The sequence below is a fragment of the Arsukibacterium sp. UBA3155 genome (assembly GCA_002364615.1).
GTDB lineage: Bacteria > Pseudomonadota > Gammaproteobacteria > Enterobacterales > Alteromonadaceae > Alishewanella.
In genome coordinates this window covers 173,015-230,685 of the sequence record DEYP01000025.1, presented here as the reverse complement: position 1 = coordinate 230,685, position 57,671 = coordinate 173,015, and the positions used below count along the sequence as shown (strand labels likewise).

The window sequence follows — 57,671 nt, the reverse complement described above, 5'->3', positions numbered from 1 at the left end:
GCGGTAAAACCACGTTACTTAATTTACTGGCCGGTATTATTTCGCCACGGCAAGGCGAAATTAAGCTAAACGGCGAGCCATTTAGCAGCGTGTCGGCAGCAAAGCGCGATACCTTGCGGGCTCGTCATATTGGCGTCGTGTTTCAGCAACTTAATCTGATTTCTTATTTGTCGGTGCTGGACAATGTGTTGTTAAGCGCCCATTTTGCCGGCAGCAATAAGCAAACCAGCGAACAGCGGGCCAGGGTGCTGCTGCAACGTCTGGGCCTCGAGCCTGAGCTATTTGAGCAACAAGCAGCGGCATTAAGTGTTGGCCAGCAGCAGCGTGTTGCGATTGCCAGAGCGCTGCTGACCGAGCCGGCACTACTGATTGCGGATGAACCTACTTCTGCCCTTGATGCCGACAACCGGGATAGTTTTATGCAGATATTACTGGAGCAGGCTAATGCTTGCGGCACCACAGTGATATTTGTCAGCCATGACCCCGGGTTACGCCGTTATTTTGATAAGCAACTGGATATGCAACATCTGGCACAGGGAGTAAAGTCATGTTAATAAAACTTGCCCGGCAAAGCCTGTGGAATCGTCGTAGCACGGCGATCATGACCTTGTTTTCGTTAACAATAAGCCTGGTATTGCTGTTTGGCATAGATCACTTGCGAAAAGAAGCCAGACAAAGTTTTACCAGTACTATTTCTGGTACCGATTTAATTGTCGGTGCCCGTTCTGGCCAGCTTAATTTATTGCTTTATTCCGTATTCAGAATTGGCAATGCCACTGCCAATGTTAATTGGGCGACCTACCAGCGTATTAGCAAGCATCCACAAATTAGCTGGACTATTCCACTGGCGCTGGGTGATTCGCATCGCGGCTACCGGGTGCTTGGCACCAATAACGACTATTTTGTGCACTATCGCTATGCGAACCAGCAAAGCTTACGTTTTAGCGAAGGCCAAGCCTTTGAAGGGGTGTATGAGACCGTATTAGGGGCTGAGGTTGCCAGCAAGCTGGGTTACCAGTTAGGCGACGAGATAACCCTGGCTCACGGTGTCGGCGCGGTTAGCTTTAGCGAGCATAAGGATAAACCCTTTACGGTAACCGGTATTCTTGCCGCCACCGGCACCCCGCTGGATCAGACCGTTCATGTCAGTCTGGAAGGCATAGAGGCTATTCATATCGACTGGCAGCAGGGCGCACCAATGCCGGGGCGTAAATTAAGTGCAGAGCAGGCGTTGCAACAGGATTTAACACCCAAAGCCATTACGGCGTTTATGGTGGGGCTGGAATCCCGAATGGCCACTTTTGTGGTGCAGCGCCAGATAAACGAATTTAAAGGAGAAGCGTTATCGGCAATATTGCCGGGTGTGGCATTGGCTGAATTATGGCAAATGCTGTCAATGGTTGAAAACCTGTTGTTGCTGATTACATTATTGGTACTGGTAGCCGGGCTGGTGGGCATGATGACCACCTTGCTGGCATCGATGAAAGAGCGGCAGCGGGAAATGGCGGTGTTACGTGCCGTTGGCGCCCACCCGTGGTACTTATTTGTACTTATTCAGCTGGAAGTGCTGCTACTGACGGTTTTAGCCTTACTGGCAGCGGCAATTACGCTGGTGGTTACGTTATGGGGCTTGCAAGACACCCTGGCCAGCCATTATGGTCTGTTTATTACCATTAATCCGTTTAGCCTGCAAAGCCTGTATTGGGCTGCTACGGTATTGATGGTCAGTGCATTGCTGGCTTGTATTCCGGCGTTTACTGCATACCGCAGGGCGCTAAATGACGGCCTGGCAATCAGGCTGTAACACTTAGCTGAACGCTGGCAGCTGCTTCAATGTGCAGCTGCCAGTTTTTGCTGCATCCAACGCAGCGTGGCCGTCATATCATAGGCTCTGGGTAAGGCCAGTGGTGGTGCACTGGCATCAGGTGTCACTTCGAAATTGAAAGCGTAATTTTGGCGTAAACCCATTCTTAAATCAGTCAGAATAAGCTTATCATCTTGCGGCGTTAAGCTATAAAAGCCGTGGCTAAATGATGCGATACGGGAAATATCCGGGTGATCTGCATAGTGCTCGCGTAAATCGGTATCCTGAGCAAAAAACTGATAGTCAATGGCTGTATCCTGGCTCAGCACATTATAGAAACCTTCGTAATAGCCGTTTTCATTCATAATAAGCACCCGCCACAACAGGGTATTAAAAGGCGTTGGCGTGACCAGTATTCCCGTTGGGGCTGGCGCAGGAAGTTTCGCATTAACCTGTGCTGTTATGTACTGCTGTGCGCCCAAACTCCAGATTAAATAAAGTGAAGACAGACCCAAACCACAAGCCGCAGCGCGACTGCACCAGTTTGGCCTTAGGAATGCAACTACCAGCGTAATCACAAGCGGTAAGGTATACAACGGGTCAATAATGAAAATACTACCAATGCCAAAGGGCGTATTGGTAAAGGGTAAACCCAGTCGGGTGCCATAAATGGTCATTACATCCAGTAAAGGATGGGTAATCAGTACCAGGCTGATGGCCAGCCACCAGCGCGGAAATAGTAAACGCTGGCGATGGATAGCTGAAATCAGCCACGCAAAAAGCGGGCTTAGTAATGCCAGATAAAGCAGAGCGTGCGAATTGCCACGGTGGCTAACCATTTTAGTGATCGCATCGCCAGCACCGAACAATACATCCAAATCCGGTAAGGTACCTGCTACCGCGCCCCATAACAGCGCGTGTTTTAGCGGTACTTTGTTACCCATAACCAGGGTGGCAACGCCCGCACCTAAACAAATCTGACTCAACGAATCCATAGTGGCTATCTGTTAATCAATGATAATTCAGATACGCAATCTATCAGGCTATGGCCCAATGTAAATCAGAAGCTGATTTAATCTGCCGGTTTACAACATGTTGTTCCGTTTTGCTGAGTAACTGCCGACTTAAGGTTTGCATTAATAGCCGGTACTCAGGTTGTAAATTAGCGATAACTTCACGACCGTCCAGATAGTAAGGCGCTCGCTTACCGTTAAAGTCGATGGCTTCGCCGATCTGGGTAAAATTAATGCCAATGCGTTGCAGTATTCTGGCCAGGCTGGGCTCAATACTAACAAAGCCGTGGTAGTATCCTTTTTCCAGGCACATTGCTGTTGCCATAAGGTACAAGCCAATAGCGATATAACGATGAAATGGTTGTTTCGCACTACTAAGCGCGGGTAAATCCTTGGCCGAAGCATCTTTCAAACGACGCCTGAATTGTGCGGCAACGGCCAGTCTGGATATCTCACACACATTTTCCCGTGGAAAACACTGGGGAATTAAATGCGGGGTGGTAAAGCGGCCGGCGTAGAATTTTTCAATGGGCAGCGGGCCAGGATCTTGTTCACAGTGAATTAATCGCACAGTACCGGCGATCTCACCGCTTTGCACTTCAGCCAGAGCGCAATGCAGTGCGCGCTGGTCATCGTCATCGTGCTCCAGACCTGAAGCCCGTGGCGGCTCGAAGCTGAGTTCTTCACAGTATACTTTATGACGTAAGCGAAATACGTTATTCTTTTGCTGGTGGCTCAGCGCCTGAGAGGCTTGGAAAAAAGCACTAAAATCCGAAAGGTTCAGTTCAGTTGCTGATTTCTCTTTTGATATTGTTGGCACAAAAGCATTTTGCTCCGGCGTTCGCAATGTCGGATTAAACAGTGTCATCGTTATACCCTGAAGATGATAGTACTACCTAAGCTATCGATAAAATTACGGTCTGTGTTTATTGGTGCTTAGCCTGCTAAGACCTAACCGTCCATGATAAAGTAGGGCACTTCACTGTGCTCAGGCACAATTACTATGCAGATCATCTTTTAGTGGGTCAAACCCAAAGTCGCCGGATCTGTTCCAATAAAAGATAATCTTTAAATAATAACTTGATTTTACAGTTGTTAATTTTTTAAACTTTTTTGTCACCAGTTCGCTGATCAATTAAGCGTAAGTTCATAAAGTGGCAGTTGAAGCGGAAATAGGAAGGAAATGCGTGGCAATTACAATTTCTACAAGCGTAAGCATCGCCGATAACGAGCTCGAATGGCAATACATTCGTGCTTCCGGGGCAGGTGGTCAACATGTTAATAAAGTATCGACTGCCGTACAGATTATCTTCGATATCAATGCCTCGTCATTGCCAGATTTCTATAAACACCGCTTACTTAATCGCAGCGACCATCGCATTACTAAAAGTGGCAAAGTGATTATTAAATGTCAGCAAAGCCGTAGCCAGGAAATGAACCGGGAACTGGCATTGGCGCAGTTTATTGAGCTGGTGCAGTCGGTTGCTAAAGTGCAGAAAAGACGGGTGGCAACCAAACCCACTTATGGCAGCCAGCAACGACGGTTAGAAGGCAAGAAACAACGTAGTAAAACCAAGGCGTTGCGACAGGGTAAGCCTGATCATTAGAGTGTTTTTGTTTCAGAAAATTGTTATAGAAAATTATCACAGAAATTGGTACAGCAAACACAAGGCCACCTTAACAGTGGCCTTGTCAGCTAAATGTTCAAATAGTTAGTCGCCATAATGTACTTGCGGCACATCAGTGAAGGGTTTAATACCAAACTCTGGGTAAACCTCAGAGGGGAAATAAATCTGACCATCTTTAGCGACCAGCGATACCGTCTTAATAGCGCGTAAGTCTTCAAGTGGGTTGCCGGGTACTAAGAAAAAGTCGGCCAGCTTCCCGGTTTCAATGCTGCCTAACTGCTCGCCATATGCGAGGTAGTTCGCCATATCGTATGAAGCCCGGCGCAACACTTCTGCATTTGACATTCCGATTTTTGAAAATAACTCTAACTCGCGATGCAGCTCAAAGGCACCGCCTAAATCAGTGCCAGGGACAATGAAAATACCCCGCTGATGCATCAGGCTTAAGGTCGCCAGTATTTTCTCAAACGCGGCTTTATAGGCTTTATCTTCCGCCTCATCTGCTACATTAAGCAGCGCTTGTTTGGCTGAGCGCTGCACACCAATAGGCATGTGATCAATGTAATCTACCATGCCAACCCGGGTCTGGCCGTTGCGCCCGGTAAGCCCGAATTCATGAATTACCATGGTTGGGTCTATCGCAATATTTTTGTCGACCATAATATCCAGTGAGGTTTTAACGGCTTCGCTATTAAGATCTAACTCTGCAAAACGTTTCATGCCGGTAATGCGAAACAGGGTACGGGTGTCTTCTTCTCTGTCCAGCACCCAGCTCAACATCAGCTGATTAATATGCGTCACTTCGTCATAGCCGTTTAGCATCATTTCATCAACTTTAGAAAATGCCGGAATGTGGCCTGCTACCCGCATGCCGTGCTTTTTGGCCTCCGCTGCCATCGCTGGCACCCATTCACCTTTAACAGAGCTGTAAATTTTAATCTGATGATAGCCACCGCGCTCAGCATACATTTTGATCAAATCTACTGCTTCTTGTTCGCTTGCTGCCAACTCGCCGGTAGCGTTAGAAAACGGACTTTTGCCTTCGATAAAGGCACTTTTGCTGATGCGTGGGCCAATTAACACATTGCGCTCTATTTTATCTTCCAGGGCCTCAAGTACCTCCATTTCATTACCCATATCGCGTACCGAGGTAACGCCAGCCATTACATTTAGCAAGGCATCGTCGTCACTCATATGGCCATGCATTTCATACAACCCGGGAATAAGGGTGCCGCCATTGCCGTCAATTACTACTTCATCAGGCGATGGTTGTTGCACGACGGCCTCAATGGCCGCAATTTTATTTTGGTTTAACAGCACCGATTTAGGCTTCGACAGCGACAAGGTTTGTGGTTCAAATATCCGCACGTTATTAATGCGCACCGGTTTTTCAAATGTATTGGTGGCACGCTGTGCGATCGCTTCAAAGCGAGAAGCATTAAGCTCTGCTGCCAGTTCCCGTAATTTCTGATCCTCGCCAATCAGGTCATTTCGAAGCAGGGTAAAGCGAGGAGATAAATAACCGAGCATTTCGGCTTCATTATTAAGTGCAATATAGCTCGGATCTAGACTAATACCTGAAATGGCGAAAATGCTGGCTTCGACCGGAGTGCCTGCATTGGTACTTTTCAGAGAAATGGTATCAATTTTGTCAATTCGAAGTTCGCCGCCAGGTAGCGCAGGCAGCTTATTGTTTTCACTATTGAGCAGCGCACTGGCATAAATATACAATGAATAAGGGCTGGCGTTTTGTGCCACGTACATTGACTCATCTGAGAAGGCTGCTTTACCGCCGCCAGCGGCATCTTGCCATGAAGCGCTGCCGTCAGCGGCCTGAAAAGACTCAGCAACGGCATTGCCAAACACGGTTTTGCCATCAATTTGCCATGCTAACGGCAAACCGGTATCAGATAACCGCAGGCTTTCAACGCTGCTTGAACCGCGACCATTGTTGCTATAGCCATAATCAATCTTCAGCTCATTGTTCAGTCGCTCAACCTTGAGCTCACCCACCTGAGTGCCACCAAATAACACCGCATAGTTTTCACTGCTTTTTACTGTTGTTTGGGTACTACTGCTGTCTTGCGAGACGGGTTTGTCTGCAGGTGAGCAGCCAAATACGCTAATGCATAGTAAGCTTAAGGTCAGGTGTTTAAACATGTGAACGGCCTGTAGTTAGGAAATCTGTTGCCAGTATTGCACAGTCATCGAAAAAGACAATCAGCAGACTAATTTGAAAATTATAAGGGATTCAATGCCTAAGCAATTATATGTTAGCCGTAAGCTTGTGATCGCTCATCACCGCCACTGTATTTCTGCCTTGCTCTTTGGCAGAGTAAAGCGCTTCATCGGCCAACGTAATTAATTTATCCAGGTCTATTTGGTCCGGCGTAGCACTGACAACGCCAATGCTCATCGTCACGCTGCCTATATTATTAAGGTCGATTTTTTCAATTTGTGTCCGTAGCGCTTCCGCGAGTTGGCTAGCCTGCTTACTGCTGGTATTGGGTAAAAACAGTAAAAATTCTTCTCCACCCCAACGCAATGCAATATCTGAATCCCGCGTGCGACTTTTTATTATTTTAGCCACGCTTTGCAGCACTTTGTCTCCCATAGCATGACCGAATTGGTCGTTAATTCGTTTAAACCAATCTAAGTCCATCAACATAATGGACATGGGCGTATTGTTTCTTTTACCCAGCTCCCAACTTGGGCTAACCAGCTTGGAGAATGCGCGGCGGTTATACAAGTCGGTCAAAGGATCGTGCAGGGCATTGCTTTCTGCTCTAATACGCGCTTCCTGCGCTAATTTGAAATTAAAACCAAGTGAAATAGACAGCAATGACATTTCTAATAGCATACCCACTTCTATTCCCCGGAACGCCCACTGCGAATAAGGAATAATTCCCCAGGTCACAAAACTGGAAAAGGTGGCGCCTCCCGTTCCCATAATGATTGCTGGTATAAAAAATTTGGCTATCGGATCGTTGTTTTTAAATGCCAGGCATCCAACCAGTACCATCCAGACCGAGAGGCTGGTTAACATGATCAACTGAATCATGATGATCAACGAACGATTACCGGATAAAAATATCAGCCCGGCTATTATCAGTAAACTGACATATATTAGGTGCCTGTAACCATATAAAGTCGGTAAAAAAGTACGCGTATTTAAAAAGCCGATGGTAAACATTACCGCCGAAAACAAGTAGCAAAACATCAGACCTGGCATCATCCACTGTTGCGTGGTGACAGACTCAGACCAAACCAGCCAGAAACCATGTCCTGTATAAGTGAAGTTAAATGCGGTAAATGCCAACAGATAGATGGGGTAGAGTAAATACCTGAGTTCTCTTATATAAAAAAACAACGCAAGATTGTAGATAAGCAGTATGAGTAAACCGCCATACAAAGCACCATAAAAATAAGCATTTTCTGCAAACGAAGACAGCATTGCCCTTTCACTTCCCAGGTAGATAGGAATGGTCACAGGGTCTTCGGAGTTAAATCGAAAAAGTACATGAGACGTGCCCATGGGGAATTCAAACGCAGCGGAGGGCATTCTTTCTTGTCGCAAACGTTGGGTAAAGGGCACGTTATCGCCTATCGATACCTGGCTAACTAATGCGCCGGCAGTGAAAAAATAAAGCTCAACATTGTCCAGCCAGGCGTTATCAATTTTTATGACATTTTGTACCGGAATTTCAGAGGCATTCTCAAAAGGCAATACCGCCCATATCGTGCTTTGGGTAAAACCAAAGCTTATTTTATTTTGAATATTTTTAGTAAATTCATTGTTTTTATATGCCTCAAAAGCGGCCTGAGCACTTAAGCTGGACTTGGCGTCCTCGAGTAAAAACAACTGGTCATTTACAAGTTGTATTTGAGGTTTAGAGAGTGGTGCATCTGCCATTGCGTGGAAACACCACGAGCAAATTACCAGAAAAAAAGTCGCTCTAGCGAGCATTCTACAACGGCTCATATATAGTTGTTGTGATCCACGTTTGCTCAGCGTTATTTATTAAAGATTAGAAAGCCACAATGGCTAACACGGTTAACTATAGCCTATATCCAAGCCAATACTGCGATAACTTGTTGAGGCGGTATAAACGATTTAATAGCATTAGTTAAGGTTTTTTTGAAGTTGAAAAGCAAAAGGCCACCTTGCGGTGGCCTTTTGCTTTGTGTGGTGGAGCTGGGGGGATTTGAACCCCCGTCCGAAAAACCTACATCTTCGGTACTACATGCTTAGCACATTCATTTAGTTAACCCTATGAGCGCCGAATGGCAGGCTATCGTCGGGCGAGCCTGATTGGTTTTAACGTGTTGTCTCCAGGCGAAGACGCGACGCGATTCTGTTAGGGGTGATCTTCCAGAGTCTCAGCTTACAGACATGCGTGAGGGGAAGAGCTCTCTACTGCCTATTAAGCAGCGAGTGCGTAGTTTTCGTCGTTTGCGACTAGTTTTTTGCGGTTTTTTTACGAGGCCTACCGCACCTCGGCATGCACCTAGGAGTTCGTGAATCCCGTCGAATCCAGTATCAGCCCCGAATTCTGTGGTTTAACACTTACACTCTCAGTGTTTGGCTATTGTACGCCTGCTATTGGTTTATCACAAGGAACAAACCTTAACAGTGCCTCCAATTGCCGTTTTTACCAGCAAACTGACTGTGACATTTACCATCTGTCACAAACTATTAGATGGTACTAGTGCACGTTAGTTTCAAGGGCGACTTAAAAATTAACGTTTACTGTGCTTCATCATCCGTTCTTTTTCGCGCGACCAGTCCCGATCTTTAATGTCGTCACGCTTATCGTGCTGTTTTTTACCTTTAGCCAGATGGAATTCAACTTTAACCCAACAGGCTTTCCAGTACATGGCGGTAGCAATAAGGGTGTAACCGTCACGCTCTTTTAAGCCGATAAGTTTCATTAGCTCACGTTTGTTAAGTAACAATTTACGGCTGCGGTCGGGGTCGCAGATAACATGGCTGGAGGCACTTTTTAGCGCTTGAATTTGCGCACCAAACAAAAATGCTTCGCCGTTATTCAGAATAACGTAGGCGTCGGACAAATTTACTTTGCCTTCACGGATACTTTTAACTTCCCAGCCTTGCAAGCTAATGCCGGCTTCGTATCTGTCCTCCAGAAAGTATTCATGGCGGGCCTTTTTGTTGGTAGCGATAGTACCGTTTGTGTTTTTACTTGATTTTTTTTTGCTCATAATTCGCTATTTTTTCTAACGCGCGGACCGGGTACGCTGCTTAGGATCCCGATGACGCCGTGCTATGCCGGCCTTGTTGCCCCGCGTTATTCTGTTACAATCAGCAGCGAGTTTAAGGGGAGTGAGTATGCCACAAATTGAGCGCAGTGCCTTGGTTTTTTACAGTGCGCAGCAAATGTTTGACCTGGTAAATACCGTACCAGATTACCCACAATTTCTGCCTGGCTGTACTTCAGCAAACATTGTAAGCCAGTCAGAAAATGAGATGGTGGCGAAGCTACAGGTTTCCAAGGCGGGAATTGGTCAATCTTTTACCACCCGTAATACTTTGCACCCGAACGAACGGATAGACATGCAATTAGTGGATGGCCCTTTCAAACGATTACAGGGCGGTTGGCACTTTGTGCCGCTTAATGAACATTCCTGTAAAGTGGTGCTGCGACTGGAATTTGAGTTTTCCAGCAGGCTGGTGCAGTTTGCTTTTGGTAAAGTATTTTCTGAGCTTACCGCGGCCATGGTTAATGCGTTTACGCAAAGAGCAAAAGTAGTGTATGGAGCGAACCATGGCTGAGCAAATTACGGTAGAAGTGGCTTATGCCTTACCGACCCAGCAAAGCTTATTAACCCTAAACGTGCTGCCCGGCAGCACCGTTATACAAGTTATTGAGCAATCAGGTATTTTGCAGCAATACCCGGATATCGATTTAAACCAGCAGAAAATAGGTGTCTGGAGCAGGCCGGTTAAGCCTGAAGAGCAGGTAAATGAAGGCGACAGAATCGAAATATACCGGCCGTTAATTGCTGACCCGAAAGATTTGCGCCGGCGCCGGGCAGAAAAAGCGAAAGAGGAAGGGCGGGCAGATAAAGTAACGGGTGGAAGAAAGCAGGAACACTAGCCGCGCAAGCAAGCGAATCAGTTTACCCACAACAACACGCCGTAAACCCATCCATGGGGCCTCGTTTCCGCCCATCCAGGGCTACAACGGTTGTTTTAGCGTAAACTGATTCTTTGAAATGTTTGCTATGGTGATTGCCAATAATCAGATATCTAAAGGGGTGTTAAACTCTTCCGACTTTTCAAAATCGCCTGAAATATCCTGTAACTTGTCGTCTTTAAATTCGACAATTAATTGCTTTTCAAAGTTATTACCACGCCCACCTTTTAATGAATAAAAATAATGCCAGGTGTCATTGTCAAACGCGTTTTCTGCAACAGGGCTGCCCAGCACAAATTTCACCTGCTCTTTGGTCATGGCTACCCGCAGCTTATCAATGTCTTTTTGCTCCAGAAAATTACCCTGCGGTATGTCAATCCGGTAAATCATGTTTGAGCATGCGCTTAAGCTGGCAAGCAGGCCAATTACTACTAAAATCTGTACTACTTTATTCATCATTTTCGTCTGTTAAGTCCGGTTGCGGCTATCATACCCTATGACAGCCTTGCTGAAAAATCTCTTTTCAGACTGCCGGTGCACACAAAAGTTCGCGGGCATTGGCCAGCGCACTGGCACTGATATTTTCACCGGCCAGTAACCGCGCAATTTCACCAATCCGTTGTTCATCATTCAAGATCCGCATTCTGGTTTCGGTTGCCTGTCCATCAGTATATTTTTCAACAAACAACTGCTGATGTCCCTGGCTGGCTACCTGTGGTAAGTGGGTTACACAGATTATCTGGGTGGTTTCACCAAGCTGGCGCAACAGTTTGCCGACTCCGGCAGCTACCGGACCACTAATGCCTACATCCACTTCATCAAAAATCAGGGTGGGTGTGGTAATTTTATCCGCCAGAATAACCTGTACCGCTAAACTTATTCTGGATAATTCGCCGCCTGATGCTACTTTTGCCAGCGGTTGTAATGGTTGGCCCGGGTTGGTAGATACGCTAAAGCTGATCTGGTCCCAGCCATGGTTGCTGGCTTGCTCCAAGCTAAGGGCCTGCACGTTAATTTCAAATTTTGAATTGGCCATACTCAGTTCATGCATGCTGCTGGCAATTAACGCACTGAGTTTTTCAGCAGCTTGCTTACGCTGCTGATGCAATTGGGTAGCAAATTGCTGGTAACCTTGCTCTGCTTCGGTAAGTTCAGCTTCTAACTGTACCAAACGTCGGTCATCGCCGGTTATCTCTGCCAGTTGCTGGGCCAGCTGTTGGTGAAAATCGGGTAATTGCTCAAAATTCACCTGGTGTTTTCGGCTTAAATTAAGCCATTGGCCCAGCCGCTCATCAACCTGCTGCAAACGCTCCGGATCAAGTTCAACTTTGTCGGCATAACGGCGCAGCTCGCGGCTAGCTTCTTCGGTTTGCATTAGCGCTTCTGCCAGCATTTGTTGTAGCGGGCTTAGGCTGGTATCCAGCTCGCAAAGTTGTTGCAGCTGTTGGTTTACCGCAGAGAGCCCCTGATAAATGGAGCTTTCGTCGCTATCGTACAATTGTTCAAGGCACTGCTGACTCTGGCTAAGTAAGGTCTGGCCGTGACTCAGGCGGCTTTGCTCGGCCTCCAGCTGACTGAACTCCTCTGCAGCGGGAGCAAATTGATCCAGCTCGGCAACCTGATACTCCAGCAGCTGGCGCTGCGCATCGCGCTGCTGCTGACTATGCTGCAGTTGCTGGTATTCTTGTTTTAACCCCTGCCATTGTTGATAGCATTGTTTTAACTCGGCACGCAGGGGGGCGTTTTCAGCAAAAGCATCCAGTAACTGGCGCTGGTAATCGGGTTTTAACAGTTGTTGATGAGCATGCTGACCATGGATGCTGAGCAAGTACTGGCCTAACGCTTTTAACTGCTGGGCTGGCACCTGCACGCCATTGATATACCCGCGGGAGCGACCCTCGTTATTAATTACCCGGCGCACGATACATTCACTGCCCATGGCCAAATCTTGTTGCTCCAGCCAATGTTGGGCTTGTGGTAACTGGGCAATATCAAAGGTCGCCACAATATCGGCTTTGTCGGCACCGGGTCGCACTACGGTCGCATCTGCCCGTTCACCTAAACACAGTGACAACGCATCGATGGCTATCGATTTACCCGCGCCGGTTTCACCGGTAATGGTCGACATACCGGCCAGCCAGTCTATTTCCAGGGCGCGTACAATAGCGAAGTTGCTGATATGAAGGTGGCTTAGCATGCTGCGACTCCCGTCAGAATAACGAATGTTAGACGTTACTGGTAATTACTGTGTATAGATACAGTGTAAATTTATACAGTAATTATCAAATATGCAAGCCTGCCTTTAAAGAAAGTATCGTTATCTAGTAGAGTTTTTTACCCCAGCCCAGTTTATTGCGCAGCACATGGTAATAGCTGTAGCCTGGTGGATGCACTAACCGCAGCGGAGTAGGGTGTTTGCGGATATAAATTTCATCGCCCGGCATTACGGCCAGAATGACATGGCTGTCGCAGCTGATTTGCAGGTGAGCATCGTTAGTATCGGCGACTTTCAGACAAATTTCGCTATTGCCTGACACCACCAATGGTCTGCTGCTTAGGGTATGCGGGAACATGGGTACCAGGCACATCGCATCCAGATCCGGTGTCAGAATTGGCCCACCGCCAGATAACGAATAGGCGGTTGAACCGGTAGGCGTGCTGACAATTAACCCGTCTGAACGCTGACTGTAAACAAACTCGTTGTTAATGTACGCTTCAAACTCAATCATGTGAGCGACTTTATCGGCGTGCAACACGGCTTCATTGACGGCGCTGTTGCTGCTTTTTATGCTGCCATGGCGGTGTACTGATATTTCCAGCAAATTGCGTTTTTCAGTGACGAAGTTGCCATCAAGCACATCGGCTAAGGGTTGCTCAAAAGCCTCCGGCGACAAGTCGGTCAGAAAACCTAAATTTCCCCGGTTAACACCAAGCACGGCCACATTAAACCGGGCCAACACTCTGGCGGCACCAAGCATATTGCCATCACCACCAACCACAATAGCCAAATCGCAGGTTTTACCCAGGTCGACCAGGTCGAGCACTTTAGCATCGTCCAGGGCGAGAGATTGGGCAACGCGCTCTTCGACAAATACCTCAAGGCCTTTTGCACAAAGGAAATGGTACAGGCTAACCAGGGTATGGTTGGCACCCTGATGATTGGGTTTTCCAATCAGGCCAATTTTCGTAAAAGCATGACTCATATCGCGGTTCCTGGCTGGCGTTTTGCCAGTATAGCGGCCACATTGGCCGACCACCAGCCTCAGTGTTATTTTAGTGATTTATCAACTTGATATTGCCGCTTTAGCCCCCAGATCTGTAATTAACACTGAACAAGGTATGACGTAGTATGGCGGTGGCGCTAAGCAGAACAGAGCTTATCTTAAAGCTGATTGTTGAGCAGTATCTGGCTGATGGCTTGCCGGTATCAAGTAAACTGATTGCCGAAAACCAGGCGCTTAATGTCAGCTCGGCCACGGTGCGCAATACGATGGTTCAGCTGGAACAGCAAGGTTTTATCCGCTCACCTCACACATCAGCAGGCCGGGTACCAACAACCAGTGGTATTCGCTTATTTATTGATAAGATGCTGACCATGCAACCGTTACAAGACCGCTGGCAGGCAGAAATTCAGCGTCAACTGGTACCGACCTTGCCGGTATCATTGCTGTGCCAGCAAGCCGGCCAGTTGTTAACCAACCTGACCGGTTGTGTCGCCATTATCAGTGCCCCCAAAGCCAGTGGCCGCGAAGTGCGGCAAATAGATCTGGTGCGTCTGGCCAGTGACCGATTGTTATTGGTGGTAATAGATGAAGATGGCGATATTTTGCATCGGGTACTCGACTGTGCCCAAAGCATCGACAGTGCTACCTTGAGTAAAGTATTGTGTTTACTTAATGCCGCCCTGTCGAATGGTCAATGGCAGGATGGTATTGCCCGTCTGGCCGGTATAGCGAAAAATGAAAGTGGTTGCAGCCAATTGCTGATGAACAAGGTCTTGGGGCAATTGAGTCTGGATGAATTTTTACAGCATCAGCCGCTGATTTTCGGCCAGTACCAGTTATTGCTCAGCCCGGAATACCAGCAAAACTCTGCGTTACAGCAGGTATTTCAAATGTTGGAGCAACCGACCGGGCTGATAAATTTATTGCAAAAAATCTCCAGTGACGCCCACCCTAAGCTTATTCTGGGCAAAGAGTCTGGGTTTACTGATCTGGCGCCTGTCAGTATTATTAGTCAGCGCTATCAAACCGAGCCGCACCGCTTTATTGCCTTACTGGGGCCAAGGCGCATGAATTACGCCAGGCTGGTACCCTTAGTGGAAGCCTGTGCGCATCGTTTAAATTTAAACTTGAATCGTCAGAATCCATCCCCATAATACACCTACTTTCATTTGGAGTAGTTAGCATGACAGAGCAAGCAAAGCCGAACGAGCAGGCTGAAGAAATTAAGCAGGACAACGCCAGCCAGGAAAGCCCGGCCAATGATCACGGCGATACTGTTGAATTATCTGGTGAACAAGCAGTAATTTCAAAATTGGAAACTGAACTGGCCGAAGCAAAAGCCCGGCTGGCAGACCAGCAGGACTTAATGTTGCGCATTAAAGCCGACGCCGAAAATGCCCGGCGCCGTGCGACTCAGGATGTGGAAAAAGCTCATAAATTTGCTTTGGAGAAATTTGCCGGTGACCTATTGCCGGTTGTGGATAATCTGGAGCGGGCGCTGGGCTTTATAAACCGCGAAGATGAAGCTTTTGCCGGTATTATTGAAGGGGTAGAACTTACCATGAAAAGCTTCCTGGATACCGTTGGCAAATACGGTGTGCAGCAAATTGACCCGCAAGGCGAGCCGTTTAACCCGGACCAGCATCAGGCGATGACCATTCAACCGTCAGCGGATGTGGCACCCAACACCGTTACTTTTGTAATGCAAAAAGGTTATGAATTAAATGGCCGTTTATTACGCCCGGCCATGGTGGGTGTGTCAAAAGCGCCTGAATAAGTGGGGCGAGTTTAACAAGAAACCGGCGAATGCCGGTTTTTTTATGTTTACCTGTCATAGCGTATTAAAGCCCATAGCCAAAACAACTAAAACCTGTTATCACATAACCAAAGTGCAGATTTGAGACATTATGTTGTGGCATTACCGGTTGTATTTCAAAGAGCCGTAAAAAAGCTTATTCCCGCTGAGCGCTATTTTGACGATCCTATCGCCACTCTGGCTTATGGTACCGACGCCAGTTTTTATCGCCTGTTACCCAAACTGGTGCTGCGGGTTGAATCTGAGGCAGAAGTGGTAGCGCTGCTACAGTTGGCTAATAAATATAACGTTGCCATTACCTTTCGGGCGGCCGGCACCAGTTTATCCGGCCAGGCGGTAACCGATTCGGTATTGCTGGTGCTGGGTGAAAACTGGCAGCAGCGCGAAGTAAGGGGTCTCGGTGAACAAATTCGCTTACAACCCGGGGTTATTGGCGCGGCTGCCAATAGTGTCCTGAGTAAGTTTCAACGCAAAATCGGCCCGGATCCGGCATCTATCAACAGCTGCAAAATCGGTGGTATTGTTGCCAACAATGCCAGTGGTATGTGCTGTGGTACCGCCCAAAACAGCTTCAATACTCTGGCCGCAATGCGCCTGGTATTGTTTGATGGCACCGTGCTGGACACCGAAGATAGCGACAGCGTTGCGGCATTTCGGCAAAGCCACGCCAGTTTGCTGGCTGATTTAGCGCTGCTGGCCGGGCAAACCCGGCAAGACGAGCAACTTTGCACCAAAATCCGCCACAAGTATCGCTTAAAAAACACTACCGGCTTTTCACTGAATGCGTTAACTGAATTTACTGATCCGATAGATATTCTGACCCATTTAATGGTGGGCTCTGAGGGCTGCCTGGGCTTTATCAGTGCCGTTACCTACAACACCGTGCCGGAGTATCCGCACCGGGCCAGTGGTTTATTAGTATTTCCCTCTGTGGCCAGCTGTTGTCAGGCGGTAGCGGTATTAAAGCCGTTGCCTGTGTCGGCAGTCGAGCTATTGGATAGGCGAAGCTTACGCTCGGTTGAGCACAAAGCAGCAATGCCTGCGTGGATAAAGCAGGTATCAGATAATGCTTGTGCTTTATTAATTGAAAGCACAGCAGCAACCGACCAGGCTTTGCAACGACAACTGACAGCGTTACGGGCAGTCGTTGCCGGTTTTACCCTGGAACAGCAGGTGGATTTCAGTACGGATCCTGGCGTATATAACCAGCTCTGGGCCATTCGCAAAGGCACTTTTCCGGCGGTGGGGGCGGTGCGGCAAACCGGCACCACGGTCATTATTGAAGATATTACCTTTCCGCTACTGCAACTGGCTGATGGTGTGGCCCGGCTGCAACAATTATTTGCTAAATATGAGTACAACGAAGCCATTATTTTTGGTCATGCCTTAGAGGGCAACCTGCATTTTGTGTTTACCCAGGGCTTTGACGACCCGGCAGAGGTTGCGCGCTATGATAATTTTATGCAGGACGTTGCGCACCTCGTCGCCGTTGAGTTTGGCGGTTCGCTTAAAGCCGAACACGGCACCGGCCGCAATATGGCACCCTTTGTTGAGCTGGAGTGGGGTAGTGATGCCTATCAGTTGATGTGGCGCATTAAAAAACTGCTCGACCCTAAGCATATTCTCAATCCGGATGTGGTGCTAAGCCACAATCCGCAGCTGCATCTGCAAAATCTGAAACCGTTACCAGCAACAGATCCGTTGGTAGACAAATGCATCGAATGCGGCTTTTGTGAGCCGGTGTGTCCATCACGAAACTTAACCCTGACCCCACGTCAGCGCATTGTGACCCAGCGCGAAATCTCTCGTTTGCGGCAAACTGGTAACGATGCTAAGCGGCTTAAGGCATTGACTAAAAGCTATCAGTACGCTGGCAATGATACCTGCGCAGCCTGTGGTATGTGCAGTACAGCCTGCCCGGTTGGCATTAATACCGGTGATTTAACCCGGAAGCTTCGCGCCCAAAACAACCGACGCTGGCAGGGGCTGGCGGCTTTTATAGCACGCCATTTTGGTGCTGCCAGCACCATGGCGCGCTTTGGTTTGAGGGCAGGCCAACGTTTAGTTAAGGTTTTACCTGGCTGGCATAGCGCTATGCCAGGCGCGAACCATACTAAAGTCACGCCAGCAGAGAGTAGCCTGACTCCCGTTATTTATCTGGCCAGTTGTAGCAGCCGGGTAATGGCGCCGCAGGCCAATAGCCAGGACAGCCGCAGCTTAATGCAGGTATGTACTGACTTACTGGCCAAGGCTGGTTATCAGCTTATTATTGCTGAGGATTTGGCCAACCAATGTTGTGGCATGCCGTTTCAGTCCAAAGGGCAGTTTGCCGCGGCTAAGCTTAAACAGCATCAGCTGGAGCAATGGTTACTTGAGGTGAGTAATGTCGGTGAGATACCCATTTTCTCTGATAGCAGCCCTTGCAGCCTGACCCTGAGCGGTAAACTGGATCCGCGGTTAAACATTATCGACAGTGTCGATTTTTTATATGATCAGGTGCTGCCAAAGCTGGTGTTGAACAAGCAGTCCGGGCCGGTCGCGCTTCATATACCCTGTAGCGCCAGTCAGCTGGGACAGACCAGAAAATTACAGCAATTGCTAGGCGCCTGCACAGATGAGATGGTGATCCCTGAAGGCATAAGTTGCTGCGGCTTTGCTGGTGATAAAGGTTTTGTATTGCCAGAACTTAACGCTGCAGCACTGTCAGGTTTGGCTGCTCAGGTAAGTAAGTGCTCACGGGGGGGGTCTACCAGCAGAACCTGCGAGATTGGTTTATCACGTCATAGTGGTATTGAGTATCAGCATATTGTTTATTTGTTGGATCGATGTAGCATGGCAGCTACGATAAAAATATGAAGACATTAAGAATTAGCTTAATTGAGGTTACACTGTTATGCCGTTAAAGAAAATTATGCATGTTGAAGACGATGAGTCTATCCGGACCGTGGCAGAGATCGCGCTGACAGATTTAGCCGGTTTTGAGTTGCTAAGCTGTGATAGCGGTCAAAGTGCACTGGCACAGGCTGCAGAATTCGCTCCACAACTTATTCTGCTGGATGTGATGATGCCGCAAATGGATGGCTTGCAGACTCTTGCTGCATTAAGGCAGCTGCCGGCAACAGAACATACACCTGTAGTGTTTATGACAGCAAAAATTCAGCAGAGTGAGAAGCAGCAATATTTAGATGCCGGTGCTATTGCTGTTATTGATAAACCCTTTGATCCAATGCAATTAGGGGAAACCTTGCATCAGTTATATAATCAGCAGCCTGACCTAAATTAGGTAAAAATAATTCAGGGAAGCTATCCTCCGGGTAGGCTTTCTATTGCAGTGATACGACCTGCAAACACCGTGCTACTTTTTAATAAATGTTGATCTCCGGAAATAATATGCAACAGCCGCAAATACCTGAATATGAAAAAGAACGCTTGCTGGCTCTGCTGGATGCCTCATTACTTGATACCGTTGCCGAGACCCGGTTCGATAGGTTAACCCAGCTGGTGCAACAATGCCTTGATACTGAGATTGTGCTTATTTCATTAATTGATAGCAAACGGCAATGGTTTAAATCCCGCCAGGGGCTGGATGTGTGTGAAACTGGCCGCGATATCTCCTTTTGCGGCCATGCTATTCTGGATAGCAGTATTTTTGAAGTATCCGACGCCAGCACCGATCCTCGTTTTGCTGATAATCCGCTGGTGACTGAGGCACCTCATATCCGGTTTTATGCCGGCGCTCCCTTGACCATTAATAACCAACGTATTGGCACCTTATGTGTTATCGACAGTACTTCGCGGCAGTTGACTGCAAAAGAACGCCTAATCCTTCGAAATTTTGCAGATGCGGTTGAGCAGGAAATTGCGGACAGATTACAAGAGCAAGCGCATCAGAGATTGGCAGCCAGTGAACTGATGCATCGTTCAGTATTAGAAGGAACCCGAATTGGTACCTGGCAATGGAATATCCAAACCGGCGAAACGGTGTTTAACGAGCGCTGGGCAGAGATTGTCGGTTATACGCTGGATGAGCTTGCACCGATAGATATTAATACCTGGCTGGGCTTTGCTCATCCTGATGATTTAGCAGAATCGGGCAAGCTACTAGAGCAACATTTTGCCGGTCAGTTACCCTTCTACGATTGCAAATGCAGGATGAAGCATAAAAATGGTCAGTGGGTTTGGGTGCATGACCGTGGCAGGGTAGTTAGCTGGACCGGGGACGGAAAGCCCCTGATGATGTATGGTACTCATGCAGATGTTACCGAGCAAAAAATGGCTGAGTTGGAGCTGCAGGCCAGCCGTGACCAGTTTAAAAATTTATTGGCCAATATTCCGGGTATGGTCTACCAGTATCAGCAGTGGCCTGATGGTAAAGCTGCGTTTCCTTATACAAGTGATAATATTAAGAATATTTATGGGGTAACAGCTGAGCAGGTAAAGCAGGATTCAACTTTTCTCTTTGATAAAATTCACCCGGATGACTTAGACGGTCTGGCACAGAGTATTGATAAATCAGCGAAGCATTTATCGCTTTGGCAGCATCAATACCGGATTTGCCAGGAAAATAAACAACCAACGTGGCTGTCCGGTCGCGCCACTCCTGAGCGAATGGCCGATGGCAGTACACTTTGGCATGGCTATATTGAAGATATTACCGCTATCAAGCTGCACTACCTGGAGCTTGAGCGCGTTAACACCGCGTTAAAAATAACTCAGCAGCGACTCGATACCGCAAGTGAAAATGCGCTGATTGGTTTCTGGCAGGCGTCACTTAAAACCGGAGAGCTTTGGTGGTCGCCGGTTATCTACCAGATATTTGGTTTTAGTGAAACAGTGAACCCTAGTGTTGAATTGTTTAAAAGCACCCTACACCCGCAAGATGCAGAGCAGGTTTTTAAGAGTGAACAGCAGGCGCTTAAAACCGGAGTGCACGATGTGGTGCACAGAATTGTCAGACCGGATGGCACCATTCGTTGGGTGCATGAACTGGCCAAAATGTTGCCACCACAGGAAAATCCAGAGCTGATTATGGTGGGTTCGGTGCAGGATGTGACGGAGAGAATGCAGCTGCAACAGATGAAAGATCAGTTTATTTCAACGGTCAGTCATGAGCTGCGAACACCACTAACCGCAATAAGTGGCGCCTTGGGTATATTGCTCTCAGGAAAACTGGCTGAATTTGATCCTAAAGTAAGTAAATTGCTGAATATTGCCCATGGAAACAGCAATCGCTTACAGCACTTAATTAATGATTTGCTGGATATTGAGAAACTGACGGCCGGCAAAGTCCAACTGAACATGGAAGTTTTGTCACTGCAGCCCCAGCTGAAGTTGGCGCTGAGTAATTTACAGCCTTACGCCTTAGAGTATAAGGTAACGTTAGTTTTGGAGCCAGGTCCAACTCAGCTTCAGATCGTGGCGGATAGCCAGCGTTTACAGCAGATACTGGCAAATTTATTGTCAAATGCCATTAAGTTTTCTGGTTCTGGTAAAACGGTAAGCCTGTCGGCAGCCATTAACGAAGACAAAGTCAGAGTGTCGGTGCAGGATCAGGGCTCAGGGATCCCGCCAGAGTTTCAACCCCGTCTATTTGAACGGTTTGCGCAAGCCGATGGCTCTAACCGTGGCCATAAAGGGGGAACTGGTTTGGGTTTAGCAATTAGTAAAGGTTTACTGGCACAAATGAATGGTCATATCGGGTTTCAGACGAAGGAAGGGGTAGGCACTACTTTTTACTTTGAGTTACCGCAGGTGTCCGCTACTATCAGTGACAGCAGTAACCATTGAATTAGCAATAAATGTCGTCAAAAGGCATGGTGCGTGCACAAACAATGCTAAAGGCAGTATCTAAATGAGTAGCAGCAAAAGTAAACTTGATTTGTCATCCGCGTTTTCTGCCTTGCGTCTCAGGTTTGAGCAAACACTGGCAGAACGCGCCGCCAATTTGCAGGTTATTCTGGCGGTTGCCGACTCCGAAGCCGCCGCGCTATTACCCTCCGTAATTAATGAAGCGCATAAACTGGCCGGCGCCTGTGGTACTTTTGGTTTTGCTACCCTGGGCAGTCTTGCCCGGCAAATAGAACAGTTAGCGGTGGCCGTTCAAGGCAAAAATTCTTCAGAGCAATTGTATTCATTAGCACAATTAAAGCATTTATTACTTGAATTTGATGTTGCCATAAGTACGGCATTGCAGTCAGGTCAGCAAGATGCTGGCAACAGCATGGTATCGATAGCTGAAAACTCCAGTATCTGGTTGCTGCTTGATGATCAACACCTGATTGCAGAACTTACCGGGCAGTTACACGCCTTTGGCCACGATGTTACCTTGTTTTCAGATTTTGACAGCTGCTTAAGGCAGTTGCAGAAAACGGCGCCGGCGGTACTGTTCGCTGACACTGATCTTAAGCGGGGCGGCTCATTGTTTCAGCAGAAGCTGTTGCTGGAATCACTTATAAAAAGACATTCCCGCCTGATGGTGTATTCAACCACCGATAGTTTTGAGCTACGAATTAAAGCTGCCGAGTACCGGGCCGCTGCTTTTTTTATTTCGCCGCTGAATATACCTGACATGGTGACGTCAATTGGTGAAATGCTGGAAGAAAGCATTGGCAAAACCGGTCGGGTTTTTATTGTCGAAGACGATAAGCTGCTGGCTGAGCATTATGCATTGGTGCTGAGCAGTATGGGGGTCGAAACCCAAATTGTCGGTCGGATCCGCAATATTATAGACGAACTAACCCGGTTTCAGCCTGATCTGATTTTGATGGATATGTATATGCCGGAATTTTCCGGCGCCGAAGTGGCCGGGCTAATACGCCAGTACAAGTCTTTAAAACGGCTGCCAATTGTCTTTCTATCGTCTGAAACAAACAAAACATTGCAAATAAAAGCCATGGCGCATGGTGCTGATGACTTTATTACTAAGCCCATAGACGACATTCAACTGGCTCAGGCGATAAAAGTGCGACTGGCGCGTAGTTTACAAATTAAAAATCTGATTGAAAAAGACAGCTTAACGGCACTGATTAAACATAGTGCCATTAAGGAGGCTGCTGAACTGGAGTTCGAACGCAGTGAGCGAAGTCAAAAACCAGTGAGCGTGGTGATGCTGGACATTGACCATTTTAAAAAAGTTAATGACAATTATGGCCATGCAGTGGGTGATTTGGTGATTACGTCATTGGCAACACTTTTGCGTAAGCGGATCCGTAAAACTGACCGCGCCGGCCGCTACGGTGGTGAGGAGTTTATGCTGGTATTGCCAGATTGCCCGGCAGAGCAAGCAAAAGTGCTGGCCAGTCAGTTATTAATAGCGTTTGCCACCCTCCAATTTAACATCAATGACCGACCTTTTTCCTGTACCTTTTCCGCCGGAATTGCTGCGGCACCTGCCAGTAACATTACCAGTGCAGCAGAATTAATAAACGCCGCTGACGACGCCTTGTACCGGGCAAAGCGTGCAGGGCGTAATCAGATAGCTTAATTATGTTAGCCGTTTCAGACTAACTGCCGCTCATTCTAAATTTTTTTAACTAATAACCTTGAATCGATCAGGGCTAATCCCCACTAATCAGTCAACGCAATTTTTAATTGTTCAGAATATTAGGTGGAGAGCAGTTATGGGTAGAATAATCGGTATTGACTTGGGTACAACCAATTCATGTGTTGCTGTGTTAGATGGTGACAAACCTCGGGTATTAGAGAACGCGGAAGGCACACGTACTACGCCTTCAATTATTGCTTATGCTGAAGATGGTGAAGTATTAGTGGGTCAGCCGGCAAAACGTCAGGCAGTTACCAACCCTAAAAACACCCTTTATGCGATTAAGCGTTTAATTGGTCGTCGTTTTGAAGACGAAGAAGTGCAACGCGACATCAAAATTATGCCGTTTAAAATTGTTAAAGCGGATAATGGTGATGCCTGGGTTGAAGTAAAAGACAAAAAGCTGGCCGCACCGCAAATTTCAGCTGAAGTGCTGAAAAAAATGAAGAAAACCGCTGAGGATTTCTTAGGCGAAGCGGTAACGGCTGCAGTTATTACCGTACCGGCATATTTTAATGATGCACAGCGTCAGGCAACCAAAGATGCCGGTCGTATTGCCGGTTTAGACGTAAAGCGTATTATCAACGAGCCAACTGCTGCGGCACTGGCTTATGGTATGGATAAGAAGAAAGGCGACACCAAGATTGCAGTGTATGACTTGGGTGGCGGTACTTTCGATATCTCTATTATTGAAATTGATGATGTTGACGGCGAGCAAACCTTTGAAGTGTTATCGACCAATGGTGATACCCACTTAGGTGGTGAAGACTTCGATAACCGGGTTATTAACTATCTGGTAGAAGAGTTCAAGAAAGAGCAGGGCATGGACCTGCGTAACGACTCTTTAGCCATGCAACGTGTTAAAGAAGCCGCTGAAAAAGCCAAGATTGAGCTGTCTTCAGCCTCGCAAACTGAAGTAAACCTGCCTTATATCACCGCAGATGCGTCAGGCCCGAAACACTTAAATATTAAAGTAACCCGCGCCAAGCTGGAATCTTTAGTAGAAGACTTAGTGCAGCGTACCCTAGAGCCGCTGAAAAAAGCTTTAGCCGATGCTGATTTAAGCGTTGGTGAAATTAACGAAATCATCCTGGTGGGTGGTCAGACCCGGATGCCTAAAGTACAGGAAGCGGTAACTGCTTTCTTTGGCAAAGAGCCGCGTAAAGACGTGAACCCGGATGAAGCGGTAGCAGTGGGTGCAGCGATTCAGGGTGCAGTATTATCTGGTGATGTTAAAGACGTTCTGTTGCTTGACGTTACGCCTTTATCTCTGGGTATTGAAACCATGGGTAGCGTAATGACTGCGCTGATTGAGAAAAACACCACTATCCCGACCAAAAAATCGCAGGTGTTCTCAACTGCTGACGACAATCAGGCAGCGGTAACTATTCACGTGCTACAAGGTGAACGGAAACGTGCTACTGATAATAAATCGTTGGGCCAGTTCAATTTAGAAGGTATTCGCCCGGGTCGTCGCGGCGAGCCACAAATTGAAGTAACCTTCGATTTAGATGCTGATGGTATTTTACATGTGTCAGCCAAAGATAAAGACACTGGTAAAGAGCAGAAAATCACCATTAAGTCGTCTTCAGGTTTATCGGAAGATGAAATTGCCGCTATGGTACGTGATGCTGAAGCGCACGCTGAAGAAGATAAAAAGTTTGAAGAGCTGGTGCAAACCCGTAACCAGGCTGATGCGATGGTACATGCTACCCGCAAGCAGCTGGAAGAAGCAGGTGACAGTTTAGCCAGTGATGACAAAGCTGCTATTGAAACGGCAATCAACGAACTGGAAACTGCCCTCAAAGGTAGCGACAAGGCAGCAATTGATGCCAAATCGCAGGCGTTAATTCAGGCTTCTCAGAAGCTGATGGAAGCGGCGCAGGCTAAAGCCCAACAGGGTGGCGCCGATGCCGGCCAGCAGCAATCTGCTGGTGCTGACGATGTTGTTGACGCTGAGTTTGAAGAAGTAAAAGACGACAACAAATAATATAGGCCCGGGCTGCAATTCATTGCAGCCCTTTGACTAAGAAGTAAGCACTGAATTTATGTCAAAGCGTGACTACTATGAAGTATTGGGTGTCGCTAAAGGCGCCGATGATAAAGACATCAAAAAGGCTTATAAACGCCTCGCTATGAAATTTCACCCTGATCGTACTCAGGGCGATAAGGGCATGGAAGAGAAGTTTAAAGAAGTTCAGGAAGCCTATGAGGTTTTATCAGACGAGCAAAAACGCGCTGCCTACGATCGTTTTGGCCATGCCGGGGTAGATCCTAACCGCGGCGGCGGTGGCTTTGGTGGTGGCGGTGCCGGTGCCGGAGACTTTGGCGATATTTTTGGCGACGTGTTTGGTGACATTTTTGGTGGCGGCGGTCGTCGCGGTCAATCCCGGGCGCAACGTGGGTCAGATTTACGCTACAATCTGGAACTGAATCTGGAAGAAGCAGTTAAAGGTAAATCGGTAGATATTAAAGTCCCGACCTACGTTAATTGCGACAGCTGTGACGGTTCTGGTGCTAAAAAAGGCACTTCTGCGAAAGGTTGTCCAACTTGTCACGGTGCAGGTCAGGTGACCATGCGTCAGGGCTTTTTTGCAGTACAGCAAACCTGTCCAACCTGTAATGGTCGCGGCAAGATTATTCCGGAACCCTGTACAAAATGTCACGGCGAAGGCCGGGTAGAGAAAACCAAAACCCTTTCGGTTAAAATTCCGGCGGGCGTTGATACTGGCGATCGTATTCGTTTAACCGGCGAAGGCGAAGCCGGTATGCACGGTGCACCGGCTGGTGATTTGTATGTGCAGGTTAATGTCAAAGCGCACCCTATCTTCCAGCGCGATGGTAACAACTTGTATTGCGATGTGCCATTGAGTTTTGCTACCGCAGCGCTTGGCGGTGAAATTGCTGTGCCAACGCTGGATGGCAGAATTAAACTGAAAATACCGGCAGAGACCCAAACTGAGAAAATGTTCCGTTTGCGGGGCAAAGGGGTGCAGTCAGTGCGCGGTGGTGGCGTTGGCGATTTGGTTTGTAAGGTGGTGATTGAAACACCGGTGAACCTTAGCGACAAACAGAAAGAGCTGCTGCGACAACTTGAAGAGTCTATGGGTGGTGAAGGTGAAGCCAAGCACCGACCCAAATCGAAAGGTTTTTTTGATGGTGTAAAAAAATTCTTCGATGATTTAACCGGTTAACTAAACATAAAACCACCTACGGGTGGTTTTTTTTTCAACTGCCGATACAATTAACAACATGGGTACACTTGGTGGTCATGCATTAATAAGGATTTTGATATGTTGAAGAAGTTTTCACTCGCTGCGCTAGCTGCTCTGGTTGTGATGTCATGCGCACAATCACCGACGGGTCGTAATCAGATTATGCTGTTTGATAGCAAGCAGTTGAGTACGATGGGGGCGCAAACTTTTGAAACAATGAAGGCAGAAACGCCGATAAGCAAGGATGCCAGAACCAATGAATATGTGCAGTGTATTGCCAGTGCATTATTACGGGTAACACCGGAAGAATATCTGACTAACCCTTGGGAAGTGGTGGTATTTGACAGTGAACAGGTAAATGCTTTTGCGCTTCCGGGTGGCAAAATTGGCGTCTATACCGGCTTGTTAAAAGTTGCCGAAAATCAGGAGCAACTGGCAGCAGTTGTTGGCCATGAAATAGCCCACGTCATCGCCAGTCACAGCAATGAGCGTTTGTCCACCAATCAATTTATGCAGTCAGCCCTGGCACTTGGTGATGCCGGTACTAAAGCATACGGGGTGCAATATCAGCAGGAAATTATGGCTGCGCTTGGCTTAGGAGCGCAATTAGGCGTAATTTTACCCTTTAGCCGTACCCATGAAACGGAAGCCGATGTCATTGGTCTGGATTTAATGGCCAAAGCAGGATTTGAACCACGTCAGGCGGTAAATTTGTGGCAGAATATGGCGGCAGCCAGCAACAATAACACGCCGCAGTTTTTATCCAGCCATCCTATTCCGGAAAACAGGATAGCCGAATTGCGCTCAAGAATGCCTGAAGCGATGACCACATTTAATGAACGGAAGAAGACGGGGCGTTTACCAAGCTGCAAGCGCTAAGCGTTTGTTAAACCAGTAGTTGGCGTCAGCATACTTTACAAATTCGCAAGTTTAGATGGCGGTTCTTAAAGTAAATTGCTTATGATCAACGAATTACAGCTCTGGTTTAAATTTTGCATTAACCAAGGCAATGTTCAGCGTAATGCTGAAAACGGAACAAGGGTGATAAAGTCTATGGACAATAAGGATATCAAAGCAACGAGTGGCCGCCGTAAGTTTTTAGTGCGGGCGGGCATGGGATCGTTGCCAGTGCTAATGGCGCTGAAAAGCAAAGGCGCCTGGGGTTATAGCACCCAAAACTGTAACCTGAGCGCCAGCATGTCAAAAATGCAATCAGTGCAGGCTGACCAATTTGAAACGTGCCGAGCTGGTTTTTTATCGCATGGTGGTGGCAAGCAGTACTTTGCTCTTGGCAATGGTAACGAGCGAAAAGGTTATTTTAATTCAAAGTCTGCCAAATATCACAAGAATGGTGTTGAGACTTATACCTATGCTGGCATAGTGATTAATGAAAATACCCGGTTTGATGAGATTTTCACTGGTGGTTATGGCGGTACTCTTGCAGAGGCCGTTAATCAGGGCGGAGATCACAATTTAACCCGCAATATTGCCAGCTCATTTCTGCATTCAATGTTTTACTATGGCCAGGGTTTATACCCGGAGCCTGCTGCTTTTGTTGACGCGTACAATACGGCAATGTTGAGCGGCCAAACTGATCAATTAGCTAAAGTGTTGCGCTATTATATAGATGGCACTGGCGACTAATGTCCTCATTACTTACCTCTGATTATGCCGGCTGGTTGGCCAAGGCCAGACAACCGGCATATCTGCAACAACAGCGTAGTAATTATGTTTTTTTGACTGATAATACCGCTGTATCTTTCGATAATATCAGTTATGCTACCACCAGGATTTCAACGGAAGAACAGCATAAGCCGGAGTGACGTTGGCTTTTTTTTCACTGCATACCCCACCGTTTTCGGTGCGTATCGATACTGACAGCCCGACATTATTTAATGATTTGTCGGTATTGTACCCACCGGAAATACTGCTGCAGTCCCCTTGTATCAAGCACATTTATGATTTTCATATCGATTATAAAAGACGTTTCGCTGGTAAAAGCCGACCATATCATTTTCGTACCGGTAGCGAGCACTTTCGGATGGCTGATGCCAATCAGCTGATCCCAACCTTTGAGTGGGGCTTAAACTGGTGTGTGTCAGCTTATCAGCAGCAATACCTAGCCATTCATGCTGCCGTGCTGGAAAAAAATGGCCGGGCGTTGATTATGCCGGCGCCTCCGGGTAGTGGGAAAAGTACACTGTGTGCATTACTCATGCTTCGGGGCTGGAGGTTGCTGTCTGATGAAATGTGCCTGATCGATCCAGCCAGCGGCCAGTTGCAGCCCTACGTGCGGCCAGTTAGTTTAAAAAATGCTTCTATTGACGTGATTGAGCAATATCATCCAGAGATAAAGGTGTTCCACCGCACACCCGATACCGAGAAGGGCACGGTAGCCTATTTACGGCCTTCAGATAGCAGTTGGCAAGGGGCCAATGTATGTGCAAAACCTGCCTGGATTGTTTTCCCTGCTTACCAGGCGGCGGCTGAGTCAGTTGCGGTATTTACCATGCCTAAAGCAGATACCTTGCTTTATTTGGCACAAAACAGCTTTAACTACGCAGTATTTGCTGCGCAAGGGTTTAGCTTATTAAGTCAGCTGGTAGAAAATACTGAAAGTTACCGTTTGGAATATAGCGATACTGAGCAAATGCTGGAATGTGTGGAGCAGATACTGTGCTAGTCCCATTAGCCATTAGATGCTTTCGAGACCCTCAGACCTTTGCGGCAAATGCCACTGCGACATGCTGGACAGATCTACTACAACAGGCGCGTAGTCTGGGTTTGACGGCGCAGTTGCATGCATTATTTGCACGGCATCAGTTGTTACAATCGTTACCCGAAACCGTACAAAAACACTTCGCCTGGGGCTGGCGCTATTATCAGAAACAGCGGGGCAGTTTATTTTACGAGTTGATGCAGCTTGAACCTTTTCTGGGGCAGGCCGACTATCCTTGCCTTCTGTTAAAAGGTGCGGCTTATCAGGCGCTCGGACTGACTGTCAGCGAAGGCCGGTTGTATTCTGACATAGATTTGCTGGTAAGACGGCCACAGTTAACTGACTGCAAAGATAAGTTATTTTTTGCGGGCTTTTTCGAACCTGCTATCTCGGCGTACGATAAACACTTTTATCTTGAGCTTTCGCACGAAAACCCGCCGCTTTATCATGTAAAGCGGGGTACTGCGCTGGATCTGCATTTTGCATTATTTCCGTTGGCGGGTCGCAAGAAACTGAACACAGAGTTAGTGTTTGCCAGTGCCAGTAAAATTGCCGGTTCGTGTTTGCAGGTTCCCAACCTGAGTTATTTATATATTCACGCAGCAATTCATTTTTTCTGGCAGGAAGAGCAGCACAAATTAGTAAAAGATCTGATCGATTTGGATTTGCTTTATGGCCAGCTGGCAGAGCAGAATTTATTACTACAGCTGCTAAATGACGCTCAGCAGTTTGGTGCACTTGAGCCGACCGTAAATACGCTGCTATTAGTGCAGAGTTTATTCAAGCGCGCGTTACCAGCAGAGGTTACTGCAAAACTGGTTAACAGCCCTTACCGACGTGATGTGGCGCGGGCTTTAGTCTTATGGCAATTAGGCAGTGGTGTGCGTGCTCGCCTGGCGGGTTCACTGTGGTATTTGCGGGGGTATCACCATAAAATGCACTGGCGCGCACTATTACGCCACGTCTGGGTTAAAGGTAAATTGGCCTGGCAGCAGCGTCACCAGCCCGGTTAACCAGAGCTCACTTCGCCTGCAACTTGATCCGTTTTACGAATTAATATGATGCTAGTGGCTACCAGCAGTAAAATTAAACAATAATAACTGTGCGTTACCACCTGCCAGGGAGAAATACCAAAGCTGGCGCCTAGCAATAATGCCTGTGCACCATAAGGCACTAAGCCCTGACTGATACAGGCAAAAATATCCAGCAAACTGGCACTGCGCCGGGGGGTAATATGATGCTGCTGGGCCAGGTTTTTGGCCACATCACCGGTTAACACAATAGCGACCGTATTGTTGGCAATACACAGGTTGCTGCTAAAGGCCAATGCGGCTATGGCCAGCTGCTGCGCTTTGCTTCCTGCCAGTTTTAGCTTGCCGGTAATATGTTGAATTTTCGCTGAAATCCAGCTAAGCCCGCCTTGTTGTTTTATAAATTCACTTAACCCACTGACCAGCATCGCCAGCAGAAAAATCTCCTGCACGCTTGCAAAGCCCGTGGCAATATCCTTTCCCAGGCCGGCAAGCTGGTAGTCAGCAAATATACTGCCCTGAACTGCGGCCAGAATAATGCCAAGCACTAATACAACAAATACGTTTAAACCCAGCACGGCCAGCACCAGGATGGCAGCGTAGGGCAGCACCCCGGTCCAGCTGAAATCTGCTGCGCTGATTGGCGCGGTAGTTCGGGTGAGTAGTGTATAAAGCAGTAAGGTCAACACGGCGGCCGGTAAGGCGATTTTGATGTTTTCTTTAAACTTATCCGCCATTCTGGCGCCCTGTGTGCGAGTAGAGGCGATGGTAGTATCAGAGATAATCGATAAGTTATCGCCAAACATCGCACCACTAAGTAGCACGCCTGCAACGAGTGCATTGTCCAGGTTGGCCTGAGTTGCCAGACCTGCCGCTATGGGCGCTAACGCGCCGATGGTACCCATGGAAGTACCCATTGCGGTTGATATCAGCGCCGCGATAATAAATAAGCCAGGCAACAGCCACGCTGCCGGCACAACACTTAGCCCGGCATTAACGGCAGCATCAACGCCACCGGTTGCTGTTGCCACACTGGCAAAGGCACCTGCCAGCAGGTAAATCAGACACATGGTGATAATATTCTGATTACCAGCGCCTTTTATCAGCACGTCAATCGATTGTTGCAGTGGCGCCCGGTGCAGCCAGACAGCCAGCATAATTGCCGGGATGATCGCAACATGGCCAGGTAGCTGGTAAAACGCATAGTCGATTTGCTGTGCCTGAAAATACAAACCACTGCCTAAAAACAGCAATACAAACAGTACCAACGGGATAAGCGAGCGTTTGGCACCAGGCGGGCTTAGCGGATTAACCATGATTTACCTCTTCAAAAACGGCTGCGAACTATATAGATGGCCAGACGTCTTGTCAATATTTGCAGGAACTGCTGGTATCAGGTGACTAACTTAGGGTATTTTGATGAAAAAACCTACCGTTTTCAGTGCTGCGAAAGCCTGGCCACCAACACATAGGGTATTGTAATGTCAGAGCGTAAAATTATTAACAGCCGCCGGTTTCTGCCCTTTTTTCTGACCCAGGCACTGGGAGCCTTTAACGATAACGTCTTTAAGAACTCATTGATGTTATTACTGGCGTTTACCGCAGCCAGCGCACTGCCGTGGAGTACCGATGTCACCATGAACCTGGCAGCGGGTTTATTTATTCTGCCTTTCTTATTATTTTCAGCAACCGCGGGCACCCTGGCTGACAGTATGTGTAAAACCAGACTGGTTAGGCTGCTGAAACTGACTGAAATCGTGTTAATGGTACTGGCAGCCGTCGCATTTTACCTGCAGCAGTACTTATTATTGCTGGGCTTGCTGTTCTTAATGGGGACGCAATCTGCCTTTTTCGGGCCAGCTAAATACGCCATATTGCCGCAGTTACTAAATGATAAAGAGCTGTTAGCCGGTAACGCCTGGGTAGAAATGGGAACTTTTATTGCCATTTTACTGGGGACTATTGTCGGTGGGTTACTGGTTGGTGTGCCTTACGCGGCGCTATGGATTGGTGGTTTGCTGATCTTATTTGCAGTGCTTGGATATATTGCCAGCAGAGCGGTACCGGAGGTTGGTCAGGTTGATAACGCGGAACGCTTTCAGTTCGCGCCACTTAAGCAAACCTTAAAGACCATTAAAATAAGCTATGCCAACCGCACGCTGTATTTGTCAATCATGGCCATCAGCTGGTTCTGGTTTTTAGGTGCCAGTTACTTAACGCAATTTCCTAACTTTACTAAAACCGTGCTGGGTGGCGACAATACGGTAGTAACCGCTTTACTGGTGGCGTTTTCTGTCGGTGTGGGCATAGGGTCAATGCTCTGTGAACGGCTATCGGACAACCGGGTTGAACTGGGTATGGTGCCGCTTGGCTCTATTGGTTTAACGGTATTTGGTTGCAGTTTATATTTTAGCGCGCCGCAGCTGATATCAGCAGAGTTACTTGGCCTTGGGGCGTTTTTAAACAGCGGCTATGGCTGGTGGGTATTGATAAACTTAACCATGATTGGGGTATCGGGCGGCCTGTTTATCGTGCCGTTGTATGCCTTGCTGCAAAAAAGAGCGGAGCCAGCGCAGCGTGCCAGAATGATCGCCGCCAATAATATTTTCAATGCGCTGTTTATGGTAGTAAGTGCCATAGCCGGTATTGTCTTCCTGGCAGTACTTGGCTTGACCATACCAGAATACTTTTTAATTCTGGCCATTATGAATGCCGTAGTGGCATGCTACGTGTATAGCCAGGTACCGGAATTTGCGCTGCGGTTTGTTATTTATTTACTAAGTCATACTCTGTACCGGGTTAAAAGCCAGGGTCTTGATCATATTCCTGAAGAAGGTGCGGCGGTGTTGGTGGCCAATCATGTCAGCTATGTTGATGCCATGCTGATTGCCGGCGCGGTGCGCCGCCCGGTAAGGTTTGTAATGGAAAAAGCCATTTATGACTTGCCAGTGGCGAATTGGTTATTCCGTGCAGCCCGTACTATTCCAATCTGCAGTAAACAGAAAGATGAACAGGTATACGAGGCCGCCTTCGCGGCTATTCGCCATGAACTGGCAGAAGGTAATCTGGTTTGTATTTTCCCGGAAGGCCGCCTGACCAAAACCGGCGAAATAGATAACTTCCGGCCAGGTATCGAGCGGATAATTGCCGAAAGCCCGGTGCCAGTAGTGCCAATGGCACTGCAGGGACTGTGGGGCTCGTTTTTTAGTCATCATGGTAAGGGCGCTTTTAAACTAAAAGGCCGGTTATGGTCTAAGATTAGTTTGCACGCCAGCAAGGCAGTACCGGCAGCTGCAGCAAATGCTGCAGAGTTGGAGCGACAGGTGCGGTTATTGCGTGGAGATAGCAAGTAGTGAGATTGTTCTAAGGCAAAAATCACATCAGGACGTGTATCACACAAATTCATACATGGATTGATGGAGATACACCATGAAAAAGCTATTCACGCTGACTATTGTGGTAGGCATTGCCGCAGCAGTGAGTTATGCAATTTACATTGAAAAAACAGATGTTAATTCGCTACTTGCCGGCCCGGTAGCGTCTGCTGAAGCTAAGAGTTACCTGCCAGAGATTTCACCGGTTGGGGCTACCTTACTTGACGGATTAGGCAGTTACAGTGTACCGGTTACAACAAGCAACCCTAAGGCCCAACGTTGGTTTGATCAGGCATTGATGCTGACTTATGGTTTTAATCATCAAGCGGCTGAGCGATCTTTCCTGAAAGCCATTGAACTGGATCCAGAGTGTGCGATGTGCTGGTGGGGTGCGGCTTTAGTCCTGGGCCCTCATGTTAATGCCGGTATGGACCCCGCGAATAATCTGGCTGCATGGCAACGTTTGCAAGCCGCGCTTAATTTAGCCCCAGATACTAAGCCTTGGGAGCAAGCATTTATCTCCGCCCTGGCCGCCCGTTATGCCGAAAACCCCGCTGCTGATCGCTCAGCGCTGGATAAAGCCTACGCGGTATCGATGTCTGAGTTGGTAAAAAAACTGCCGGATAACCTGGACGCGGCGACGCTTTATGCAGAATCGATGATGGACCTGCAGCCCTGGTCCTACTGGGACAGCGAAGGTAAGCCCGTTGGCGAAACGGCAAAAATACTTGAAGTATTAGAGAGTATTATCGCCAGAAATGCTGATCATGCCGGGGCGCTGCATTTATATATACATGCGGTTGAAGCGTCAAATGAGCCCGAGCGGGGAGCCATTGCTGCAGATCGATTGCGCACGTTAATTCCCGGTTCCGGACACCTGGTGCATATGCCCGCTCATATCTATGCGCGTGTTGGCAGATGGCATGACGCCGTTGTAGCAAACCAGCGGGCAATTGAAGCTGACAATAACTATCTGGCGGCATGCCGGCCAGGCCCTGGCGTGTATCCTTTGGGCTATGTACCGCACAATCATCATTTTCTCTGGTTTGCTGCGACCATGACCGGCAATAGTGAAGTTGCGCTGGCGGCAGCTAACTCTACTGCAGAGCGAACGAGTGATCCCCAGTTAATGCGGATGGCAGGGATGGAAGCCATGCAGAACTTTGCCGTTACGCCCTTATTTGCGAAGGTACGTTTTGGTCAGTGGCAGGACATTAAAACCGTACCTGCACCCGCCGCGGATTTACCCTATATGAACGCGATCTGGCATTATGCTCAGGGCATGGCGGCATTAAGAACCGATGACGTGGTTGCAGCAAAAAAGCATCTAAGTGCGTTGCAAACGTTAAGCAAAGATCCGGCTATCGCAGCAATGAAAGTCTGGAACAGGTACCCGCTTAGCCATGGCGTAACGGTTGCAGAAAACATGTTGGCAGCGGAGCTGGCCTGGGCTGAAAATAAGCCGGAAAGTGCTTTTAGTTCACTGCAGCAGGCGCTGCAGATAGAAGATGCACTACCCTACGATGAACCACCCGCCTGGCATGCGCCGGTGCGACAAACACTGGGTGCCATGCTATTACAGGCAGGGCTGGCGGCTGAAGCCGAGCAGGTTTATCGCAGTGAATTAAAGCGTAACCCTGAAAATGGCTGGTCGCTATTTGGCCTGGAGCAGGCATTACGGGCACAGGGTAACACCGTCGACGCTGACGATGTGGCGATGCGGTTTAAACAAGCCTGGTCGCATGCTGACATCACCCTGACCTCATCCCGGCTTTAACAGGTTAATTAGTAGCTGGCAGCAACGAGAAGTCTGCTGCCAGCTGTGCGGTGTCTAACGGGGCTTTCCAGTACCCCGCCATCTTGCCCTGAGGATTAAGCAGTACGATGGCAGTAGAGTGTTCAATGCTATAGTTTTCCCCAGGAAGTGACGGAATACGAACTTGCGCCAACCCCATACTGTCCAGTAACTTACTGAGGTTTTCAGGTTTACCCGTCAGACCAATCCATTGGGGCTGAAATAAACCCAGATACTGCTTCAGGCTGGCCGGGGTATCGCGCTCGGGATCAACCGTAATAAAAACAATTTTATGCTGCCTGCTGCCTGTCATTTGTTGTTCGGCAGCCAGCAGCTGCCCGAGTGTTAAAGGGCAGATATCCGGGCAATACGTAAATCCGGAAAACAATATGGTCCAGCTACCTTCTAAATCGGTGTTACTAAACGCATTACCGTGCTGATCCTGCAGTTGAAAATGGGCTAGCGGTCGGGGCTCGGTTAACACCGTCGCATATTGCAACGACAGTTGATGGTCTGGTTTCGAACAGGCGTACAGTAAAAGCAGGCAGAGCAGGGCACTGTAGTGTTTTGTCAGCATCTTAACCTTTCACACTTGATGATGTACTTATCTGTAGCAGTATTGTTGGCGTCAAGCGTTATAGCAAGGTTGTCGTGTTCGCCTTGCCCCTGAGCCCATCTGTCGCAATTGCCGTCAGGCTACTTGAAATTGCTCTGGGTTGGCCACAATTCGCTTTATTATAACTGGCCAGCGCCAGAACTTTGGAGTGATACATGCTTAATTTTTCCTATCAAAACCCCACCCGAATTATCTTTGGTAAAGATCAGCTGAAGCAGCTTGCTAAGCTTATTCCTGCAGGCAGCAAAGTATTGTTGTTGTACGGTGGCGGCTCTGTTAAACATAACGGCGTTTATGACCAGGTTGTAGCAGCGCTTGATGGCTTTGACTGGCAGGAATTCAGTGGCATTGAGCCCAACCCCAGTTTTGAAACCCTGATGAAAGCTTCAGACTTAGTACGTGAGCAGAAAATTGATTTTCTGCTGCCGGTAGGTGGTGGTAGCGTTATCGACGGCGCAAAGTTTGTCGCCGCTGCTGCGGTATACCCGGGCGATGCCTGGGATATATTGGCCAACGGCGGTAAGGTAGAGGGAGCCGTAGCACTTGGCTGTGTACTGACGTTGCCAGCTACCGGCACCGAAAGCAACGGCAACTCGGTGGTTACCCGCTACGAAACCCAGCAAAAACTGGCGTTTTCCAGCCCGTTGGTTTATCCGCAATTTGCGGTGCTTGACCCAAGCTTTACCTTTTCATTGCCACCCCGGCAAGTCGCCAACGGCGTTGTCGATGCTTTCGTGCATGTCATAGAGCAGTATTTAACCTATCCGGTAAATGCCCCGGTGCAGGATCGCTTTGCCGAAGGCTTGCTGCAAACGCTTATTGAACAAGGCCCCAAGGCGCTCAGTCAGCCAGATGATTACGATGTGCGGGCTAATATCATGTGGGCGGCCAGCATGGCGCTGAACGGTTTAATAGGTCAGGGCGTGCCGCAAGACTGGGCAACGCATATGATAGGCCACGAAATTACCGCGAGCTATGGTTTAGACCACGCCCAGACTCTGGCTATTGTGTTACCCGCCCTGATGCAGCAGCAGCGCAGCCAGAAACGTCAGAAACTGCTGCAATTTGGGCGGCGGGTATGGCAGTTAAATCATCAGGATGAAGAGCGCTTAATTGACGATACCATTACGCACACCCGCGCTTTCTTTGAACACATGGGCGTGCCAACTCGCCTGGCCGACTATGGCATTGCCGCCGATGCGGTAGATAAGCTGGTGGTTAAACTGGAAGCCAATGGCATGCTGAAGCTGGGCGAGCATGGAGATATCTCTCTGGATGTGTCTCGGCAGATATTGCAAAAGGCTGTATAACAATCTTGGATAAGAGAGGGTGCTAATGCCTGACGGGGCGACACAGAGTGTCTGAGGGAACGCGCAAGCGGTAGCGAGTTGCTGTGGCGAGCCCGGCAGGTGTTCGGACCCGAACCAACTAGGTAGTATTTAATATTTATAAATAGCCATCTCAATGGCTATTTTCCTTTCTAGTGTTCGTTACTTTTGTTTTAATAGCGGCCATTATTATTTATTCAGAGTCAGATTATGCCTGCTATCGGAATTTTCGGTGCTAACGGCCGCATGGGGCGTGCACTTACCACTGTTGCCAATGAGCAGCAGCTACATTTAACTGCAGCCACGGTTCGTGCCGGTTCGGCGTTAGTTGGCGTTGATGCCGGCGAGCTGGCCGGATGTGGCAAGCTGGGGCTGGCGCTTAGCGAGACTAGCGAGACCAGTATTAACCAGGCAGATATCTGGGTCGATTTCACCATGCCAGAAGCCATGCTCGCGCATCTTAAGCTGGCAGTTGCAGCCCAAAAGGCCCTGGTGATTGGGGTAACCGGTCTGAGCGATGAGCAATATGCCGCGATGCAGCAAGCCAGTGCCCATATTCCGATAGTCTGGGCACCCAATATGAGTGTCGGCGTTAACCTGTTGCTGCATTTGGTGCAAACGGCAGCCCGGGTTATGGGGCAAACTGCCGATATTGAGATTATAGAAGCGCACCACCGTTATAAAAAAGACGCCCCTTCAGGCACCGCCATGGCCATTGGCGCCAGCATTGCCAAAACACTTGGCCGTGATTTAAGTGAGGTGGCAGTATATGGCCGCGAGGGCATAACGGGTGAACGGGCGCAGCACACTATTGGTTTTGCCACGGTGCGGGGCGGCGATATTATTGGCGATCATACGGCGCTATTCGCAGATTTAGGCGAAAGACTGGAAATAAGCCACAAAGCATCTAGCCGTAACACCTTTGCTCAAGGCGCGCTGCGTGCTGCTCTGTGGTTGCAAAATAAACAGCCAGGACTTTATTCTATGCAGCAGGTGCTGGGATTGGCTGACTTAACATAAGCTTTTGAGCAACTGAACATAAAAACGCGTTAAAGTAGGTATTTTTGTGAAAATGCAAAATAGCCATAGCCAAAAGCACGCATATCGCCTAAAATAAGCAGGTTTGCCCGGTCACTCGCCCGGTCGAATACGAGGTTTAGAATTTTGGGTCAAAACGGGTTGTAAAACACAGTTAGTTTTCGCCCGTTTTTTGCTGTTTGGAGGTTATTTTGACTAAGTCCGCCCTGCTCGTACTGGAAGACGGCACCGTATTTCACGGTACAGCCATTGGCGCTGAAGGAGTTTCTGTAGGTGAGGTGGTGTTTAACACCTCGATGACCGGGTATCAGGAAATATTAACTGATCCCTCATACGCAGAGCAGATAGTAACACTCACTTACCCACATATTGGCAACACCGGTACCAATAGTGAAGACGAAGAATCCGGCCAGGTTTGGGCCAAAGGCCTGATTATCCGTGATCTTCCGCTGTTAGCCAGTAACTTTCGTAATCAACTCTCTCTTAGTCAATACCTTTCAAAGCACAACATTCTTGGCATTGCCGATATCGACACCCGTAAGTTAACCCGCATTTTGCGCGAAAAAGGTGCCCAGAACGGCTGTATTCTGGCCGGAGACAACCTTGACCAGGCCAAAGCACTGCAACTTGCTAAAGGCTTTGCCGGCCTGGCCGGAATGGATTTAGCCAAGGAAGTAAGCGTAAAACAGCAATATCAGTGGACTGAAGGCAGCTGGGCTTTAGGTGAGGGCCATCGCGCGGGCGCCACTGAGCAATTTCATGTTGTTGCTTATGATTATGGCGTTAAGCGTAATATTCTGCGCATGCTGGCTGACCGTGGCTGTAAGCTGACCGTAGTGCCAGCCCAAACCCCGGCCAGTGATGTGTTGGCCCTGAAGCCCGATGGTATTTTTCTGTCAAATGGTCCTGGCGACCCGGCACCGTGTGACTATGCCATTGCTGCGATTAAACAATTTTTAGAAACCGATATTCCGATGTTTGGTATTTGTTTAGGCCATCAATTACTGGCGCTGGCCAGCGGTGCCAAAACCTCGAAAATGAAGTTTGGTCACCATGGTGCCAACCACCCGGTGCAAAATGTTGATAGTAAAAAGGTGCTGATTACTGCCCAAAACCACGGTTTTGCGGTAGACGAAGCCACGTTACCTGCTAATTTACGTGTTACCCATAAATCGCTGTTTGATGGTTCACTGCAAGGTATTCATCGCACTGATAAGCCGGCATTTAGTTTTCAGGGCCACCCTGAAGCCAGTCCCGGCCCGCATGAAGCCTCTGAGCTGTTCGACCACTTTATTACGCTGATGCAACAGCATAAAGCCTAAGCAAACACGAATTACGGAGAGAGCGACCCCATGCCAAAACGTACCGACATAAAAAGCATTCTGATTATTGGCGCCGGCCCTATCGTTATTGGCCAGGCCTGCGAATTTGACTACTCAGGCGCCCAGGCCTGTAAAGCGCTGCGCGAAGAGGGTTACCGGGTAATCCTGGTGAACTCGAACCCGGCGACCATTATGACCGATCCTGAAATGGCCGACGCTACTTACATTGAACCCATTCATTGGCAGGTAGTGGAAAAAATTATTGAGAAAGAACGTCCTTGTGCGGTATTGCCCACCATGGGTGGCCAGACTGCACTTAACTGTGCGCTGGACTTAGAGCGACACGGTGTGCTGGCCAAATATAACGTGGAAATGATTGGTGCGACTGCGGATGCTATCGACAAAGCAGAAGACCGTAGCCGCTTCGATAAAGCCATGCGCTCCATTGGCCTGGCCTGCCCGCGGGCCGGCTTTGCCCATTCAATGGAAGAAGCTTATCAGGTACTGGATGATATTGGTTTCCCCTGTATTATCCGGCCGTCTTTTACTATGGGTGGCTCGGGCGGCGGTATTGCTTATAACCGCGAAGAATTTGAAGAAGTCTGTACCCGTGGCCTTGATTTATCGCCGACCAAAGAGCTGCTCATTGATGAGTCGTTAATTGGCTGGAAAGAATACGAAATGGAGGTGGTACGTGATAAAAATGATAACTGCATTATCGTCTGTGCCATTGAAAACTTTGACCCGATGGGCGTGCATACCGGTGACTCCATCACCGTAGCACCAGCGCAAACGCTGACCGATAAAGAATACCAGATTATGCGTAATGCATCGCTGGCAGTATTACGTGAAATTGGGGTGGAAACCGGCGGCTCAAACGTGCAGTTTGGCATTAACCCGGTAGATGGCCGCATGGTGATCATTGAGATGAACCCGCGGGTGTCACGCTCCTCAGCCTTAGCCTCTAAAGCAACCGGTTTCCCGATTGCCAAAGTAGCGGCCAAGCTGGCAGTCGGCTATACCCTGGACGAACTGGCCAATGACATTACCGGTGGTCGCACTCCGGCTTCATTCGAGCCAAGTATCGATTACGTTGTCACTAAGGTGCCACGCTTTAACTTTGAAAAGTTCGCCGGTGCCAACGATCGCTTAACCACCCAGATGAAATCGGTGGGCGAAGTGATGGCCATTGGCCGTAATCAGCAAGAGTCGTTGCAAAAAGCATTACGTGGTCTGGAAATTGGTGTCTCCGGCTTGGATCCGATTATTGACCTGACTCAGCCGGAAGCGAAAGAAAAACTCACCCGTGAACTGCGTGAGCCTGGCTCGCACCGTATTTGGTACATTGCCGATGCCTTCCGTTTTGGCATGAGCATGGATGAAATTTTCAGCCTGACCAATATCGACCGCTGGTTCCTGGTACAAATTGAAGATTTAGTGAAAGAAGAGCAGGCGCTGGCGACAGATGGTTTTGCCGCGCTGGACGAAGCACGCTTAAAACGACTGAAGCGCAAGGGTTTCGCCGACAGTCGCATCGCGGCCGTGTTGGGGGTCAGTGAAAACGAAGTACGCAAAAAGCGTCACGGTTATAAGTTGCACCCGGTGTATAAGCGGGTGGATACCTGCGCGGCAGAGTTTGCGTCAGATACCGCTTACATGTACAGCACGTACGATGAAGAGTGTGAAGCGGCGCCAACTAACCGTGACAAAATCATGATTATTGGCGGCGGCCCGAACCGGATTGGTCAGGGTATCGAATTTGATTATTGCTGTGTGCATGCTGCTCTGGCGCTACGTGAAGACGGTTATGAAACCATTATGGTTAACTGTAACCCGGAGACAGTCTCTACCGATTACGATACCTCTGACCGTTTGTACTTTGAGCCGATCACCTTAGAAGATGTGCTGGAAATCGTGCGGATAGAACAGCCCAAAGGCGTTATCGTCCAATACGGTGGCCAGACGCCGCTAAAATTAGCCCGGGCGTTAGAAGCGAACGGAGTGCCAATTATTGGCACGTCTCCCGATGCGATTGACCGCGCTGAAGATCGCGAGCGTTTTCAGCAAGCCGTTGAGCGCTTAGGCTTAAAGCAGCCGCAAAATGCTACGGTAACCAGTGTAGAAGAAGCATTGTCGCGCGCCCATGAAATCGGCTTTCCGATGGTCGTTCGCCCTTCATACGTGCTGGGTGGCCGGGCCATGGAAATCGTCTATGACGATCAGGATTTACGCCGTTACATGACCGAAGCCGTTAGTGTGTCAAACGATTCGCCGGTACTGCTGGATAACTTCCTGGATGATGCCATCGAAGTGGATATCGATGCCATTTGTGATGGCACCGAAGTCATTATTGGCGGCATTATGGAGCACATTGAGCAAGCCGGCGTGCACTCAGGTGACTCTGCCTGTTCATTACCGCCGCACAGTTTAAGCCCTGCCATTCAGGATGTAATGCGCGATCAGGTTAAAAAACTGGCGATGGAGCTCGGTGTAGTGGGCTTAATGAATACTCAGTTTGCGGTAAAAGATAACGAAGTTTACTTAATCGAAGTGAATCCGCGTGCGGCCCGTACCGTGCCTTTTGTTTCTAAAGCCACCGGCGTAGCGGTTGCCAAAGTCGGTGCCCGCTGCATGGCGGGGCAGTCCCTGGCATCACAAGGTATTACCAAAGAAATTATTCCGCCGTATTTTTCGGTGAAAGAAGTGGTTATCCCGTTTAATAAATTCCCGGGTGTTGACCCTATTCTTGGCCCTGAGATGCGTTCTACCGGTGAAGTCATGGGCATTGGCGACACGTTTGAAGAGGCTTTTGCCAAAGGTGAGCTGGGTTCGGGTACTTTGATCCCAACCGGCGGCCGTGCCTTGCTTTCGGTACGCGACAGCGATAAAGTGCGCGTTGTTGAGTTAGCCAAACGCATGGTAGAAATTGGTTTTGAGCTTGACGCCACTGGCGGCACTGCCAAAGCATTGGCTGCAGCAGGTGTGCCGTGTCGTACAGTAAATAAGGTATACGAAGGCCGGCCGCATATTCTGGACCGGATTAAAAACGGCGAATACAGTTATATTGTTAACACCACCGAAGGGCGTCAGGCTATTGAAGACTCTAAAGTTTTACGCCGTGGTGCACTGCAGCATAAAGCCAACTATACTACAACGCTTAACGCTGCATTTGCGACGTGTAAGGCAAATACAGCCAGTGCTTTTAATAACGTCAATTCTATTCAGGAATTACATAAGAGAGTGAACGGATGAGTCAAATCCCGATGACAATTCAGGGCGCAGAAGCATTGCGGGTTGAACTGCATGAGCTTAAATCGGTAAAACGGCCGGCTATTATTCAGGCTATTGCTGAAGCCCGTGCCCATGGTGATTTAAAGGAAAATGCTGAATATCATGCGGCGCGTGAGCAGCAAGGATTTTGCGAAGGCCGTATTCAGGATATTGAGGGTAAATTATCCAACGCCCAAATTATCGATATCAGTAAAATGCCTAACAATGGCAAAGTGATTTTTGGCGCGACGGTATCTATTTTAAACCTGGATACCGAAGAAGAAATGACCTATCGGATCGTTGGCGATGACGAGGCAGACATTAAAAACAATTTAATTTCTGTTAACTCACCCATCGCCCGCGGTTTAATTGGCAAAACCACCGATGATGTAGCAAACATTACCACTCCAAAAGGCGCGGTTGAGTTTGAGATAACAGACGTTAAATATATTTGATAGCATAGCGTCAAACGAAATAAAAAACGCCAGGCTTGTCCTGGCGTTTTTTATTAGCCCCAAAACCAGCGGCCACTACTTATCAGCCCAATAATTAAGCCACCAAAGCCTGCTATACTGCCACCCGCCATACCAAACCAGCACCAGAACAGGTTGCGTTTATATGCGATTTTAGCTTGTGGGTCGTGCAGCATTTTTTGTTGCAAACGAGGCTTAATTGTCTGCCAAACACTATATTGCAGGTAGCCCAGTCCGGCCATAAACAGGCTGAAGGCTAATACGGGTGCTACTGCTCCAGCAGTAAACTGATAGGCCATTGCCAGCAGGATACCGCTAAGTAATAGCCAACCGATACTGATGTTTCGGTATTTTAGCAGTCGCTGGCGCTCTTGCAGCGTTTCCGCTCGTTTCAGTGGTTGTTTCATACCGAGAATTACCCCTAACACGCCTCCGAGAGCACCCAACATTGCGCCGCCTAATAGCCAGCCGAATTTTACCAGACCACTGCTATTGGCCGCCAGAGCACTGGCCGATGCAGCCGCTACCGGCGGGCTGGTTAACGTCAGGGCGCTGCATATGGCCGTAGTAAGGCCAAGCCCGGGAGCGGTGCTTAAAATCATTTTTCCGTACTTCGCCAGGATCTGATCTTTTAACAGTTCACGCACCCGCTGCAGCTTTTTACGGACATTGCTTTCGCTTAAACCCAGTAGCTCGGCGACTTGCTGGCTGTTTTGTTCTTCACGGTAAAACAGCAGCACGATTTCCCTGCTATCGGCGGGTAACTGGCTGATAAAGTCTGCCATAATATGGTTTTGCTGGTGTTTAGCTAAGTCGTGGTCCGGTTCAGACTCGCTGGCAAATTCTGCCATAGCCTGTTCCGCGTCATCGAAACTCTGGGTAATACTCACCTTGTTATCCCGCAGGTAGTTGAAGGCGCTATAGCGGGTGATCTGCCGTACCCAAGGCAAAAAACTGGCCGGATTTTGCAAGGTATTCAGCTGCTGCCAAATATGAATAAACACTTGCTGGGCAATGTCTTCACTGGCATCTAAATCTTTGACGATAGCCAGGGCAATACTGCTGACACTGCGCTGGCAGCGTGCAACCAACCGCTCAAAGGCACCGGTATCACCTTGCTTAGCGGCAGTGACGTCCGGAATAAGTTGTTGTTCAATCATTGAGATACTCATGTTAATTCGTCCTGCAACTTATTCTTTTAGGGCCTGTGCGATGCGGGCGGTTAGCCATTCTGGCTGGTCGAGCATAATAAAATGCCTTGAGTTGGCATTAAACTCAACATGGGCGTTAGCAATAGTAGCAACTTGCTGCTGATAAAGGGCTTTTGCTGCAGCGCGGTCAGCGTCATTTGACATGGCACCACTGGCACCGATTAACAGTACCTTGCTTTGAATTTTGTGCACTTCAGGGCGCAAGTCCGTGGTCAGTAGCTCATAAATCGCCTGACCTGCCGCTCTGGCATCGGAAGCAGTTGCCATATCCAGCACCTGTTGCTGGTGAACCGCACTCGTGGCCTGGATAAACAGCCCTTGTGCAGTCATTGCGGTTAACTGCGCATTTGTCATCTGCTGGTATTGCTGGCGTAAATAACTCGCCTGGCCCTGCATCATGGCCACGGTAGTGTCGTTACTACGGGTAAATACCGGCGCCAGATACGGTAAGCCATCTACCGCGACAACATTACCAATACTTGCAGGTGCTGAACTGGCCAGGCTAAACGCCATAAATGCGCCCAGGCTGTGACCGACTATTGCCGGTTGTTGTAGTTTGTTTTGGGTAATGTACTGCAGCAATTGTTGCTTTACTGTGGGCAGCAGTTCGCCATCAATAGCCGGTGTGCCGGCAAAGCCAGCAATACTGATTAAATGCAGCTGGTAATCGCCCGCCAGAGCTTCGGCAGTGGGTCGCCATACTCTGGCATCTGACATTAACCCTGGGATCAAAATCACCGGTTTACCGCTACCGATAACCTCAACACTAAAGCTTTCAGCTGCTTTAGCACTAAAATTAGCAGCCAACATGCCACTAACAATGGTTAGGGCAATGGCACAGTGGGTCCAGAAGCCGGTTTTTGTTTTAGTCGTGTTGGTTGCTTGCTTTTTAGTGTGCTTATTCATGTTTCGACCTTAGTAAGTTGTGAGTGACATTACTAAGTACCGGCAGCAGTTGCTGCTGTGACAAAAATATTTAAATATTTTTCGGGCAGGAAAATCTGGAGCGGGTGGCGGGAATCGAACCCGTGTCTAAAGCTTGGGAAGCTTTCATTCTGCCATTGAACTACACCCGCCAGCAGCACTGCGCTAAATTACTGCATGCCCGGCTATTTCGTCAACAGGCTGCTCTGCTTACTTTTTAAGACAACTGCTCTGCTGCACCCGGTTAACAGACTTTGTGTTACTGCGGCCGGGGCGAGTGCAACCCTTAGTGCTGAGTGTTGTCGTAAGTAATGGCTTGATGATTTAATCAACGCCGCTATTAACGCAGTTATTAATGATAAAACGGAGACTACTATGGCAGGAGGATGGTCGCGGGATGGCGCGGTGCAGGAGCAAATTGATGCAAGTGTCGACGATGCAGTACAACAGGTCCGAAGTAAATTAACGGTAGGTGACAGCGCGGTTTATTGTGATGAATGCGACAGGCGTATTCCTGAACAGCGCCGCAAAGCAGTTCCGGGAGTGCGTCTTTGTATTGCCTGTCAGGAAGCGGTTGAAAAAAACCGTACGACAGCAGGTGGTATGAACCGACGGGGTAGTAAAGATAGTCAACTCAGATAGCGGGTATAACGTTTACCCACCCCTGTACCTGTTTTAATAAATCAATTTAGTAGTAGTGATATCGACAGGGTTAGTCTTAATCAGAAAAGCTGCCTGAGTATGTTTCAGAATTCTGGTAGCGGCCGCTGTAATCAAAAAAACTGTCGAGATGTTGCCAGCCTTTGGGCTGCTTTTTTAACAGGATCAGTTGAGGCATGCGAAACTTGTGCTGATCAGCTACCAGCTCGCTGGCAGTTTGATATTTTTTTTGAGCAAAACCCGGTGCTCGGCTATGCGGTTTAATAAACAAGGCATATAAGGCCCGGCGCTGCGGTGCTGTTTGCATTTTAAAATAGCGGTAAAACGGATTGCCATCACTGTCCTGATAATGCACTTTTAAATCACCGTTATGGTCAATAAGCTGCATTTGCTGGCAGCGAAATAAATGATGGTGTTGCTTGCTAAGCACTTCTTTTAAGCGTTTATCCGGATCAATGAGTTGCGATTGGCAGGCGTGACAAACCCGTGCTGCAATATCATTCTCGCCACCGCAGTCTGGGCATATTCTGGCTCGAAACCGATAGCTGCACTGGGTGGCTGCTGTGTTTGTTTCGGGTGCAAGCAAACCCTGACAGCGTCTGCCATAGTGCTCGATAATATCGCCATCGTTATCTGTAAGTCCCCAGAAAATATTGGCAAAACCACACTCCGGGCAGGGTACCTGTACTGGCACAGATTTGCTGTTGGGGCGGGGGCTGCCTACTTCCGGATAAAACAAGTCATAACCGTTGGCTGCATAATCAATGATCAGGCACTGGCTTTTATCTGGCGCGCTGCGCAGACCCCTGCCGACCATTTGCTGAAACAAACTGACCGAGGCGGTGGGGCGTAAAATAGCGATTAAATCGACATGAGGCGCATCAAAGCCAGTGGTCAGTACCGCCACATTCACCAGAAACTTCAATTGTTTTGCTTTAAAAGCCGCGATCAGTTGATCTCGTTCTTTTTCAGGGGTTGTGGCAATTAACAGCGCCGCGCTTTGCCCATGCTGCAATAGAAGGTTCAGTACTTCATTGGCGTGACGCACTGTGGCAGCGAAAACAATAACGCCCTGTTTACTGGCAGCCAGCTGAACCAGCTGGCCAGCAATTAGCTTGGTGGCCCGGCCCATTTTGCCCAGCACCGATTCAATTTCCTGTTCACTGTAGTCCATACTGCTTAATGGCTGCAGGGCACTAAAGTCATACTGAGCGGCTAAGCCATCGAGTAATATCGGTTTTGCTAAGTAGCCTTTGTTAATTAACGGTCTTAACGGCAGTTCGAAAATACAACGTTCGAAACTGGCATTTTCGGTATTGCCAACCCGACCATGATAGTGACTCTGGTAGATCCAGCCAGTACCCAACCGGTAAGGGGTGGCGGTTAGGCCGAGAATTTTCAGCTCTGAATTTTGCCGGCGCAACTGGCTAAATAGCAATTGATACTGACTGTCGGCATTGAGACTAACCCGGTGGCACTCGTCAATAATCAGTAAGGAAAATGCCTGCTCGAATTGTGACAAATTACGGGCAGCAGATTGTACGCTGGCAATCACCGTTTTAGCACGGCTGTCTTTCTGGTTTAGCCCCGCAGCGAAAATACTACCAGGCTGGCTTAATAACCCTACTTTTTCGGCGTTCTGAGCAACCAGTTCTTTGACATGAGTAAGAATAAGTACCCGGCCTTTCGCTACTCTGGCCAGTTCTGCTAACACCAGGCTTTTGCCGGCGCCGGTAGGAAGCACCATAACTGCAGACTGATTACTTTGTTTGAAGTGGCCGATAGCTGTGGCAACGGCCTGTAGCTGGTAATCTCTTAATTTCATAATCTTAGTGGCTTATCGGGTTTTTAATTTGGTTAATTGCTGCTGGCAGCCTCTGTGGGCTATCTATTAATAAATATTTACAATTTACCTACAGGTCAGAGTTTAGATTCACAGCGTATAGGGTACAGTAACCAGGCTGCAACGGGAGTAATCAATGAAAAATAAAAAAGCGTTCAGTCTTGCTCTTGAACAACGGGTTTTATGGGTAAGGGCTGATGGCATCTGGAATGAAAGCACAGCAAAAGATTATGTGCTGGAGCTTCGCACACTGGTGCAGGATCTGATCGCTCAGCCCTGGGCAATCGTGCTGGATATCCGGCACTGGCAACTTAGCCCGGCAGCGGTTTTCGGCATTTTAAAAGACAATACCCATTGGTGCTTTGACCATAATCTAATGCACGTTGAAATCATTTATGCTGACAATGCAGTGGTGATGTGGCAGTTTGAGAAAGCGACAGAAGTGGACAACCGGCCGGCAAATTTGATCAGTCAGGTTGCAAAAGACGATAAAGCTGCCCGCATCGCGCTGCAGACAGCGGGCTATCTGGCCGGATAAATCAGTTACGTGGTAACTGAATTTTTTTCGCTTCGCTCTGGCGATACAGTACCAGCGTTTTACCAATCACCTGCACTTTTTCAGCTTTGGTTTCACGGATAATTGCATCCATGATCAATACTTTTTGTTCGCGATCTTCAGTAGGCACTTTAATTTTAATTAATTCATGAAAACTCAGCGCGACTTCAATCTCAGCGACCACGCCCTCTGTCAGGCCATTGCCACCGAGTAAAATTACGGGTTTAAGCTCATGCGCTTTTGCTTTTAAAAATTGTTTTTGTTTATTGGTTAAACTCATATGGGTAGAATATCCGGATTCAAGCTTGATTTTTGCCTATTGTAGCGCCATCTCAGGCATAACACTATTTAAGAGTGGTACTATGACCAAGAAAAAGCGCTCTGCCAGTTCAACCCGATGGTTAAAAGAGCATTTTGATGATCATTTTGTGCAAAAAGCACAGAAGCTGGGCTTACGGTCGCGGGCTTCTTTTAAGTTAGAAGAAATTCAGCAGCAGGACAAGCTGATGAAACCGGGCATGACCGTGGTTGATTTAGGCTCAGCGCCGGGCAGCTGGTCGCAGTATGTAGTGGGAGTCGTTGGCCAGAGTGGCACGGTAATAGCGTGTGATATTTTGCCGATGGATCCGCTGGCCGGCGTGGCTTTTCTGCAAGGCGACTTTCGGGAGGAAGCTGTTTTAGAGGCATTACTGAGCCGGATCGGCGGTAAAACCGTAGATGTGGTACTATCTGATATGGCACCAAATATGAGTGGTAATGATACAACTGATCAGGCCCGCTCTATGTATCTGGTAGAGCTTGCTTTAGATATGTGTCAAAAAACTCTGAAGCAAAATGGCAGTTTTGTGGTCAAAGTGTTTCAGGGTGATGGCTTTGAAGCCTTTTTAAAGGATATCAGGGCGTTATTTAACACCGTGAAAATACGCAAGCCCGATTCTTCCCGCGCCAGGTCTCGGGAAACATATATCGTGGCGACCGGCTTCAAACTCTAGTAAAGTAGCCGGTAAATTTTTTTTAAGCGAAGATGAGGTTATAACCTTGAGCGACATGGCAAAAAATCTGATTGTCTGGTTGGTTATCGCAGTAGTACTGATGTCGGTGTTTAACAGCTTTGGCCCCAGTGAGAATGCAGACAGACAAACCAGTTACACCCAGTTTATTAAAGACGTAAATCAGGGGCAGATCCGTGAGGTCAAAATTGAACGCAGCGGTGTCATCACCGGTTTGCGTAGCAGTGGCGAGCGGTTTGAGACGGTATTGCCGGTAAATGATCCTGGTTTAATGAAAGATTTATTAGACCATGACGTTCGGGTAATTGGAGCTAAACCTGAAGAGAGCAGCTGGTTAGCTACTATTTTCATTTCCTGGTTCCCGATGTTGTTGCTCATTGGCGTCTGGATTTTCTTTATGCGCCAGATGCAAGGCGGCGGTGGCAAAGGTGCCATGTCGTTTGGTAAGAGCAAAGCGCGCCTGATGGGTGAAGATCAGATAAAAACCACTTTTGCTGATGTTGCCGGCTGTGATGAAGCCAAAGAAGAGGTTTCCGAGCTGGTAGATTACCTGCGCGACCCGTCTCGCTTTCAAAAGCTTGGGGGTAAAATTCCGAAAGGCGTACTGATGGTAGGCCCACCGGGTACCGGTAAAACCTTGCTGGCTAAAGCCATTGCCGGTGAAGCGAAAGTACCGTTTTTCACTATTTCGGGTTCTGATTTCGTCGAAATGTTTGTAGGTGTTGGTGCCTCCCGGGTACGTGACATGTTCGAGCAGGCTAAAAAGGCAGCGCCATGTATTATTTTCATTGATGAAATTGATGCGGTTGGCCGCCAGCGTGGCGCAGGGTTGGGCGGTGGTCACGATGAGCGTGAGCAAACGTTAAACCAGATGCTGGTTGAAATGGATGGCTTTGACGGTAATGAAGGTATTATTGTGATTGCTGCGACCAACCGGCCAGATGTGCTTGACCCTGCATTATTGCGCCCGGGCAGGTTTGACCGCCAGGTTGTCGTAGGCTTACCAGATGTAAAAGGCCGCGAACAGATTTTAAAAGTCCACATGCGTAAAGTGCCATTAGCCGATGGGGTTGATGCCTCAGTGATTGCCCGTGGTACGCCGGGTTTCTCAGGCGCCGATTTAGCCAATCTGGTTAACGAAGCGGCATTGTTTGCAGCGCGCAGCAGTTGTCGGGTTGTGTCGATGGACGAATTTGAGAAAGCCAAAGATAAAATCATGATGGGTGCCGAGCGCCGGTCAATGGTGATGACGGAAAAAGAAAAAGAAGCAACCGCGTATCATGAAGCAGGCCATGCCATTGTTGGTCGGTTGGTGCCAGATCATGACCCGGTTTACAAAGTGAGTATTATTCCTCGCGGTCGGGCATTGGGTGTAACCATGTATTTGCCAGAGCGGGATCGGGTAAGCCACAGTAAGCGTCACCTGGAGAGCATGATTAGCTCGCTATTCGGTGGCCGGATCGCAGAAGAAGTGATTTATGGTTTTGAGTTGGTGACAACTGGTGCTTCTAATGACATTGAGCGAGCTACTGACCTGGCTCGTAAAATGGTGACGCAATGGGGTTTCTCTGAAACGCTGGGTCCTTTGCTGTACGCTGAAGAAGAGGGCGAAGTCTTTTTAGGTCGCTCGGTTAGCAAAAATAAGCATATGTCAGAAGACACTGTTAAAGCAATAGACGCTGAAATACGGGTGTTTATAGACCGCAACTATGTGCGGGCGAAAGAGTTAATTGAAGAGAATATGGACATATTACATGCGATGAAAGACGCATTAATGAAATATGAAACCATAGATGCCAAACAGATTGACGACTTGATGGAGCGCCGTGAAGTACGCCAGCCTGAAAACTGGGAGCCGCGTGATAAGGGCAATAGTGACGACGATTCGTCAGGCAAAGCGAAAGCCGAGAGCGACGGACCGGTAGCAACCGATAAACCGTCTGAAGGCAATCTGCATTAAGGTTTGAGGGTAAGCCTGTGTGCTGAAACTATATAGTAACTGCATGCACTTCCCGTAAAGTCTGTTTATACTCCAAACCCCGGCATGCCGGGGTTTGTTTATTTCAGAGTCCGTTTTCAAAGTATCAGGGTTTAAGGGTGTCACTATGCTGCTAAAACTTCCCCGCCAACGTCAGTTAGATTTAAGCCGCCCGGTGGTTATGGGTATTTTAAATATTACGCCCGATTCGTTTTCAGACGGTGGTCAGCATTTTGCGCCCGAAGCAGCACTGCGTCAGGCTGAACAAATGTTAACTGATGGCGCGACGATTATTGACCTGGGTGGTGAGTCAACCCGCCCTGGCGCCAGTGCCGTGCCCTTACAGCAAGAACTGGATCGGGTGCTGCCAGTAATTGAAGCTATACGGCAACGCTTTGACTGTGTGATATCGATTGATACCAGCAAAGCTAAAGTTATGTCAGCGGCGGTTAAGGCTGGTGCCGATATGATTAATGACGTGCAGGCATTGCAAGGCGAAGGCGCATTGCAGTGCGCTGCAGAATTAAAGGTACCAGTATGTCTGATGCATATGCTGGGCGAGCCCCGCACCATGCAGCAGCAGCCACAGTATGACGATGTAGTGGCAGACGTGATTAAATTTTTGCAGCGTCGGACTCTGGATTGTCAGTTTGCCGGTATTGCAAAAGAGCAGATTATACTGGATCCGGGCTTTGGCTTTGGTAAAAATCTGAGCGATAACTATCAGTTACTGGCCGCAATAGCGCAACTGTGCGGCTTGGGTTATCCGGTGCTGGCAGGTATGTCAAGAAAATCAATGATTGGCAATTTATTAAAGGTGCCGGTTGAACAGCGTTTGGCAGGCAGTCTGGCCTGTGCCACAATTGCTGCATTACAAGGTGCCCGGATAATCCGGGTGCATGACGTGAAAGAAACGGTACAGGCAGTGCAGGTAGCCACTGCGGTACGCTATGGAGTAGAAGCATGAGCAGAAAATATTTTGGTACCGATGGTGTACGTGGCCGGGTGGGTGAGTTTCCAATCACGCCGGAATTTGCGATGAAACTGGGTTGGGCCGCTGGCCGGGTTTTATCTGCACGTGGTACCCGAAAAGTGCTGATTGGCAAGGATACCCGGATCTCTGGCTATTTACTGGAAACTGCGCTTGAAGCCGGTCTGATCGCTGCTGGGGTTGATGTTCGTCTACTTGGCCCTATGCCGACACCGGCAGTAGCTTACCTAACCCGGACATTCCGGGCTGAGGCTGGTATTGTGATCAGTGCCTCGCACAATCCTTATTATGATAACGGCATTAAATTTTTCTCTGCGGATGGAACCAAATTGCCCGATGAGGTAGAGCTGGCCATTGAGCATGAGCTGGAACAGCCCATGGTATGTGAACCCTCTGAAAAGCTGGGACGGGCAATGCGCATTGACGATGCGGCAGGACGCTATATCGAGTTTTGCAAAAGCCATCTTAAAAACCATTTATCATTGAAAGGCCTGAAAATTGTTATCGATTGTGCTCATGGTGCCACTTACCATATTGCACCGGCAGTATTTAAAGAACTGGGCGCAGAAGTTATCGCTATAGGCTGCAAACCAGATGGCTTAAATATTAATGATAAGTGTGGCGCAACCCATACCGATTTATTACAGCAAACAGTGCTTGAGCAACAAGCCGATTTAGGTATTGCCTACGATGGTGACGGCGACCGCGTGATGATGGTGGATCAGCAAGGTCGGGTGCTGGATGGTGACGAAATTGTCTACATTATTGCCCGCTGCGCGCAACGCGAAAAAACCTTACAAGGCGGTGTGGTCGGTACCCTGATGAGTAACCTGGGTCTGGAGCTGGCGCTGGCGGAACTGGATATTCCGTTTGTGCGAAGTGCAGTGGGTGATCGTTACGTTATGGAGCTGCTTCGAGAGAAGAACTGGCGGATTGGTGGTGAAAACTCCGGCCATGTGCTTAATTTAGATTATGCCTGTACCGGTGATGGTATTATCGCGTCGTTACAGGTGCTCAATGCCATGCTGGTAACCGGTGAAAGCCTGGCGCAATTGAGCGATGGTATGCATAAATTGCCGCAGGTACTGGTCAACGTTAAATTTGAAAAAGGCACCGCACCGCTTGAAAAGCAGCATGTTATTCAGAAAATAGCCGAAGTGGAGAGCTTGCTGGCAGGTAAAGGCCGGGTGTTGATCCGTAAATCAGGTACTGAACCTCTTATCCGGGTAATGGTTGAAGGTGAAGATGCTACGCTGGTGCGTGAATATGCGGAGCAAATAGCGGCGGCGGTCAAACTGGCAAGCTGAACGTCAACATGCCCTGGCGCGTTGACTGTTTTAACCGCAGTTAGTCTGTTGTTTGGTGGTTATTACTTGTTCTTAGCGGCGTGCTTGGTTAGTATCCCGGCGTATTACATCAGGAAATAACGTTATGTCTGCAAAAAAACTAATCGCTGCCAACTGGAAGATGAATGGTTCCAGAGCACTGGTTGAAACTGTTTCGCAGCAGTTAACGACCTTAAATTCAGAGGTTGATGTCTTGATCTGTCCGCCGGCAACCTTGCTGGCGTATTTTCCGGTTAGCGAGCATTATTCTTTAGGTGCTCAGGATATTAGTGAGCATGCTGAAGGGGCTTATACCGGCGAACTCAGTGGCAGCCTGATTAACGAGGCTGGAGCCAGTTTCGTTTTAGTTGGTCATTCTGAGCGCCGCCAGTATCATGCTGAAACCGACCAGCTGGTTTGTGCAAAAATACAGCAGGCAATTGCTGCCGGTTTAACGCCAGTGCTTTGTATCGGTGAAACATTAGCGGAACGCCAGCAAGAAAATACTGAGCAGGTTATTGCGAAACAATTAGCGGCGGTGTATGCTTCGCACCCCGAATTACTGGCGAAATCAGTAATTGCTTACGAGCCAGTGTGGGCTATTGGTACGGGTGAATCGGCATCACCGGAACAGGCGCAGGAAACGCATGCGTTTATCCGTCGCCAGCTGACCGGGTACAATAGTGAAGCTGCGGCAAAGGTAAGAATATTATATGGCGGCAGTGTAAACGCGGCAAATTGCCAGGCACTGTTTACACAGGCCGATATTGATGGTGCATTGGTTGGCGGTGCCAGCTTGAAACCAGCAGAATTTTTGCAAATTTGCCAAAGTGCAAAGGACTAAGCATGTACGAGATAATAATTGTAGTTTATTTATTGGTAGCTATGGCGTTAATTGGCCTGGTATTAATTCAGCATGGTAAAGGCGCTGACATGGGTGCTGCCTTTGGTGCAGGTGCTTCTTCTACCGTGTTCGGTTCATCAGGTACCGGCAATTTCTTAACGAAAACCACGACGGTGCTGGCAACATTATTTTTTGTATTAAGCATCGTATTAGGTAATTATACTGCGAAGCAAAGTGCACCGGTCGATGAATGGGATTTATCTGCTCCAGCCGTTGAACAGGCACCTGTGAAGAAAGAAGATAACAGCGATATCCCGGTAGGTTAACCTCTTATTTAAGCCGAGGTGGTGAAATTGGTAGACACGCTATCTTGAGGGGGTAGTGTCTTCGGACGTGCGGGTTCAAGTCCCGCTCTCGGCACCAACTAAATCAATAGCTTTGTGATGCAAGGCTTGCGATAACAGGCAAGGCGCTATATAATACGCGCCATTACACGGACGCGGGATGGAGCAGTCTGGTAGCTCGTCGGGCTCATAACCCGAAGGTCGTCGGTTCAAATCCGGCTCCCGCAACCAACTTTTCAACAATACTTCATTGGCGATATGGGTGTTGTTCGGATGTTACTTCGCCCCGCTTGTTCGGGGCGTTTTCGTATCTGGCGTGTCAGTTTTATGCAGTAATGGGCGCTATGCCCATTTTTTATTGGTGTATTCGGAGGTCTTTTTGACTAAACAAGAACAACAACTGGTTGAGTTGTTGAACCCGACAGTAACTGCTGCCGGTTTTGATTTATGGGGTATTGAGCTGCTGCGTGCTGGCCGCCACACGACATTGCGGCTATATATTGATCACAGTGATGGTATTACGGTCGAGAATTGTGCTTTGGTCAGCCGTGAAGTGAGCGCGATATTAGATGTAGAAGATCCGATCCCTAACGAATACACCCTTGAAGTATCTTCGCCGGGTTTATCCCGTCCGCTGTTTACCGAAGCACATTTTATACAGGCAGTAGGTCAGCAAATTGAAGTAAAACTGACAATTGCGCAAGATAACAGAAGAAAATTCAAAGGCATGTTGCAGGCGATTGACGCTGACATGCTCGTTATGGAAGTCGATGGCAAACCCTATCGTTTGCTGCTGGATAATATAGACAAAGCAAACGTGGTACCGGTTTTTTAAGGTATTCGGGTCGCGTCAGAACGAGGCAGATACAATGGCAAAAGAAATATTATTAGTTGTCGATGCAGTATCCAATGAAAAATCAGTACCGCGGGAGAAAATATTCCAGGCACTGGAGTTTGCATTAGCTGCAGCCACTAAAAAGAAAAACGAAGGCGATATTGAAGTTCGGGTAAATATTGATCGTAAAACCGGATCCTATGAAACCTTCCGGCGTTGGGAAGTGGTCGCAGATGATGCGGTGCAGGAACACCCTACCCGGGAAATTACCTTATCGGCAGCCCAGTATGATGCACCAGAAGTGCAGATTGGTGATTTCTACGAAGAGCAAATCGATTCTATCGAGTTTGACCGTATTACCACTCAAATGGCCAAACAGGTTATTGTGCAAAAAGTGCGCGAAGCCGAGCGGTCTCAGGTAGTTGAAGCCTATATTGATCAGGTAGGCGAGCTGGTAACCGGTATCGTTAAAAAAGTTAACCGCGACAGCATCATTGTCGATTTAGGTAACAATGCCGAAGCGATGTTACCGCGCGAAGAAATGTTACCGCGGGAAACGTATCGTCCAGGCGATCGGATCCGTACCTTATTATTTGATGTGAAGCCAGAAGCACGCGGCGCTCAGCTTTTTTTAAGCCGTGCCCGTCCGGAAATGCTGCTTGAGTTGTTCCGGATCGAAGTACCGGAAATTGGCGAAGAAATGATTGAGTTGCGTGGTGCGGCCCGTGATCCGGGTTCTCGTGCAAAAATTGCGGTGAAAAGTAACGATCGCCGGATAGATCCGGTAGGCGCTTGCGTTGGCATGCGTGGTTCACGGGTACAGGGCGTGTCAAACGAGCTGGCCGGTGAACGGGTTGATATCGTGTTGTACGATGATAACGATGCGCAATTCGTTATTAACGCTATGGCACCTGCAGAAGTGGCTTCTATTATTGTTGATGAAGACGCGCATTCGATGGATATCGCCGTTGAAGACTCTAACCTCGCTATGGCGATTGGTCGCAATGGTCAGAACGTGCGCTTAGCCAGCCAGTTAACAGGTTGGGAGCTGAACGTTATGTCGGTTTCTGATATGAAGAAAAAGCATCAGGAAGAGACTGAGAAAGTGCGTCAGGCCTTTATGGATGCGCTGGAAATTGACGAAGACTTTGCTGATGTGCTGGTTGACGAAGGTTTTTCTACTTTGGAAGAAGTTGCCTACGTACCCATCAGCGAACTACTGTCGATAGACGGTTTTGATGAAGAGATTGTTGAAGAACTGCGTGGCAGAGCAAAAGCGGTGTTAACTACCCGTGCGCTGGCCAGCGAAGAATCATTAGAAGATGCCAAGCCAACTGAAGCGCTGTTAGCGTTAGAAGGCTTAGATACCCATACCGCATACGTGATTGCCAGCAAAGGTGTAACAACCCTGGACGATCTGGCCGATTTAGGTGTCGACGATTTATTAGATATAGCAGATATAACTGAGCAAAAAGCCGCAGAGCTGATTATGGCTGCCCGCAATATTGTTTGGTTTAGTGAAAGTAACTGAGTAGTCAACGGAGGTAACAACACAAATGGCAGAAGTCACCATAGAGAAGCTGGCCAGTGATGTCGGTACAACTGTTGATCGGTTAGTACAACAATTTGCTGATGCAGGTATTACTAAAGCTGCAGGGCAGCAGGTATCTGAAGATGAGAAAAAAACCCTGCTGTTGCATTTAAGCAAGCAGCATGGCGGTAAATCATCAGAACCTTCAAAGCTTACCCTCAAGCGTAAAGAAAAAACCACGTTAAGTGTGGC

Annotated in this window: 50 protein-coding genes, 3 tRNA genes, 1 other RNA gene and 1 pseudogene (2 of these 55 running past the window's edge); 39 read left to right on the top strand and 16 right to left on the bottom strand. The window is 48.3% G+C overall.

Annotated features, from left to right (window positions below; translation table 11 throughout):
• Together B2X65_RS12960 and B2X65_RS12955 are read left to right on the top strand one after the other, a co-directional pair.
• Positions 1-554, top strand: the 3' portion of a protein-coding gene (locus tag B2X65_RS12960; RefSeq protein WP_290613146.1) for an ABC transporter ATP-binding protein. The gene continues 157 nt to the left of window position 1, outside the view; 554 of the gene's 711 nt are visible here — the last part of the coding sequence; its start codon lies off the left edge, out of view; its stop codon occupies positions 552-554.
• Positions 548-1,804 carry an ABC transporter permease gene (locus tag B2X65_RS12955; RefSeq protein WP_290613144.1) on the top strand — a complete coding sequence of 419 codons (1,257 nt, stop codon included), beginning with the start codon at positions 548-550 and terminating at the stop codon, positions 1,802-1,804. Before B2X65_RS12960 ends, B2X65_RS12955 begins: the two co-directional genes overlap by 7 nt.
• A 26-nt stretch (positions 1,805-1,830) precedes the next feature.
• Here the strand turns inward: B2X65_RS12955 and B2X65_RS12950 are convergent, their stop codons facing one another.
• Together B2X65_RS12950 and B2X65_RS12945 are read right to left on the bottom strand one after the other, a co-directional pair.
• Positions 1,831-2,799, bottom strand: coding sequence for a metal-dependent hydrolase (locus B2X65_RS12950; protein WP_290613142.1), 969 nt, complete (start codon positions 2,797-2,799; stop codon positions 1,831-1,833).
• A gap of 43 nt (positions 2,800-2,842) precedes the next feature.
• Complete coding sequence (locus B2X65_RS12945; protein ID WP_290613140.1) at positions 2,843-3,685, bottom strand: PEP-CTERM/exosortase system-associated acyltransferase; 843 nt, start codon at positions 3,683-3,685, stop codon at positions 2,843-2,845.
• Between the two features lie 319 nt (positions 3,686-4,004).
• Between B2X65_RS12945 and arfB the strand changes: the two genes are divergently transcribed.
• Positions 4,005-4,424 (top strand): alternative ribosome rescue aminoacyl-tRNA hydrolase ArfB, encoded by a 420-nt coding sequence (arfB, locus tag B2X65_RS12940; protein ID WP_290613138.1) that lies wholly within the window; start codon positions 4,005-4,007, stop codon positions 4,422-4,424.
• A gap of 105 nt (positions 4,425-4,529) precedes the next feature.
• On the opposite strand, the gene B2X65_RS12935 is transcribed toward arfB, so the two are convergent.
• The 4 genes from B2X65_RS12935 to smpB form a co-directional block, all read right to left on the bottom strand.
• Entirely contained in the window at positions 4,530-6,605 is a 2,076-nt protein-coding gene (locus B2X65_RS12935; protein ID WP_290613136.1) for an amidohydrolase family protein, read from the bottom strand.
• Between the two features lie 106 nt (positions 6,606-6,711).
• A complete protein-coding gene (locus B2X65_RS12930; RefSeq protein WP_290613134.1) occupies positions 6,712-8,358 on the bottom strand; it encodes a diguanylate cyclase in 1,647 nt (548 codons plus the stop codon).
• Positions 8,359-8,632: 274 nt separating this feature from the next.
• Positions 8,633-8,993, bottom strand: a transfer-messenger RNA (tmRNA) gene (gene ssrA, locus B2X65_RS12925).
• A 192-nt stretch (positions 8,994-9,185) separates the two neighbouring features.
• Positions 9,186-9,668 carry an SsrA-binding protein SmpB gene (smpB, locus tag B2X65_RS12920; RefSeq protein WP_290613132.1) on the bottom strand — a complete coding sequence of 161 codons (483 nt, stop codon included), beginning with the start codon at positions 9,666-9,668 and terminating at the stop codon, positions 9,186-9,188.
• A gap of 127 nt (positions 9,669-9,795) precedes the next feature.
• Between smpB and B2X65_RS12915 the strand changes: the two genes are divergently transcribed.
• Both B2X65_RS12915 and B2X65_RS12910 read left to right on the top strand, forming a co-directional pair.
• Positions 9,796-10,239, top strand: coding sequence for a type II toxin-antitoxin system RatA family toxin (locus B2X65_RS12915; protein WP_290613127.1), 444 nt, complete (start codon positions 9,796-9,798; stop codon positions 10,237-10,239).
• A complete protein-coding gene (locus B2X65_RS12910; RefSeq protein ID WP_290613125.1) occupies positions 10,232-10,564 on the top strand; it encodes an RnfH family protein in 333 nt (110 codons plus the stop codon). The genes B2X65_RS12915 and B2X65_RS12910 overlap by 8 nt, the downstream gene beginning before the upstream one ends.
• Positions 10,565-10,708: 144 nt before the next feature.
• Here the strand turns inward: B2X65_RS12910 and B2X65_RS12905 are convergent, their stop codons facing one another.
• The 3 genes from B2X65_RS12905 to nadK form a co-directional block, all read right to left on the bottom strand.
• Positions 10,709-11,062, bottom strand: a complete 354-nt coding sequence (locus B2X65_RS12905) for an outer membrane protein assembly factor BamE (protein ID WP_290613123.1) — start codon at positions 11,060-11,062, stop codon at positions 10,709-10,711.
• A 64-nt stretch (positions 11,063-11,126) separates the two neighbouring features.
• Positions 11,127-12,800 carry a DNA repair protein RecN gene (gene recN, locus B2X65_RS12900; protein ID WP_290613121.1) on the bottom strand — a complete coding sequence of 558 codons (1,674 nt, stop codon included), beginning with the start codon at positions 12,798-12,800 and terminating at the stop codon, positions 11,127-11,129.
• Positions 12,801-12,924: 124 nt separating this feature from the next.
• Complete coding sequence (gene nadK / locus B2X65_RS12895; RefSeq protein WP_290613120.1) at positions 12,925-13,806, bottom strand: NAD(+) kinase; 882 nt, start codon at positions 13,804-13,806, stop codon at positions 12,925-12,927.
• A 146-nt stretch (positions 13,807-13,952) separates the two neighbouring features.
• Between nadK and hrcA the strand changes: the two genes are divergently transcribed.
• From hrcA to B2X65_RS12830, 14 genes and pseudogenes are all read left to right on the top strand, one after another.
• Positions 13,953-14,981, top strand: a complete 1,029-nt coding sequence (hrcA, locus tag B2X65_RS12890) for a heat-inducible transcriptional repressor HrcA (protein WP_290613118.1) — start codon at positions 13,953-13,955, stop codon at positions 14,979-14,981.
• A 29-nt stretch (positions 14,982-15,010) separates the two neighbouring features.
• Positions 15,011-15,604, top strand: a complete 594-nt coding sequence (gene grpE / locus B2X65_RS12885) for a nucleotide exchange factor GrpE (RefSeq protein ID WP_290613116.1) — start codon at positions 15,011-15,013, stop codon at positions 15,602-15,604.
• A 120-nt stretch (positions 15,605-15,724) separates the two neighbouring features.
• On the top strand, positions 15,725-18,499 hold the full coding sequence (locus B2X65_RS12880) for an FAD-binding and (Fe-S)-binding domain-containing protein (RefSeq protein ID WP_290613114.1): 2,775 nt from the start codon (positions 15,725-15,727) through the stop codon (positions 18,497-18,499).
• Positions 18,500-18,536: 37 nt separating this feature from the next.
• Positions 18,537-18,926, top strand: a complete 390-nt coding sequence (locus B2X65_RS12875) for a response regulator (protein ID WP_290613111.1) — start codon at positions 18,537-18,539, stop codon at positions 18,924-18,926.
• 146 nt (positions 18,927-19,072) lie between these two features.
• Positions 19,073-19,921: pseudogene (locus B2X65_RS17855) on the top strand (PAS domain-containing protein); the annotation flags it as partial.
• Positions 19,916-21,430, top strand: a complete 1,515-nt coding sequence (locus tag B2X65_RS17850; protein WP_414631423.1) for a sensor histidine kinase — start codon at positions 19,916-19,918, stop codon at positions 21,428-21,430. The pseudogene B2X65_RS17855 and the gene B2X65_RS17850, both read left to right, overlap by 6 nt.
• A gap of 64 nt (positions 21,431-21,494) precedes the next feature.
• The gene (locus B2X65_RS12865; RefSeq protein ID WP_290613107.1) at positions 21,495-23,126 is read left to right on the top strand and encodes a diguanylate cyclase; all 1,632 of its coding nucleotides are present in this window, start codon (positions 21,495-21,497) and stop codon (positions 23,124-23,126) included.
• Positions 23,127-23,262: 136 nt separating this feature from the next.
• The gene (gene dnaK / locus B2X65_RS12860) at positions 23,263-25,176 is read left to right on the top strand and encodes a molecular chaperone DnaK (RefSeq protein ID WP_290613105.1); all 1,914 of its coding nucleotides are present in this window, start codon (positions 23,263-23,265) and stop codon (positions 25,174-25,176) included.
• Positions 25,177-25,234: 58 nt separating this feature from the next.
• Positions 25,235-26,380, top strand: coding sequence for a molecular chaperone DnaJ (gene dnaJ, locus B2X65_RS12855; RefSeq protein ID WP_290613103.1), 1,146 nt, complete (start codon positions 25,235-25,237; stop codon positions 26,378-26,380).
• 99 nt (positions 26,381-26,479) lie between these two features.
• On the top strand, positions 26,480-27,280 hold the full coding sequence (locus tag B2X65_RS12850) for a M48 family metallopeptidase (RefSeq protein ID WP_290613101.1): 801 nt from the start codon (positions 26,480-26,482) through the stop codon (positions 27,278-27,280).
• A gap of 174 nt (positions 27,281-27,454) precedes the next feature.
• On the top strand, positions 27,455-28,045 hold the full coding sequence (locus B2X65_RS12845; protein ID WP_290613099.1) for a hypothetical protein: 591 nt from the start codon (positions 27,455-27,457) through the stop codon (positions 28,043-28,045).
• Entirely contained in the window at positions 28,045-28,224 is a 180-nt protein-coding gene (locus tag B2X65_RS12840) for a hypothetical protein (RefSeq protein ID WP_290613097.1), read from the top strand. Before B2X65_RS12845 ends, B2X65_RS12840 begins: the two co-directional genes overlap by 1 nt.
• 2 nt (positions 28,225-28,226) lie before the next feature.
• Complete coding sequence (locus B2X65_RS12835) at positions 28,227-29,084, top strand: HprK-related kinase A (protein ID WP_290613095.1); 858 nt, start codon at positions 28,227-28,229, stop codon at positions 29,082-29,084.
• Positions 29,078-30,133 carry a nucleotidyltransferase family protein gene (locus B2X65_RS12830; protein WP_290613090.1) on the top strand — a complete coding sequence of 352 codons (1,056 nt, stop codon included), beginning with the start codon at positions 29,078-29,080 and terminating at the stop codon, positions 30,131-30,133. The genes B2X65_RS12835 and B2X65_RS12830 overlap by 7 nt, the downstream gene beginning before the upstream one ends.
• On the opposite strand, the gene B2X65_RS12825 is transcribed toward B2X65_RS12830, so the two are convergent.
• Positions 30,130-31,467 (bottom strand): Na+/H+ antiporter NhaC family protein, encoded by a 1,338-nt coding sequence (locus B2X65_RS12825; protein WP_290613088.1) that lies wholly within the window; start codon positions 31,465-31,467, stop codon positions 30,130-30,132. The genes B2X65_RS12830 and B2X65_RS12825 overlap by 4 nt on opposite strands.
• Positions 31,468-31,632: 165 nt before the next feature.
• Between B2X65_RS12825 and B2X65_RS12820 the strand changes: the two genes are divergently transcribed.
• Together B2X65_RS12820 and B2X65_RS12815 are read left to right on the top strand one after the other, a co-directional pair.
• Entirely contained in the window at positions 31,633-33,504 is a 1,872-nt protein-coding gene (locus B2X65_RS12820) for an MFS transporter (protein WP_290613086.1), read from the top strand.
• Positions 33,505-33,580: 76 nt separating this feature from the next.
• Entirely contained in the window at positions 33,581-35,302 is a 1,722-nt protein-coding gene (locus tag B2X65_RS12815; protein ID WP_290613084.1) for a tetratricopeptide repeat protein, read from the top strand.
• Between the two features lie 4 nt (positions 35,303-35,306).
• Here B2X65_RS12815 and B2X65_RS12810 read toward each other — a convergent pair whose 3' ends face one another.
• Positions 35,307-35,897, bottom strand: coding sequence for an SCO family protein (locus B2X65_RS12810; RefSeq protein ID WP_290613082.1), 591 nt, complete (start codon positions 35,895-35,897; stop codon positions 35,307-35,309).
• A gap of 194 nt (positions 35,898-36,091) precedes the next feature.
• Between B2X65_RS12810 and B2X65_RS12805 the strand changes: the two genes are divergently transcribed.
• The 5 genes from B2X65_RS12805 to greA all read left to right on the top strand — a co-directional run bounded on the left by B2X65_RS12805 (position 36,092) and on the right by greA (position 43,349).
• Positions 36,092-37,246 carry an iron-containing alcohol dehydrogenase gene (locus B2X65_RS12805; RefSeq protein WP_290613080.1) on the top strand — a complete coding sequence of 385 codons (1,155 nt, stop codon included), beginning with the start codon at positions 36,092-36,094 and terminating at the stop codon, positions 37,244-37,246.
• A gap of 228 nt (positions 37,247-37,474) precedes the next feature.
• On the top strand, positions 37,475-38,284 hold the full coding sequence (dapB, locus tag B2X65_RS12800; protein ID WP_290613078.1) for a 4-hydroxy-tetrahydrodipicolinate reductase: 810 nt from the start codon (positions 37,475-37,477) through the stop codon (positions 38,282-38,284).
• A 209-nt stretch (positions 38,285-38,493) separates the two neighbouring features.
• Positions 38,494-39,624, top strand: coding sequence for a glutamine-hydrolyzing carbamoyl-phosphate synthase small subunit (carA, locus tag B2X65_RS12795; protein WP_290613076.1), 1,131 nt, complete (start codon positions 38,494-38,496; stop codon positions 39,622-39,624).
• Between the two features lie 30 nt (positions 39,625-39,654).
• Positions 39,655-42,876: a carbamoyl-phosphate synthase large subunit gene (gene carB / locus B2X65_RS12790; protein WP_290613074.1), complete on the top strand. Its 3,222-nt coding sequence runs from the start codon at positions 39,655-39,657 to the stop codon at positions 42,874-42,876.
• Positions 42,873-43,349 (top strand): transcription elongation factor GreA, encoded by a 477-nt coding sequence (gene greA / locus B2X65_RS12785; protein ID WP_290613072.1) that lies wholly within the window; start codon positions 42,873-42,875, stop codon positions 43,347-43,349. Before carB ends, greA begins: the two co-directional genes overlap by 4 nt.
• A gap of 53 nt (positions 43,350-43,402) precedes the next feature.
• On the opposite strand, the gene B2X65_RS12780 is transcribed toward greA, so the two are convergent.
• The 3 genes from B2X65_RS12780 to B2X65_RS12770 all read right to left on the bottom strand — a co-directional run bounded on the left by B2X65_RS12780 (position 43,403) and on the right by B2X65_RS12770 (position 45,654).
• A complete protein-coding gene (locus B2X65_RS12780; protein ID WP_290613070.1) occupies positions 43,403-44,539 on the bottom strand; it encodes an RNA polymerase sigma factor in 1,137 nt (378 codons plus the stop codon).
• An 18-nt stretch (positions 44,540-44,557) separates the two neighbouring features.
• On the bottom strand, positions 44,558-45,484 hold the full coding sequence (locus B2X65_RS12775) for an alpha/beta fold hydrolase (RefSeq protein ID WP_290613067.1): 927 nt from the start codon (positions 45,482-45,484) through the stop codon (positions 44,558-44,560).
• Positions 45,485-45,580: 96 nt separating this feature from the next.
• Positions 45,581-45,654: transfer RNA gene (locus tag B2X65_RS12770), tRNA-Gly, on the bottom strand.
• A 223-nt stretch (positions 45,655-45,877) separates the two neighbouring features.
• Between B2X65_RS12770 and B2X65_RS12765 the strand changes: the two genes are divergently transcribed.
• Complete coding sequence (locus tag B2X65_RS12765) at positions 45,878-46,144, top strand: DksA/TraR family C4-type zinc finger protein (RefSeq protein ID WP_290613063.1); 267 nt, start codon at positions 45,878-45,880, stop codon at positions 46,142-46,144.
• A gap of 76 nt (positions 46,145-46,220) precedes the next feature.
• Here the strand turns inward: B2X65_RS12765 and B2X65_RS12760 are convergent, their stop codons facing one another.
• The gene (locus tag B2X65_RS12760; RefSeq protein ID WP_290613061.1) at positions 46,221-47,987 is read right to left on the bottom strand and encodes a DEAD/DEAH box helicase; all 1,767 of its coding nucleotides are present in this window, start codon (positions 47,985-47,987) and stop codon (positions 46,221-46,223) included.
• A 154-nt stretch (positions 47,988-48,141) separates the two neighbouring features.
• Between B2X65_RS12760 and B2X65_RS12755 the strand changes: the two genes are divergently transcribed.
• On the top strand, positions 48,142-48,543 hold the full coding sequence (locus B2X65_RS12755) for a hypothetical protein (RefSeq protein ID WP_290613059.1): 402 nt from the start codon (positions 48,142-48,144) through the stop codon (positions 48,541-48,543).
• Between the two features lies 1 nt (position 48,544).
• Here the strand turns inward: B2X65_RS12755 and yhbY are convergent, their stop codons facing one another.
• Positions 48,545-48,841 carry a ribosome assembly RNA-binding protein YhbY gene (gene yhbY, locus B2X65_RS12750; protein ID WP_290613057.1) on the bottom strand — a complete coding sequence of 99 codons (297 nt, stop codon included), beginning with the start codon at positions 48,839-48,841 and terminating at the stop codon, positions 48,545-48,547.
• An 82-nt stretch (positions 48,842-48,923) separates the two neighbouring features.
• On the opposite strand from yhbY, the gene rlmE reads away from it, so the two are divergent.
• From rlmE to infB, 11 genes are all read left to right on the top strand, one after another.
• Entirely contained in the window at positions 48,924-49,553 is a 630-nt protein-coding gene (gene rlmE, locus B2X65_RS12745) for a 23S rRNA (uridine(2552)-2'-O)-methyltransferase RlmE (protein ID WP_290613055.1), read from the top strand.
• A gap of 55 nt (positions 49,554-49,608) precedes the next feature.
• Positions 49,609-51,531 carry an ATP-dependent zinc metalloprotease FtsH gene (gene ftsH, locus B2X65_RS12740; RefSeq protein ID WP_290613053.1) on the top strand — a complete coding sequence of 641 codons (1,923 nt, stop codon included), beginning with the start codon at positions 49,609-49,611 and terminating at the stop codon, positions 51,529-51,531.
• A 145-nt stretch (positions 51,532-51,676) separates the two neighbouring features.
• Positions 51,677-52,516, top strand: coding sequence for a dihydropteroate synthase (gene folP / locus B2X65_RS12735; protein WP_290613051.1), 840 nt, complete (start codon positions 51,677-51,679; stop codon positions 52,514-52,516).
• Positions 52,513-53,847 (top strand): phosphoglucosamine mutase, encoded by a 1,335-nt coding sequence (gene glmM / locus B2X65_RS12730; RefSeq protein ID WP_290613050.1) that lies wholly within the window; start codon positions 52,513-52,515, stop codon positions 53,845-53,847. The genes folP and glmM overlap by 4 nt, the downstream gene beginning before the upstream one ends.
• A gap of 124 nt (positions 53,848-53,971) precedes the next feature.
• Positions 53,972-54,709 carry a triose-phosphate isomerase gene (gene tpiA, locus B2X65_RS12725; protein WP_290613048.1) on the top strand — a complete coding sequence of 246 codons (738 nt, stop codon included), beginning with the start codon at positions 53,972-53,974 and terminating at the stop codon, positions 54,707-54,709.
• Between the two features lie 2 nt (positions 54,710-54,711).
• Positions 54,712-55,035: a preprotein translocase subunit SecG gene (secG, locus tag B2X65_RS12720; protein WP_290613046.1), complete on the top strand. Its 324-nt coding sequence runs from the start codon at positions 54,712-54,714 to the stop codon at positions 55,033-55,035.
• A gap of 12 nt (positions 55,036-55,047) precedes the next feature.
• Positions 55,048-55,132: transfer RNA gene (locus B2X65_RS12715), tRNA-Leu, on the top strand.
• Between the two features lie 75 nt (positions 55,133-55,207).
• A tRNA-Met gene (locus B2X65_RS12710) sits at positions 55,208-55,284 on the top strand.
• A gap of 148 nt (positions 55,285-55,432) precedes the next feature.
• On the top strand, positions 55,433-55,888 hold the full coding sequence (gene rimP, locus B2X65_RS12705) for a ribosome maturation factor RimP (RefSeq protein ID WP_290613044.1): 456 nt from the start codon (positions 55,433-55,435) through the stop codon (positions 55,886-55,888).
• A 34-nt stretch (positions 55,889-55,922) separates the two neighbouring features.
• Positions 55,923-57,419, top strand: coding sequence for a transcription termination factor NusA (nusA, locus tag B2X65_RS12700; protein WP_290613043.1), 1,497 nt, complete (start codon positions 55,923-55,925; stop codon positions 57,417-57,419).
• 25 nt (positions 57,420-57,444) lie between these two features.
• Positions 57,445-57,671, top strand: partial view of a translation initiation factor IF-2 gene (gene infB, locus B2X65_RS12695; protein WP_290613042.1) — the 5' portion only. It continues 2,458 nt past the right edge of the window; the window shows 227 of its 2,685 coding nt (coding positions 1-227); its start codon is at positions 57,445-57,447; its stop codon lies beyond the right edge, outside the window.

What these genes read in the sequence shown, in the direction of transcription:
- B2X65_RS12930 (WP_290613134.1), bottom strand. Translation starts at nt 8,358, where the DNA reads ATGGCAGATGCACCACTCTCTAAACCTCAAATACAACTTGTAAATGAC.
- B2X65_RS12775 (WP_290613067.1), bottom strand. Translation starts at nt 45,484, where the DNA reads ATGAATAAGCACACTAAAAAGCAAGCAACCAACACGACTAAAACAAAA.
- recN (WP_290613121.1), bottom strand. Translation starts at nt 12,800, where the DNA reads ATGCTAAGCCACCTTCATATCAGCAACTTCGCTATTGTACGCGCCCTG.
- B2X65_RS12905 (WP_290613123.1), bottom strand. Translation starts at nt 11,062, where the DNA reads ATGATGAATAAAGTAGTACAGATTTTAGTAGTAATTGGCCTGCTTGCC.
- B2X65_RS12825 (WP_290613088.1), bottom strand. Translation starts at nt 31,467, where the DNA reads ATGGTTAATCCGCTAAGCCCGCCTGGTGCCAAACGCTCGCTTATCCCG.
- B2X65_RS12755 (WP_290613059.1), top strand. Translation starts at nt 48,142, where the DNA reads ATGAAAAATAAAAAAGCGTTCAGTCTTGCTCTTGAACAACGGGTTTTA.
- B2X65_RS12760 (WP_290613061.1), bottom strand. Translation starts at nt 47,987, where the DNA reads ATGAAATTAAGAGATTACCAGCTACAGGCCGTTGCCACAGCTATCGGC.
- rlmE (WP_290613055.1), top strand. Translation starts at nt 48,924, where the DNA reads ATGACCAAGAAAAAGCGCTCTGCCAGTTCAACCCGATGGTTAAAAGAG.
- B2X65_RS12945 (WP_290613140.1), bottom strand. Translation starts at nt 3,685, where the DNA reads ATGACACTGTTTAATCCGACATTGCGAACGCCGGAGCAAAATGCTTTT.
- hrcA (WP_290613118.1), top strand. Translation starts at nt 13,953, where the DNA reads ATGGCGGTGGCGCTAAGCAGAACAGAGCTTATCTTAAAGCTGATTGTT.
- B2X65_RS12935 (WP_290613136.1), bottom strand. Translation starts at nt 6,605, where the DNA reads ATGTTTAAACACCTGACCTTAAGCTTACTATGCATTAGCGTATTTGGC.
- B2X65_RS12875 (WP_290613111.1), top strand. Translation starts at nt 18,537, where the DNA reads ATGCCGTTAAAGAAAATTATGCATGTTGAAGACGATGAGTCTATCCGG.
- B2X65_RS12915 (WP_290613127.1), top strand. Translation starts at nt 9,796, where the DNA reads ATGCCACAAATTGAGCGCAGTGCCTTGGTTTTTTACAGTGCGCAGCAA.
- B2X65_RS12850 (WP_290613101.1), top strand. Translation starts at nt 26,480, where the DNA reads ATGTTGAAGAAGTTTTCACTCGCTGCGCTAGCTGCTCTGGTTGTGATG.
- dapB (WP_290613078.1), top strand. Translation starts at nt 37,475, where the DNA reads ATGCCTGCTATCGGAATTTTCGGTGCTAACGGCCGCATGGGGCGTGCA.
- smpB (WP_290613132.1), bottom strand. Translation starts at nt 9,668, where the DNA reads ATGAGCAAAAAAAAATCAAGTAAAAACACAAACGGTACTATCGCTACC.
- nusA (WP_290613043.1), top strand. Translation starts at nt 55,923, where the DNA reads ATGGCAAAAGAAATATTATTAGTTGTCGATGCAGTATCCAATGAAAAA.
- B2X65_RS12955 (WP_290613144.1), top strand. Translation starts at nt 548, where the DNA reads ATGTTAATAAAACTTGCCCGGCAAAGCCTGTGGAATCGTCGTAGCACG.
- dnaK (WP_290613105.1), top strand. Translation starts at nt 23,263, where the DNA reads ATGGGTAGAATAATCGGTATTGACTTGGGTACAACCAATTCATGTGTT.
- B2X65_RS12845 (WP_290613099.1), top strand. Translation starts at nt 27,455, where the DNA reads ATGGACAATAAGGATATCAAAGCAACGAGTGGCCGCCGTAAGTTTTTA.
- tpiA (WP_290613048.1), top strand. Translation starts at nt 53,972, where the DNA reads ATGTCTGCAAAAAAACTAATCGCTGCCAACTGGAAGATGAATGGTTCC.
- B2X65_RS12910 (WP_290613125.1), top strand. Translation starts at nt 10,232, where the DNA reads ATGGCTGAGCAAATTACGGTAGAAGTGGCTTATGCCTTACCGACCCAG.
- glmM (WP_290613050.1), top strand. Translation starts at nt 52,513, where the DNA reads ATGAGCAGAAAATATTTTGGTACCGATGGTGTACGTGGCCGGGTGGGT.
- nadK (WP_290613120.1), bottom strand. Translation starts at nt 13,806, where the DNA reads ATGAGTCATGCTTTTACGAAAATTGGCCTGATTGGAAAACCCAATCAT.
- B2X65_RS12950 (WP_290613142.1), bottom strand. Translation starts at nt 2,799, where the DNA reads ATGGATTCGTTGAGTCAGATTTGTTTAGGTGCGGGCGTTGCCACCCTG.
- B2X65_RS12810 (WP_290613082.1), bottom strand. Translation starts at nt 35,897, where the DNA reads ATGCTGACAAAACACTACAGTGCCCTGCTCTGCCTGCTTTTACTGTAC.
- dnaJ (WP_290613103.1), top strand. Translation starts at nt 25,235, where the DNA reads ATGTCAAAGCGTGACTACTATGAAGTATTGGGTGTCGCTAAAGGCGCC.
- folP (WP_290613051.1), top strand. Translation starts at nt 51,677, where the DNA reads ATGCTGCTAAAACTTCCCCGCCAACGTCAGTTAGATTTAAGCCGCCCG.
- B2X65_RS12765 (WP_290613063.1), top strand. Translation starts at nt 45,878, where the DNA reads ATGGCAGGAGGATGGTCGCGGGATGGCGCGGTGCAGGAGCAAATTGAT.
- B2X65_RS12780 (WP_290613070.1), bottom strand. Translation starts at nt 44,539, where the DNA reads ATGAGTATCTCAATGATTGAACAACAACTTATTCCGGACGTCACTGCC.
- greA (WP_290613072.1), top strand. Translation starts at nt 42,873, where the DNA reads ATGAGTCAAATCCCGATGACAATTCAGGGCGCAGAAGCATTGCGGGTT.
- grpE (WP_290613116.1), top strand. Translation starts at nt 15,011, where the DNA reads ATGACAGAGCAAGCAAAGCCGAACGAGCAGGCTGAAGAAATTAAGCAG.
- ftsH (WP_290613053.1), top strand. Translation starts at nt 49,609, where the DNA reads ATGGCAAAAAATCTGATTGTCTGGTTGGTTATCGCAGTAGTACTGATG.
- B2X65_RS12865 (WP_290613107.1), top strand. Translation starts at nt 21,495, where the DNA reads ATGAGTAGCAGCAAAAGTAAACTTGATTTGTCATCCGCGTTTTCTGCC.
- B2X65_RS12815 (WP_290613084.1), top strand. Translation starts at nt 33,581, where the DNA reads ATGAAAAAGCTATTCACGCTGACTATTGTGGTAGGCATTGCCGCAGCA.
- yhbY (WP_290613057.1), bottom strand. Translation starts at nt 48,841, where the DNA reads ATGAGTTTAACCAATAAACAAAAACAATTTTTAAAAGCAAAAGCGCAT.
- B2X65_RS12805 (WP_290613080.1), top strand. Translation starts at nt 36,092, where the DNA reads ATGCTTAATTTTTCCTATCAAAACCCCACCCGAATTATCTTTGGTAAA.
- carB (WP_290613074.1), top strand. Translation starts at nt 39,655, where the DNA reads ATGCCAAAACGTACCGACATAAAAAGCATTCTGATTATTGGCGCCGGC.
- secG (WP_290613046.1), top strand. Translation starts at nt 54,712, where the DNA reads ATGTACGAGATAATAATTGTAGTTTATTTATTGGTAGCTATGGCGTTA.
- B2X65_RS17850 (WP_414631423.1), top strand. Translation starts at nt 19,916, where the DNA reads ATGGCTGAGTTGGAGCTGCAGGCCAGCCGTGACCAGTTTAAAAATTTA.
- B2X65_RS12820 (WP_290613086.1), top strand. Translation starts at nt 31,633, where the DNA reads ATGTCAGAGCGTAAAATTATTAACAGCCGCCGGTTTCTGCCCTTTTTT.
- B2X65_RS12840 (WP_290613097.1), top strand. Translation starts at nt 28,045, where the DNA reads ATGTCCTCATTACTTACCTCTGATTATGCCGGCTGGTTGGCCAAGGCC.